The organism is Streptomyces sp. NPDC056883 (genome assembly GCF_042788835.1).
Lineage (GTDB): Bacteria > Actinomycetota > Actinomycetes > Streptomycetales > Streptomycetaceae > Streptomyces > Streptomyces stoeckheimensis.
The window spans coordinates 169,328-226,998 of sequence record NZ_JBHUBS010000009.1 but is presented as its reverse complement, the minus strand read 5'-3'; the positions used below and the strand labels follow the sequence as shown (position 1 = coordinate 226,998).

Here is a 57,671-nt window from a genome sequence, read left to right as displayed (position 1 = left end):
GTGGCCGGCCGCGGAATGGTCCGTACGGGCGCAGCTCGAGTACCTTCAAGATCACGGACTGATTCCCGGGGGCCCCGAATGACGCTCATCCTGATCCTCTCGCTGATCATCACCGCGGGCTGGATCGTTTCGACGGTGACGCTGCGGATCCGGGAGGTGGAACGCAAGACGGACCGGCTGGAGCGACGCCTCGGTCTGCTCCTGGACCACTTCGGCATCGTGGAGCCGGAGCCGGACGGGATGGACGGCGTACGGGCCCTGGCCGCGGAGGGCCGCACGGTGGCGGCGATCAAGGCCTACCGCGAGGCCACCGGAGCCGGCCTGGTGGAGGCCAAGCGGGCGGTCGAAGCCCTCTAGGCGGCGGCTTCGGGGCGGGCCGTCTTCGTGCCGTGCCGGGCCGCGTACTCGTCCGCGAGCCACGGCCCGAGGTCCTCGACGTAGGCGCGCAGCACGGCCGGGTCGGAGACCGGGTCCAGCGCGGCGGCGGCCGCGGCGCGCATCTGGTCGGCGCGCTCGGGGTAGTACTGCGCGAACACCTCCGCCGACTCGGTGAGGTCGCTGGTCCAGCCGCCCCACCGCGGCATGACGAGGGTGAACCCGGTCCGCACGAGGTGCCGGGAGACGCCCCGGCACAGCTTGCGGTACTCCTCCGGGGTGGCCGCCTCCCGGATCCGCTCGCGCACCCGGGGCAGCAGCTCGGCGAGGTCGCCGTTGGTCTCGCGGGCGAGCAGGCCGTCCGGCCGGTAGCGGGGCAGGTGCTCGGCCAGGTCCGCACCGAGCAGCGGGGTACACAGGCAGGCGAGGAACCAGCCCAGGTCGTATCGTTCCTGCTCGCTCAGCAGCCGGTCCTTGCCGTACAGCAGGATCCCGACCCCGTCGATCTCCGCGAACTCCTCGTCGAGGCCGTGCGCCAGCGCCTCGGTGGTGTCGCGGTCCTCCTCGCCGGGTGCGTGGTGCAGGGCGATGAGCAGGTCGAGGTCGGACCGCCCGGGCCGGGCGGTGCCGCGCGGCACGGACCCGTACAGGTAGGCGCTGTGCAGCCGCCGCCCGTAGGCCTCCGCGATCCGCTCCCGCGCGGCGGCGACGAGCCCCCGGAACTCGGCCTGCACATGCCCGAGCGAGCCTTCGCGCTCGAAGTACCCGTACGCGTCGAGGCCTCTGTGCTCCATGGGTCTACTGTGCCTCCTCGGTGGCCGAAATCAGCCCCGCCGGCGTTTGAGGCGCGGGCGCGCGGGGGCAGAGCCCCCGGAACGGCGCCGCAGGAACGCGAAAAGGGGCCCCGCCCATCCGGGCAGGACCCCTCAACCAGCTGAGACCGGCGTCAGCGCGAGCGCTTCGCGAGCCGCTCCACGTCCAGGAGGATCACCGCACGCGCCTCCAGGCGGAGCCATCCGCGTCCCGCGAAGTCGGCCAGCGCCTTGTTCACGGTCTCGCGCGACGCGCCGACGAGCTGGGCCAGCTCTTCCTGCGTGAGGTCGTGCACGACGTGGATGCCTTCCTCCGACTGCACGCCGAAGCGGCGCGACAGGTCGAGGAGCGCACGGGCCACGCGGCCCGGAACGTCGGAGAAGACCAGGTCGGACATCTGGTCGTTGGTCTTGCGCAGGCGCCGCGCGACGGCGCGCAGCAGCGCGGTCGCCACCTCGGGCCGGGCGTTCAGCCAGGGCTGGAGGTCTCCGTGACCCAGACCCAGCAGCTTGACCTCGGTCAGCGCGGTGGCGGTGGCGGTGCGCGGGCCCGGGTCGAACAGCGACAGCTCGCCGATCAGCTCTCCGGGGCCGAGGACGGCCAGCATGTTCTCGCGGCCGTCGGGGGAGGTGCGGTGCAGCTTCACCTTGCCCTCGGTGACGACGTAAAGCCGGTCACCGGGGTCGCCCTCGTGGAACAGGGCGTCACCACGTGCGAGGGTCACCTCGCCCATGGAGGCGCGGAGCTCCGCGGCCTGCTCGTCATCGAGCGCCGCGAAGAGCGGGGCACGCCGCAGTACGTCGTCCACGAGTCTCTCTCCTATGTCGACCAGCCGGGGGATCGCTCCCCCATTTTGCCGGACGGCTCAAACAGTGCGATCAATCACGTTCATCACAAGGATGCCGGACGTACGGGTGTGCTGTGCGGCGAGAGGCCGATCGGGGTGGTGTTACCTGAGGTCCGGGGGCGTCGCCGCCGCCGTGTCCCGGACCGGCCGGGTGTCCAACAGGCCGGTGAGAGCACAGGCCAAGGGGTCCGGGGGAGTGACGACCACAGTAAATTCAGCCGTGGGCGAACATGCCCCGGTGGGAGCCCTCCCGGAGCAGTCACCCCCGTTTCCGGGCAAAACTTGGGCCAAGAAACCCCGTCCGGGCGGAGGTCACGTCCGGCCACGGGCGGAGGGCTGTGCGGCGTAGCCTTCGGGGATGGCAGAGAGCAAGGTCAAGAAGGCCGGGGCGAAGCCGGAGAGCCATCTGGCGATGGTGCGGCGGGCGCGCAGGATCAACCGTGAGCTGGCGGAGGTCTACCCGTACGCGCACCCGGAGCTCGACTTCCGCAACCCCTTCGAGCTGCTGGTCGCCACCGTCCTGTCGGCGCAGACCACCGACCTGCGGGTGAACCAGACGACCCCGGCCCTCTTCGCCGCGTACCCGACCCCCGAGGACATGGCCGGAGCCGATCCGGAGGCGCTGGAGGAGATCATCCGGCCGACCGGGTTCTTCCGGGCCAAGGCCAAGTCCCTGCTCGGCCTCTCGCAGGCGCTGCGCGACAACTTCGGCGGCGAGGTGCCGGGCCGGATCGAGGACCTGGTGACGCTGCCCGGCGTCGGCCGCAAGACGGCCAACGTGGTCCTCGGCAATGCCTTCGGAGTCCCGGGGATCACCGTCGACACCCACTTCGGCCGGCTGGTGCGGCGCTGGAAGTGGACCGAGCAGGAGGATCCGGAGAAGGTCGAGGCGGAGATCTGCGCGATCTTCCCGAAGAGCGAGTGGACGATGCTCTCGCACCGCGTCGTCTTCCACGGCCGCCGGATCTGCCATTCCCGCAAGCCCGCCTGCGGGGCCTGCCCGATCGCACCGCTCTGCCCGGCCTACGGGGAGGGCGAGACCGACCCGGAGAAGGCGGCGAAGCTCCTGAAGTACGAGAAGGGCGGCCAGCCCGGCCAGCGCCTGAGCCCGCCCCCGGACTACCCGGGCCTCCCGGCGCCGGCCAGGCCCGCCAACGCGGACGCCTGAGCCAAATCCAGCCTCGCCGGCGTTTGAGGCGCGGGGGTTCGGGGGCGGAGCCCCCGCAACGGCGCCGCACCCGCAAGGAACGAATCGCTACCCGCACCACGTTTGCCGGAACGTGGGAAACGCAGAAGCACGGACAGGGGTGCCTATGACCGAGGCCACGCAGAACCGCCGGGCGGACGCCGCCGGGCCCGGCGCAGCCACCGCGCAGGAGGCCCCGTACGACACCCAGGGCGGCCGGCGCGGAAGCATCGACCTGCACACCCACGGCCTGCCCGACTGGCTGGACCCCGTCGTCGAGGCGGCCCGGACGGTCCGGCCCGCCCAGCTCAGCCGGTTCCTGCCGCCGGAGGACGGCCGCGGCCGCCAGTCGGCCGTACTGATCCTCTTCGGCGAGGGTCCCCGCGGCCCCGAGCTGCTGCTGATGGAGCGCGCCGGCACCCTGCGCTCGCATCCCGGCCAGCCCTCCTTCCCCGGCGGCGCCCTGGACCCCGAGGACGGCGACCCGCGCACCACCGGCCCGCTGCGCGCCGCGCTGCGCGAGGCCGAGGAGGAGACCGGCCTGGATCCGGCCGGGGTCCAGCTCTTCGGGGTGCTGCCGCCGCTCTACATCCCCGTCAGCAAGTTCGTCGTGACCCCGGTGCTCGGCTGGTGGCGCGCCCCCAGCCCGGTCGGCGTGGTCGATCCGGCCGAGACCGCCCGGGTCTTCACGGTGCCCGTGGCCGATCTCACGGACCCCGAGCACCGCGTCACCGTCGTCCACCCCAGCGGCTTCCATGGCCCGGCCTTCACCGTGGAATCGGCTCTGGTCTGGGGTTTCACCGCCGGAGTGATCGACCGGATCCTGCACTTCGCCGGCTGGGAGCGCCCCTGGGACCGGTCCCGGGAAGTCCCGCTCGACTGGCGCGCATGAGACGGTGGGCCCTGTGAACGTGCTGGACATCCTGTTGCTGCTCGCCGCCGTATGGTTCGCGATCGTCGGCTACCGCCAGGGGTTCGTCGTCGGCATCCTGTCGGTGATCGGCTTCCTCGGCGGTGGTCTCGTCGCGGTGTCCCTGCTGCCCCTGATCTGGGACCGGGTCACCGACAACGGCACCCAGGTGTCCACCACGGTCGTCGTCATCGCCGTGGTCGTCATCATCATCTGTGCCTCGATCGGCCAGGCGTTGACCACCCACCTGGGCAACAAGCTCCGGCGCTCCATCACATGGTCCCCGGCCCGCGCGCTCGACGCGACGGGCGGCGCCCTGGTGAACGTGGTGGCGATGCTGCTGGTGGCCTGGATGATCGGGTCCTTGCTCGCCGGTACGTCACTTCCCACGCTGGGCAAGGAAGTCCGCAACTCCAAGGTGCTCCTCGGCATCGACCGGGTGCTCCCGGCGCAGGCGGACACCTGGTTCTCGGACTTCAGCTCCACCTTGGCCCGCAACGGCTTCCCGCAGGTCTTCAGCCCGTTCTCCAACGAGCCGATCACCGAGGTCAAGCCGCCGGACCCGCTGCTCGCGAGCAGCCCCGTGGCCGAGTCCGCCAAGCAGTCCATCGTGAAGGTGGTCGGCACGGCGCCCTCGTGCAGCAAGGTGCTGGAGGGCACCGGCTTCGTCTTCGCGCCGGGCAAGGTGATGACCAACGCGCACGTCGTCGGCGGCGTCGGCGAACCGACCGTGCAGGTCGGCGGCGAGGGCAAGCTCTACGACGGCAAGGTCGTGCTCTACGACTGGGAGCGCGACATCGCCGTCCTGGACGTGCCCAAGCTGAAGGCGCCGGCACTGGAGTTCACCGACAAGGGCGCGGCGAGCGGCACCGACGCCATCGTCGCGGGCTTCCCGGAGAACGGCGCGTACGACGTCCGCGCGGCACGCGTCCGCGGCCGGATCAACGCCAAGGGCCCGGACATCTACCACCGCGGAACGGTGCGACGGGACGTCTACTCCCTCTACGCGACGGTCCGCCAGGGCAACTCCGGCGGCCCGCTGCTGACGCCCGAGGGCAAGGTGTACGGGGTCGTCTTCGCGAAGTCCCTCGACGACCCCAACACCGGTTACGCCCTGACCGTGGACGAGATCCGCGAGGACATCCGGAGCGGAGCAACGGCGGACCGGCGGGTCGGCAGCCAGGGCTGCGCCCTCTGAGCCCTACGGGAGCCCTGAGGGGCTCCCGCAGCGCTGCCGGGCCCCGTGGGGCCCATCGGCTTCCAGGGCCCTTGCGGGGCCCCTGCCTACGTACGCTGGTGCCTGAGCCGGGCGGAGACCCAGCGGGCCCGCCGGCGCAGGATGCGCGGAATCCCGAGTCGGGGGTCGTCGTGGCCTTCGCGGCCCTGCCCCCTGTGCGTGCCCGGCGTGACCGTCGAGCGGCGTTCGTGTGCGGTGTCACCGTAGTCGTGCGTCCAGCCCATACTCCGAGCTGTGCCCGGGGCCCAAGGTCGGTAATCGCGTTGAGGGCGGCCAATTGGCCTATGCGCCAGGCAATTGAATGCTTGTCATATAAACGGCTGTCGACTCAGCGGTCGGGCTCGGGATCCTGCAGCCAGTTGACCAGCTCGGTGGAGAACGCCGCCGGGTCCTCCTCGTGGGGGAAGTGCCCGAGTCCGTCGAAGAGCCGCCAGCGGTACGGGGCTTCGACGTACTGCCCGGACCCCGCAGCACTCCGCGTGCGCATCACCGGATCGAGCGAGCCGTGCAGGTGCAGCGTCGGCACCCGCACCGGCCGCTTCATGCGCCGGTTGAACTGCAGGCCGTCGGGGCGGGCCATGGACCGCATCATCCAGCGGTACGGCTCGACCGAGCAGTGCGCCGTGGAGGGGATGCACATCGCGCGCTGGTACACCGCGATGTCGTCCTCCTCGGGGAGCCGCGGGCCGGACCAGTCGCGGATCAGTTCGCCGACGAGCGCCCCGTCGTCGGCGACGAGCTGCCGCTCGGGCACGAACGGCCGCTGGAAGCCCCAGATGTGAGAGCTGGCGCGGGTCTGCCCGAAATCGGACAGCATCGCGGACCGCCAGCGGCGCGGATGCGGCATCGAGGACACCACCAGCCGGCGCACCAGCTTCGGCCGCATCACCGCCGCCGTCCAGGCGAGGTAACCGCCCAGGTCGTGCCCGACGAGGGCGGCGTCGGGCTCGCCGAGGGACCGTACGACCCCGGTGATGTCGAGCGCGAGGTTGGCCGGGTCGTAGCCCCGCGGGGTGCGGTCGCTGCCGCCCACCCCGCGCAGGTCCATCGCGACCGCCCGGTAGCCCGCGTCGGCCAGCGCGGTCATCTGGTGCCGCCACGTCCACCAGAACTGCGGGAAGCCGTGCAGGAGCAGCACCAGCGGTCCGTCGCCGAGCTCGGCGACGTGGAACCGCGCCCCATTGGCCGCCACGTCCCGGTGCGTCACTTCTCGCCCGCCGGGGATGTCGATCCGGACCGCCGTGGCGGCGGTGGGGGGCGTACCGGACGTGCCGGAATCCGACGAGGGGGAGGTCATGAGGACGAGCGTGCCACACCCACGGCGTTGTCACTGACCGACCGGGCGTGGGGCTTGACGGTGCCGACGAGGGCCGCCGTCTCCTTGACCGAGGCGATGGTCTTCACCGGCGGCTTGATCTTCTTGAACTTCGCCATGGCGATCAGCCCGATCACGGCCGCGAGCAGCCAGAACGCCACGCCGACGATCAGGAAGGACCAGGCCAGCCCGAGCCCGAGGTTGTGGATCCCGTACGCCGCCGCGAAGCTCAGCACCGGCAGCGAGAAGAGGAGGAGCACGCCCGCGACGATCGCGGCGCCGCTGCCGATGCCCGCGCGCTTGACGTCCTGCTTGATCTCCACCTTGGCGAGGGCGATCTCGTCGTGCACCAGGGCGGACATCTCGGCGGTGGCCGAGGCGACCAGCTGGCCGAGTGTGCGCTCGGCTCCTGGGGCCCCTTGGTCCACTGCGCTCATCGCTCTCTCCCTCTGTCGTCCGACTGCGACGGCTGTCCTGTCGTCAGGTCAGATCATGCCGGACGGCCGCCGTCGGCGCTGGACCCGCCCGCTGCTTCGGCCGCTGCGTCGGCTGCGCGTCCGGCTGCGAGTCCGGCCGCGGGTCCGGCCGCCGGTTCCCGCGCACCGGCCGCGACCTCTTCGGCCCTGCGCAGGTGCTCCGCCGCCTTGGCCTCGTAGATCTTCGCCATCCGCAGGTGGTAGTCCGGCTTGTCCTGCTCGTAGATGTCGGGGATGCCGTCGAGGTCCTCGTCGCGCTCCTCGTCCTCGATGAGCCTCTTGTACTTCCGGTTGCGCATCTTCAGCAGGACGCACGCGACGATCGCGGCGATGAGCGAGCCGATCAGGACGGAGGCCTTGATCTCGTCGGTGAGGACGGGGTCGTCGGTGAAGGCGAGCTCGCCGATCAGGAGCGAGACGGTGAAGCCGATTCCGGCGAGCGAGGCGACGGCGAACACGTCCGGCCAGGCGAGGTCGTCGTTGAGCTCCGCCTTGGTGAACCGGGCGGCGAGCCAGGTGCCGCCGAAGATGCCGAGCGTCTTGCCGACCACGAGGCCGAGCACCACGCCGAGGGGCTCCGGCCGGGTGAAGACCTGTCCGATGGACTCGTCGGAGAGGGAGACGCCGGCCGAGAACAGGGCGAAGAGCGGGACGGCCAGACCGGCCGAGACGGGCCGGACCATGTGCTCGATGTGCTCGCCGGGGGAGTGGTGCTCGCCCTCCTTGCGGTGGCAGCGCAGCATCAGGCCCATGGCGACACCGGCGATGGTGGCGTGGACCCCGCTGTTGTACATCAGGCCCCAGATGACCAGGGCGAGCGGGACGTAGACGTACCAGCCGCGCACGCCTCCGCGGAGCAGGAACCAGAAGAGGACCAGGCCCGCGACCGCTCCGCCGAGGGCCAGGAAGTTGATCTCGCTGGTGAAGAACACCGCGATGATCATGATGGCGAACAGGTCGTCGACGACGGCCAGGGTCAGCAGGAACGCGCGCAGGGCGGACGGCAGCGAGGTGCCGATGACGGCGAGGACGGCCAGGGCGAAGGCGATGTCGGTGGCGGTCGGGACCGCCCAGCCGTCCGTCGAACCGTTGCCGAGCACGTTGGTCAGTACGTAGACCAGCGCGGGCACGGCCATGCCGCAGAGCGCGGCGATCACCGGGAGCGCGGCCGCCTTCGCGTCGCGCAGGTCGCCCGCGACGAGCTCGCGCTTGAGCTCGATGCCCGCGACGAAGAAGAAGATGGCGAGCAGGCCGTCGGCCGCCCAGTGCTGGAGCGACAGGTCCAGGCCGAGGGAGGCGGGGCCGATGTGGAAGGAGCGGACGCTGTCGTAGCTCGCCGAGATGGCGGGCACGTTCGCCCAGATGAGGGCGGCGACCGCGGCCACGAGGAGCAGGACGCCGCCGACCGTCTCGGCGCGCAGGGCGTCGGCCACGAAGCGGCGCTCCGGCAGCGAGAGGCGGCCGAGGAGCTTGCGGCTCTGGTTGTCGGTGGGGCTGGGCGCGGCCACGGGGGGCACCTCCGGGGTGGGTTGGACGGCATGGCGAAGCATGTTGCCGACCAGACTTCCCGGCGCACCCTGTGGAGTAGTTCTTTAACCATCTAATACTTTACAGGGTGTACGCGTGGGTGTATCCGGTGATCGTCACTTTATGTGCGAAAAGGGCATCCGGCGCGGCGCGCCGAATGCCCCTTCCGTCGTGTCGTACGGGTACGACCGGGCCTGCCTCAGTCCTCGCTGCCGGCGGCCGGCAGCTTGCTCTGGATCAGGTCCATGACCGAGGAGTCCGCGAGCGTGGTGACGTCACCGACCGCACGGTTCTCGGCCACGTCGCGCAGCAGGCGGCGCATGATCTTGCCCGAGCGGGTCTTCGGCAGCTCCTGCACGGGCAGGATCCGCTTCGGCTTGGCGATCGGGCCGAGCGTGGCACCCACGTGGTTGCGCAGCTCGGCGACCAGCGTGTCCGTCTCGGAGGCGCTGCCGCGCAGGATCACGAAGGCCACGATGGCCTGGCCGGTGGTCTCGTCGTTCGCGCCGACGACCGCCGCCTCGGCGACCGAGGGGTGCGAGACGAGCGCCGACTCCACCTCGGTGGTCGAGATGTTGTGACCGGAGACCAGCATGACGTCGTCCACCCGGCCGAGCAGCCAGATGTCGCCGTCCTCGTCCTTCTTGGCGCCGTCGCCCGCGAAGTACTTGCCCTCGAAGCGCGACCAGTAGGTGTCGATGAACCGCTGGTCGTCGCCCCAGATGGTGCGCAGCATCGACGGCCACGGCTCGGTGAGGACCAGGTAGCCGCCTCCGCCGTTCGGGACCTCGTTCGCCTCGTCGTCCACGACGGTGGCGGCGATTCCGGGCAGCGCGCGCTGCGCCGAACCGGGCTTGGTCTCGGTGACTCCGGGCAGCGGGGAGATCATCATCGCGCCGGTCTCGGTCTGCCACCACGTGTCCACGATCGGGCAGCGGTCGCCGCCGATGTGCTTGCGGTACCAGATCCAGGCCTCGGGGTTGATCGGCTCGCCGACCGAGCCCAGGACGCGCAGGCTCGACAGGTCGAACTTCGCGGGGATGTCGTCGCCCCACTTCATGAACGTCCGGATCGCGGTCGGCGCGGTGTAGAGGATGGTGACGCCGTACTTCTGCACGACCTCCCAGAACCGGCCCTGGTGCGGGGTGTCCGGCGTGCCCTCGTACATCACCTGGGTGGCGCCGTTGGCGAGCGGCCCGTAGACGATGTAGGAGTGCCCGGTCACCCAGCCGATGTCGGCGGTGCACCAGTAGACGTCGCTCTCCGGCTTCAGGTCGAACACCGCGTGGTGGGTGTACGAGGCCTGCGTGAGGTAGCCGCCGGAGGTGTGCAGGATGCCCTTGGGCTTACCCGTGGTCCCCGAGGTGTAGAGGATGAAGAGCGGGTGCTCGGCGTCGAAGGCCTGCGGCGCGTGCTCGGCGCTCTGCCGCTCGACGATCTCGTGCCACCAGACGTCCCGGCCCTCGGTGAAGGCGGTGTCCTGGCCGGTGCGGCGCACCACGAGGACGTGCTCGACCTGCGGGCACTTGGCGACGGCCTCGTCGATGGCGGGCTTCAGGGCGGTGGGCTTGCCGCGGCGGTAGCCGCCGTCGGAGGTGATGACCAGCTTCGCGTCGGCGTCCTGGATGCGGGAGGCGACGGCGTCGGCGGAGAAGCCGCCGAAGACCACGGAGTGCGCGGCGCCGACGCGGGCGCACGCGAGCATCGCGACGACCGCCTCGGGGATCATCGGCAGGTAGACGGCGACCCGGTCGCCGGCCTGTACGCCCAGCTCGGTCAGGGCGTTCGCCGCCTTGGAGACCTCGTCCTTGAGCTCGGCGTAGGTGATCGAGCGGCTGTCGCCCGGCTCGCCCTCGAAGTGGATGGCGACGCGGTCGCCGTTGCCGGCCTCGACGTGGCGGTCCACGCAGTTGTACGCGACGTTCAGCTTGCCGTCCGCGAACCACTTCGCGAAGGGCGGGTTGCTCCAGTCGAGGGTCTCCGTCGGCTCGGTGTCCCAGCTCAGACGGCGCGCCTGCTCGGCCCAGAAGCCCAGCCGGTCCGCGTCGGCCTGTGCGTACGCAGCCTGAGTCACATTGGCGGCGGCGGCCAGATCGGCAGGCGGTGCGAACCGCCGCTCCTCCTTGAGCAGATTGGCCAGGCTTTCATTGCTCACGACGCATCTCCCTTTCCCAGGGTGTCCGTTGTGTCCCCGGTTGTGTCCCCGGGCATAGCTCATCAGTCAATGGCCCGGGTGACAAGAGGTTGCCGGGAATTGGTGTAGACCTATTACCCGGCCGGGCCCACGCACGAGTGGCCCCCTCCCGCTGCAGGGTGCGGGAAGGGGCCACTCAGTGGCACGGATAACGGAGGGTATCGGTTCAAAGCTCCCCGGGCCCGGGAGCGCGACCGCGCCGGCCGCCCGCCGGGCCCTGTGCGTTCAGCCGCGCACCGACCCCGCGCCGACGGTGTCGAAGACCCGGCAGTCGAAGAAGTCCTGCCCCTCCGACAGCAGGTACGCCTGTGCCTCGCCGACGTGGAAGTACATCCCGTGCAGCTCCAGCGTGCCCTCGGCGAGCCGCCGGGCCACCGATTCGTGGGCCTTCAGGTGCTCCAGCTGCTGCACCACATTGGTCAGGCACAGCTGCTCCACGGCGTCCGCCGGCAGCCTGCCGGAGATCCGGGCCCAGGCGTGATGGCGGCTGCCCATCCGCTCCAGGCTCGGCAGTCCGTGCCGCAGCCACCGCCGCAACGGGGTCATCGGCATCCCCGGGGCGGAGTTGAGCAGGGCCTGCATGGCCCCGCACCCCGAATGCCCGCACACCGTGATGCTGTCCACCTGGAGTACGTCCACGGCGTACTCGATGGCCGCCGCGACCGAATCGTCCGTGGACTCGGCCCCCGGGAGCGGGACGAGGTTGCCGACGTTGCGGACCGTGAACAGGTCTCCGGGGCCGCTCGCCGTGATCATGCTCGTCACCAGGCGGGAGTCCGCACAGGTGAGGAAGAGCTGCGAGGGCCGCTGCCCCTCCCGGGCCAGCCGGGCCAGCTCCTCGCGCACGTGCGGAGCCGTGTCCCGCTGGAAGGCGCTGATCCCGTTGGCCAGTTGGCCGGCGCCGCGCCCGCGGGACCCGGCCGGCGGGGTGGGGGCGGGGGCCGGGGTGGGGGCGGGAGGTGCGGCCGGGCTCTCGTCGTCCGCCGTCAGGTCCGTGAGGTCCGTCAGGCCCGTCGGGTCCGTACGGTCCACCGTGCCGCGGTGGTCGCAATGGTTCTGCCACGGCGTCCAGGGCCGGCAGCACTGGTGATCCCCGCGCTGCGTACCCCGCTGGGCACTCTCGGCCCGCTGGGCCTGCTCGGCTTCGGCGATCCTGGCTCCCGACCGGCCGGTGACCTCCAGCGAGCCGCCGTGGGCCAGGTGGGAGTCCTGCCAGTCCTGGAGGGTCTCGTAGGCGGCGTGGTCCATGAACGAGCCGTCCAGCTCGATGACGGCGTGCCCGTGGTGCGGGATCTGGCTCAGCACCCGGCTCAGCCGCGGCACCGCGAGGAAGGTCAACTGCCCGCGGGCCCACACCCGGTGGACCCCGCTGTCGAGCTGCTCGACGGTGATCCGGGTCCGGGCCAGGCGGTGCAGGGCGAGGGCGACGGCCATCGCGATGCCGACGGCGACGCCCTCGAGGACTCCGCCGAGCACCACGGCCACGATGGTCGTGGCGTAGACGAGGATCTCGCCGTGCCGGGTGACGGTGCGCAGGTGCGTGGCGCTCACCATCTGGATGCCCACCGCCATCACCAGCGCGGCGAGCGCGGCGAGCGGGATCAGGTCGAGGGCGGGGACGAGCAGCCCGGCGGCGAGCAGGATCCACAGCCCGTGCAGCATGACCGAACGGCGACTGACGGCACCGGCCTTGACGTTCGCCATGCTGCGGACGGCGCCGCCCGCGACGGGCAGTCCGCCCAGCGCCCCGGAGACGATGTTCGCGGCGCCCTGGCCGCGCAGTTCGCGGTTGAGGTCGGCCCGTGCGGGACGCCGCTGCGTGCCCCGCCGGGTGGCGATCAGCTTGTCGGTGGCCACCGCCGAGAGCAGGGATTCCACGCTGCCGACCAGGGTGATGGTCAGCACGGCGGCGATGATGCCGAGGACCGGCCCCTCGGGCAGTTCGGGCAGCGCGTGGCTGCGCCAGGACGGCAGGTCCACGCGCGGCAGGGTGAGCCCGGCGAGGGCGGCGCAGGCCGTGGCGACGGCGACGGCGGCCAGCGCGGCGGGCACCTTGCGCAGGTGCCGCCCGGTGCGCCCCGGCAGCCGCGGCCAGCAGAGCAGGACGGCCAGGGTGAGCACGCTGACGCCGAGCGCGGCCGGATGCAGATCGGCCAACTGGTCGGGAAGTCCGCGGACATTGGCCAGGGCGGAGCTCTGCGGGGTGCCGCCGAGCACGATGTGCAGCTGTGCCAGCGCGATCGTCACGCCGACACCGGCGAGCATCCCGTGGACGATCGCAGGGCTCACCATCAGCGCGGACCGGGCGGTCCGCAGCGCGGCCAGCCCGAGCTGGCACAGCCCGGCGAGCACCGTGATGGCACAGGTGGTGCGCCAGCCGTAGTGCTGGATCAACTCGGCGGTGACGACGGTGAGTCCGGTCGCGGGGCCGCTCACCTGGAGCGGTGTTCCGCCGAGCCGTGCGGCCACGATCCCGCCGGCCGCCGCGGCGACGAGCCCCGCCTGGAGCGGGGCGCCGGTGGCCAGGGCGATGCCGAGGGAGAGCGGCAGGGAGATCAGGAAGACGGCGACGGAGGCGGAGAGGTCGGCCTGGAGGCCGGCCGGGAGGCCTTTGGTGGGGGGAGGGGAAGTGGGGGAGGGCGTGGCGGTCATAGGTCCCGTCTCCTCGGGGGAGGGGTGAAGCGGCGGGATTCTCAACACTCGGTAAATGAACGGTAATGGAGAGTAAAGCTCTGTGGTGAGTAATGCGGGCAAACGGCCTAGGAATTAGCGCTCACGAGTGATTAAGCATTTAGTCCGGCTTGTCACACCTTCCTTAAAACGGACCGCATGGGACGTTGCGGCGCGGAAGTCCTGCGACGGAAGTGCGATGGAACTGCGACGGAAGGGGTGCGGCGGATGACTGCCACCACGAAGAGGCCCGCCACGAAGAAGGCCGCCAAGAAGAGGATCGCCGGCGGTCTCGTCGCCACGGCGCTGGTCCTGGGAGTGGCCGGGTGCAGCACCTCGGAGCCCGCCGGCCGTCCGGCCCCGGGAGGTCAGGCGGCCAAGAAGGGCGCGCCCGCGCCGGAAGGCCCGGCTCCGGGCAGCGTCAAGCGGCTCATCGGCGACGGCTCGACCTCGTTCACGGGTCTGCAGCCGAACGTACAGAAGGCGGAGAAGCTGAAGCCCGGCGAAAAGCCGCCGCAGTTCGTCGTCTATTCGTGGGACGGGGCGGGCGAAGACAGCCAGAAGCTCTTCTCGCATTTCCGTGAGGTGGGCAAGAAGTACAACGCCCGTATGACGTACTTCCTCAGCGGTGTGTACATGCTCCCGGAGGAGAAGCGTTCCCTCTACACCGCCCCCCAGCACTCCCCGGGCCGCTCCGACATCGGCTTCGGCGACCCCCAGGGCATCAAGGACACCGCTCTCCAGGTGCGCGAGGCCTGGCTGGAGGGCAACGAGATCGGCACCCACTTCAACGGCCACTTCTGCGGACCCGAGGGCGGCGTCGGGACCTGGTCCGTGGACGAGTGGAAGAGCGAGATCAACCAGGCGAAGTCGTTCGTCAAGAACTGGAAGACGAACTCGCCGGCCCTCAAGGGCATGGAGGCGCTCCCGTTCGACTACGACAAGGAGATGATCGGGGCCCGCACCCCCTGCCTCGAAGGCCAGAAGAACTTCATGCTGGCCGCGAAGGAGATGGGCGGCTTCCGCTACGACTCCAGCGGCATCAGCAAGCAGATCTGGCCGAAGAAGACGGACGGCCTCTGGGACATCCCGCTCCAGCTGGTCCCCATGCCCGGCCGCGCCTTCGAAACGCTCAGCATGGACTACAACTACCTGGTCAACCAGTCCGGTACGACCACGCAGGGCGACCCCTCGCAGCACGCGTACTGGGGTGAGCAGATGCGCGACGGCCTGGCCAAGGCCTTCGAGCGGACCTACCAGGGCAACCGTGCGCCGCTGATCATCGGCAACCACTTCGAGTCCTGGAACGGCGGCACCTACATGCGGGCCGTCGAGGACTCCATCAAGACCATGTGCACGCAGAAGGAGGTCCGCTGCGTGCCGTTCCGCGAGCTGGTGGACTGGCTGGACGCCCAGGACCCGAAGGCCCTGGAGTGGATGCGCACCCTCGACGTCGGCGAGGCACCGAAGGAGGGCTGGAACAAGTTCCTGACGGCGGGGCCGCCGGCCAAGCCGGCCGCCCCCGCCGGGGTCAAGCCGGCTGCGGAGCCGGCAGACGCGAGTCAGAACGAGGAGTGAGCAGTTCCCGTAGGACGAAACCGGGGTCGATCTGGTCCGCCAGGTCGATCCCGGTCTTCGCGTTGCCCCAGCTCTCCGCGTTGCGCAGGTGGAAGTGGACCATCTGCTCGGTGTACCGCTCCCAGTCGCGGTGCGCGTAGGAGTCGTCCGCCGCGTCCTGGAGTGCCTGCAGGGCCAGCCGGTTGGTGGCCTCCAGCAGCTCGAAGGCGGCCGGGCGGCCCTTCTCCATCGCCCGTACCCAGTCCGACTGCCCGACGGTGACCAGCAGGTCCTCGCCGGCCTCGTCCTGGAGGAACTCGATGTCCTCCGGGCCCTGCACCTTGTTGCCGACGACCTTGAGCGTGATCCCGAAGTCCCGCGCGTACTCCTTGTACTGGCGGTAGACGGAGATGCCCTTGCGGGTCGGTTCGGCGACCAGGAAGGTCACGTCGAAGCGGGTGAACATGCCGGAGGCGAAGGAGTCGGAACCGGCCGTCATGTCGACGACGACGTACTCGTCCGGGCCGTCGGCGAGGTGGTTCAGGCAGAGCTCGACCGCGCCGACCTTGGAGTGGTAGCAGGCCACGCCCAGATCGGACTCGGTGAACGGCCCCGTGGCCATCAGCCGTACGGGCTCGCCGTCGAGCGTCACCGTGCGCGCGCAGGCGTCGTAGACGGGGTTGTCCTCGTCGACGCGCAGCAGCCGGGAGCCGGTCCCGGGCGGAGTGGTCTTGATCATCGTGTCGGCGGAGGCGATGCGCGGGTTGGAGCCCCGCAGGTAGTCCTTGATGAGGGGCAGGTGCGCGCCCAGCGCGGGCAGCGAGGCCGCGTCGTCCTCGCTGAGCCCGAGCGCGGTGCCCAGGTGCTGGTTGATGTCGGCGTCCACCGCGACGACACGGGCTTCATTGGAGGCGAGGTGGCGGATGAAAAGGGAGGACAGCGTGGTCTTGCCGCTGCCGCCCTTCCCCACGAAAGCGATCTTCATGTTCACGAAGCGTAGTGGGTCGGTGGCTTTGTGTTGTATGCCTGAGTGAAGAAGACCACTCCAAGGAGGGGTCGGTGCTATGGGGGAGCAGTGCGTAGGCTCCTTACTTATGAGTAGCGCCTCTGCTTCCGCCGCCTCTTCGGCCGCCGCTTCCGCTTCCGCTCCTGCTTCCGCCGACCCGCTCGCCCCGCTGGGCGCTCTGCCGGGCGTCTCCGAGTCCGTGGAATCCGTACGCAAGGCGGTGGACCGGGTCTACGGCCACCGCGTCATGCGCCGCCGCGCCGTGGCGGTCGCCTCGGAGGCCGCGCTGCGCGGAGCGCGCGGGAGCGCGGCACTGTCGGGGGCCGACTGGGCGCTGGAGGAGGTCCGCCGCCGGAGCGACTTCGGCTCGGAGCCGGAGGCCCGCACGGTGGGCGCCGCCCTGCGCCTGACGGCCGAGGCGGGCCAGCTGCTGAGCATCTGGCGCCAGTCGCCGCTACGGGTCCTGGCGCGGCTCCACCTGGTGGCCTCGGGCTCCACGGCCGACGGCGACGTGGTCGGCCGGCCCCGCCTGGCCGGTGAGCCGGTGGACGAGCCGCTGATCGACCTGCCCCTGCCGGACGCGCAGGAGGTGGCGGGCCGGCTGGAGGGGCTCTCCGGCCTGATCATCGCGGGCGGCTCCGCTCCGGCGCTGATCACGGCGGCGGTGGTGCACGGCGAGCTGCTCGCGCTGCGTCCGTTCGGTTCGTACAACGGCCTGGTGGCGCGGACCGCGGAGCGGATCGTGCTGATCAACAGCGGCCTGGACCCGAAGGCGATCTGCCCGGCGGAGGTCGGGCACGCGGAGCAGGGCCGGGATGCCTACGTGGAGGCCTTCAAGGGCTACGTCTCCGGGACCGCGGAGGGGATGTCGGCCTGGATCGCGCACTGCGGCCGCGCGATCGAGCTCGGTGTCCGCGAGTCGACCGCGGTCTGCGAGGCGCTCCAGCGCGGCGCGGCCTGACGGGGGTCGGCAGGCCGGGCGGCGGGCGGCCGGCGCGGCCTGACGGGGTCCGGACATGGGTTGCGGCGACACCGTACTGCTCTGGTGTCGCCGCTGGCATTTACGCCCAGTTACCAAGCGTCCTCGATGATTGCCCATCAGGTCGGGAGCTTTGCCCGTCACCTGGTGCGGCTGGCCCGTAATCGACGGGTCGACGTCGCGTGGGTGCTCGGCGTTCATGCGGTGTTGCGATCTTGCTTCGGTCCGTGGGCCATACTGCGTTTTAAAGATGATCCTCTCGGATGTTCTTTGGTCTCGCGGGCCTTGACTCCTTTGTACTCCGCTTCGGGGTGGAGCGAAACCCCTGGCCGCATTTCTTTGCTTTCCGGTGCGAATCAGGGTGTATCGGACACCCGGTGTTCGTGCAGGTCAGCGGGATGCCGTGGCGGCCAGGGCGCGCCGCCGGCTCGCGTACCAGACCAGTCCGGCGGTGGCCGCGGCCGCGCCGACCGCGGCGGCTGCGACGAGCGCCGGCCGAGCGGGCATCGACAGTCCGGGCAGCCGCTGCTTCAGCCGTACCGGCCGGTTGAACACCAGCACCGGCCACTCGCGCGCCACCGCCTCCCGTCGAAGGGCCCGGTCGGGGTTGACCGCGTGCGGGTGCCCGACCGCCTCCAGCATCGGGATGTCGGTGGCCGAGTCGCTGTACGCGTAGCAGCGCGAGAGGTCGTACCCCTCGGACTCCGCGAGTTCGCGCACGGCCTCCGCCTTGGTCGGGCCGTAGGCGTAGTACTCGATCTCGCCGGTGAAGCAGCCGTCCTCGCCCACGACCATCCGGGTGGCGACGACCCGGTCGGCGCCCAGCATCTCGCCGATGGGCTCGACGACTTCGGCTCCGGAGGTGGACACGATCACCACGTCGCGGCCCGCGGTGTGGTGGGCCTCGATGAGGGAGGCGGCCTCGTCGTAGATCAGCGGGTCGATGAGGTCGTGCAGGGTCTCGGCGACGATCTCCCGGACCTGCTGCACGTTCCACCCCTTGCAGAGGGCGGACAGGTACTCGCGCATCCGCTCCATCTGATCGTGGTCGGCGCCGCCGGCCAGATAGATGAACTGCGTGTAGGCGGTGCGCAGCACGGCCCTTCGGTTGATCAGGCCGCCCTGGTAGAAGGACTTGCTGAACGTCAGAGTGCTCGACTTCGCAATGACCGTCTTGTCCAGGTCGAAGAAGGCTGCGGTGCGAGGCAAGGAGTGCGGCAAGGGCTGATTTTCCACGACCCGAGCATATGCGCCCACCATTCGGCGTAAAGTGCGGCGCGTGGGTTTGCCTGAGAAGCCTCTCGGGTACACCATGGAAGTCACGGATCGTTCGCGACCGTGCTAACCCGGTCTGGCTCCTCCCCCCCCGAGTCGGACCGTGGGGACGACCCCCGCTCTCCCCCCCGGCGGGGGTCGTCGCATGTCCGGACGCGGTTTGCGTCCCTGTCTTCGACCCCAAGTGATCACTCCTCGGGCTTCCTCGTCTTCGAGGGGCCTGCGCGGCGAAGGCCCTCACCCCCTCGAACTCGTCACTGTGCGTAGTCGTTCCGGCGCGCTCCGGAACTCACCTGTTGGGGTGAGCGAGTTATTCACAATGAGGCGACCGTCCACGGTTTTAGAGCAAGATCCACTTCTTTTTCCCGATCCCGTCACGGTGATTCCGGCCGCGAAGTCCGCGGCGCTGGATTTGCTGTGAGAAGGAGGCGGAGATCGTGGCTGGATCGAAGTCGTGTGAACTCCGGGATCTCGCGATGGCGGGCGGGGACGGGCCGAATCCCGGGGCCGGAGGGCCTGTGGCCGCCGGCGGACGGCCGCTGATCATCACCGAGGACCCCCTGCTGCTCGACGACCTGCTGCGGCTGTGCGCCGCCGCGGGAGCCGAGCCGCATGTGCACCACGCGGTGCCCGAGCAAAGCGGAGCCGGTGGTGACGAGAGGGGCGCCGGGAGCGGCGGGGGCGGCGGGGGCGCCGCCGGGGGCCTCGGGGTCGCGGGGGTCGGCTGGGAATCCGCACCGCTCGTCCTGGTCGGCGACGACGCCGCGCGGCGGGTTCGCGGCGCACCCCGGCGGGACGGGGTCTTCCTCGTCGGCCGGGATCTGGACGACCCCCACGTATGGCAGCGGGCCCTGGAGATCGGCGCCGAGGAGGTGCTGACCCTCCCCGACGCCGAAAGCCGGCTCGTCGACCGGATCGCCGATGTCGTGGAGGGAGCCGGACGGCCCGCCCTCACGGTCGGGGTGATCGGGGGCAGCGGCGGAGCCGGAGCCTCCACCCTCGCCTGCGCGCTGGCCCTGCGAGCCGCCCGGGCCGGGGAGCGGACCATCCTCATCGACGGCGACCCCCTCGGCGGCGGCATGGACGTCCTCCTCGGAGGCGAAGCCGCCGAAGGACTGCGATGGCCCGACTTCGCCGCCTCGCGCGGCCGCGTCGGCGCCGGAGCCCTGGCGGAATCCCTGCCCGAACTGCACGCCCTGCGGGTGCTCAGCTGGGACCGCGGGGACCGGGTGGTGGTGCCGCCCGCCGCGATGCGCTCGGTGGTGGCCGCCGCGCGGCGCCGGGGCGGGGTCGTCGTGGTCGACCTGCCGCGCCGGGTCGACGAAGCCGTCGCCGAGGTGCTCGCGCAGCTGGACCTGGTGCTCATGGTGGTGCGGGGCGAGCTGCGGGCGGTGGCCGCGGCCGGCCGGGTGGCCGCGGGAGTCCGGATGGTGGCCCGGGACGTCCGCGTGGTCGTACGGGGCCCCGCGCCCGGCGGACTCGACGCGGAAGCCGTCGCCGGACTCCTGGGGGTGCCCCTGGCCGGCGAAGTACCGGTCGAGGTGGGACTCCCGGGCCGAGTGGCCGAGGGTGAGCCCCCGGGATCGCACGGGCGGGGCGCCCTCGCCCGCTTCTGCGACGGCTTCTGGCAGCGCGCCCTCGGCTCCGCCCAGGGGGTGGCGGTATGAGCGCCGTACTCCTCGACGCGGTGCGCCAGCGGCTCGCCGAGAGCGGGGCGGAGCCCACCCCGGCGCGGGTGGCCGCGGCCCTGCGGGCCCAGGGCCGGCTGCTGGGCGACGCGGAGGTGCTCGGCGTCGCCGCCGAGCTGAGGTCCGAACTGGTCGGCGCGGGCCCGCTGGAGGCACTGCTCGCCGACCCCGAGGTCACCGACGTCCTGGTGGCGGCCCCCGACCGGGTGTGGGTGGACCGCGGCGGCGGGCTGGAACTGACCGGGGTGACCTTCACCGACGCGGCCGCCGTGCGCAGGCTCGCCCAGCGGCTCGCCGCCGTCGCCGGGCGCCGCCTCGACGACGCCCGCCCTTGGGTGGACGCCCGGATGCCCGACGGCACCCGCTTGCACGCCGTACTGCCCCCGGTGGCCGTCGGATCGGCGTGCCTGTCCCTGCGGGTGGTGCGGCCGCGCGCCTTCACACTGGAGGAGCTGGTCGCGGCGGGGACGCTGCCGCCCGGCGGGCAACGGCTGATGCGGGACATGGTGCGGGCCCGGCTGTCCTTCCTGGTCTCGGGAGGGACGGGCACCGGCAAGACCACGCTGCTCAGCGCCCTGCTCGGGCTCGTCGGCCCCGGGGAGCGGATCGTGCTCGCCGAGGACTCGGCCGAGCTGCGGCCCGACCATCCGCACGTGGTGCGGCTGGAGACCCGGCCGGCCAATCAGGAGGGCGCAGGCCACGTCACCCTCGCCGACCTGGTCCGCCAGGCGCTGCGGATGCGGCCGGACCGGCTCGTCGTCGGCGAAGTCCGGGGCGCCGAGGTCGCCGACCTGCTGGCCGCCCTCAACACGGGTCACGAAGGCGGCTGCGGCACCGTCCACGCGAATGCCGCCGCCCATGTGCCGGCCCGGCTGGAGGCCCTCGGAACGGCCGCCGGGCTGGACCGGGCCGCCCTGCACAGCCAGTTGGCGGCAGCCCTGACCCTGGTGGTCCATCTCGTACGGGACCGGGCCGGCCGGCGCCGGGTCGCCGAGGTGCACGTCCTGGAGCGGGACCCCGCCGGGCTCGTGGTCACCGTGCCGGCGCTGCGCTGGGGCGCCCGCGGGTTCGTACGGGACCGGGGCTGGGAGCGGCTGCGCCCGCTGCTCGCAGGTGCCCGGTGAGCGCCGGGGCGGTGGCACCGCTGCCGGTGGTCGCCGGAGTGCTGTGCGCGGGAGCGGCAGCCTGGGCGCTGGCCGGGGCCGACGGGGTGTCCCGGCGGGCCAGGGCGGTGCTGGCCGGGCCGGGGCGGCCGGCAGCGGCGGGGCCGGCGCCGTGGGAGCGGCTGGCGGCCGGAGTCCGGGTCCGGGCCGCGCGGAGCCGGGAGTGGACCTGCCTGGGGGCCGGGCTGGTGCTCGCGCTGCTGGGCGGGTCGGTGCTCCCGCTGCTCGCGGGGGCGGCGGCGGTACCGCTGGTGCGCCGGTGGCTGCGGGCCGGGCAGCGGGCGCGGGCCAGGACGGCGCGGGCCGCCGAAGTGGTGGCCCTGTGCGGCGCGGTGGTGGGCGAACTGCGCGCCGGTGCGCAGCCGGGCCGGGCACTGACCGAGGCGATGCGCCGCACGGTGTCGGGCCCCGGCGGGCCGGGAGCCGCGGAGACCGGGGTCCTGGCGGCCGCGGCCTTCGGCGGGGACGTGGCCGCAGCCCTGCGGCAGGCGGCACGGGAGCCCGGCGCGGAGGGGCTGGCGGCGATGGCGGCCTGCTGGCGGGTATCGGTGGACGGCGGAGCCGGGCTGGCCGCCGGACTGGACCGGCTGGAAGGGGCCCTGCGGGCCGAGCGGGACCGGGAGGAATCACTGCGCGCCCAGCTCACGGGAGCGAGATCGACGACGGCGGTCCTGGCCCTGCTCCCGGTGGTCGGCCTGCTGATCGGTACCGCGCTGGGCGCCGATCCGCTGCGCGTGCTCCTGCACACGCCGGTGGGATGGGGCTGCCTGCTGGCGGGCGCGGTGCTGGAGGCGCTGGGGCTGCTCTGGTGCCGGCGGATCGTACGGGTGGGGGAGCGGTGATGGACGGCTCCGCCATCCACAGGCTGGGGACGGCCCTGGGCCTCGCGGCGGCGGCGCTGTGCGCGGCGTCGCTGGTGGCGGCGCGGATCAGGGCGCGGGCGGCCAGGCGCCGGCTCACCCGCCTGCTCGCGGTGGAGACGGCGCGCAGGCGACCGCTGCCCGGGCCCCGGCTGCGGGCGGCGCTGACGGCCTGGGCCGGGCCGGCCGGAGCGCTGGCGGTGGCCTGGGTGCTGATCGGCGGGCTCACGGGCGCGGCGGCCGGCTTTGCGGCGGGCTTCGCGGTCCGCAGGTGGCTCGCGCGGCGACGGCCGGCCGCAGGGGTGGACCTCGGGGAGGCCGAGCGCCAGCTCCCCTTCGCCGCCGACCTGTTGGCCGCCTGTCTGGCAGCCGGAGCCGGGCCGGTGGACGCCGCCGAGGCGGTGGGGGAGTCGCTGGGCGGCCCGGTGGGCGAACGGCTGGCGATGGCCGGGGCGGAGCTGCGGCTCGGCGGCGAACCGGGCGCCGCGTGGGGGAGGTTGGCGGAGATACCGGGAGCCCGCGCCCTGGCCGAATGCCTGGAGCGCTCCGCGCGGACGGGGGCGCCCGCCGCGGAACCGGTCTCCCGGCTCGCCTCGACGCTCCGGGCGGACCGCGCGCGCCGGGCGGGGGCCCGGGCGCAGCGGGCGGCGGTCCTGGTCACCGCACCGGTGGGCCTGTGCTTCCTCCCCGCCTTCCTCGCGCTGGGAGTGGCACCGGTGGTGATCGGAATGGCCTCCGGTCTCCTCTCCGGCAGCTGAGGGCCGCCGGGGGCATCTGAAGATCCGTCTGAATGGCCGCCCGAATGGGCCGCCCGAATGAGCCACCTGAAATGACCATCCGACATCCGAGATCTGAGAACACGTCAAAAAGCTGAATCAACGGGAGGTTGTCATGTCGATCATCTGGATTCGAGTGCGGGCGGCAATGGCGGGACTGGTGGGACACGCGCGACTGAAGGGCCGTGGAGGCGACGCGGGGATGACCACGTCCGAATACGCCATGGGCACGATCGCGGCGTGTGCGTTCGCGGCCGTTCTGTACAAGGTGGTGACGAGTGAACTGGTTTCGACGGCACTTCAGTCGACCATCGGGAAGGCACTCGATGCGCCGTTCTGACAGCGGATTCGTGACGGCGGAGGCGGCCCTGGTGATTCCGGCGCTGGTGCTGTTCACGGGGCTGCTGGTGTGGGCGCTGATGGCGGCCGCCGCGCAGATCCGGTGTGTGGACGCCGCTCGGGCCGGTGCCCGGGCGGCGGCCCGGTCGGAGCCGGCGGGCGCGGTGGTGGCGGCGGCCGAGGCGGCGGCCCCGCCCGGGGCGCGGGTGGAGCTTTCGCGGACGGGCGACCTGTGGCGGGTCCGCGTCTCGGCGCCGGCCCCGGGCCCGGCCGCGCTGCCGGTCCGCCTCACCGCCCTGGCCGCCGCCCTGGCCGAGGACACCGTCGGGCCGCCGCCGTGAGCCGCCGCGGGGGCCGCCCGGGGGAGCGCCGCCGCCTGCGGCCCCGGGACCGGGACCGGGGGTCGGCCACGGTGTGGGGGGTCGTGCTCGTGACCGTGCTGATGGCGGTGTTCGGCGGGGTGCTCCTGCTCGGGCAGGCGGTGGTCTCCCGGCACCGTGCCGCGGCCGCCGCCGACCTGGCCGCCCTCGCCGCGGCCGCGAGCTGGGCCCACGGCCCGGAGGCCGCCTGCGCCACGGCGGTACGGGTGGCCGTGGCGCAGGGCGTGCAGGTCACCGGGTGCGTGGTGACGGGCGAGGTCGCGGAGGTCACCGCCCGCACCCCGACGGGCCTCTTCCGACCGGAGCTGCGCTCCCGCGCGGGCCCACCGCTGCCCGGGGAGCCCCGATGAGGGGTCCTCCCCGGGGTCGAGGGCTCGCCCTGCGGCCCAGCGTCCGGGAGGGGCCGAAGGCTCGCGCTATTCCGGGCGGGGCTGAGGGGTCCCGTCCCCGTCTGGGAGGGGCTGAAGGTGCCCGCGCCGGGGTGGGTGGGGCTGAGGGTGCCCGCGCCACCTGGGAGGGGGCTGAGGGCGGCCTGGAGGCTCGTCTGGGAGGGGTTGGGGGTGCGGGAGTGGTTCTGGGGCGGCTGTCCCGGTTTGGGTGGCGTCAGGGGCGATATTCAGCCAATCGGCGGTGAGCCCGTGAAGCCGCGGTTGCCCCCGTCGGCCCCGTCGGCCCCGTCCCCGGGGTTCGGAGGGCTCAGAGGGTTGCCGGTGGGGCGGGGGGTGGGGATTCCGAGAGGAGGTGGGTGAGGAGGCGGACGGCGCCGCGCTTGTGCAGGGGGTCGTTGCCGTTGCCGCACTTGGGGGACTGGATGCAGGAAGGGCAGCCGGCCTCGCACTCGCAGGCGGCGATCGCGTCACGGGTCGCCGTCAGCCAGGCGCGGGCCGTGTGGAAGGCGCGCTCGGCGAAGCCTGCTCCGCCCGGGTGGCCGTCGTAGACGAAGACGGTCGGGAGGAGGGTGTCGGGATGCAGCGGGATGGAGACCCCGCCGATGTCCCAGCGGTCGCAGGTGGCGAAGAGCGGGAGCAGGCCGATGGAGGCGTGCTCGGCGGCGTGCAGGGCGCCGCCGAGGATCTCCGGGTTGATCCGGGCCTCGTCGAGCTGGTCCTCGGTGACCGTCCACCACACGGCCCGGGTGCGCAGGGTGCGGGGCGGCAGGTCCAGTTTGGCTTCGCCGAGCACCTCGCCGGTGATCAGTTTGCGGCGCAGGTAGGAGACCACCTGGTTGGTGACCTCCACCGAGCCGAAGCAGAGCCGGGCCCGGCCCCAGGGGATCTCCGTCTCGGTCTCCAGGATCGAGATGGCGGTGGTGTCGCGGGCGGTCGTGGAGAACGGCGGGTTCGACTCCTCGACCAGCGCGACCGAGTCCTCCAGGTCCAGGTGCTTCACCAGGTACGTGCGGCCCTGGTGGAGGTGGACCGCCCCGTCGTGGACGGCGGTGTGGGAGGCCTCCTCGTCGACCGTGCCCAGCAGGCGGCCCGTGGCGGCCTCGACGATCTGGACCGGGCGTCCGCCGCCGCCCCGGATGTCGGTGAGGTCCGAGGCCCGTTCCCGGCGGGTCCAGTGCCAGGCCGTGGCCCGGCGGCGCAGCAGTTTCGCCGCTTCGAGCTGGGGGAGGAGGTCGCGCGCCGCCGGGCCGAAGAGGTCGAGGTCGGGCTCCGTGAGGGGCAGCTCGGCCGCGGCCGCGCACAGGTGCGGGGCCAGGACGTACGGGTTGTCGGGGTCCAGGACCGTGGCCTCCACGGGCTGCCGGAACAGGGCTTCGGGGTGGTGGACCAGGTAGGTGTCCAGCGGGTCGTCGCGGGCGACCAGGACGGCCAGCGCGCCCTGGCCCGAGCGTCCGGCCCGGCCGGCCTGCTGCCACAGGGAGGCGCGGGTGCCCGGGTAGCCGGTGATCAGGACGGCGTCCAGGCCGGCGACGTCCACGCCCAGCTCCAGGGCGGTCGTCGCGGCCAGGCCGAGCAGGTCGCCGGAGTGCAGGGCCCGCTCCAGGGCGCGGCGCTCCTCGGGCAGGTAGCCGCCGCGGTAGGCCGCGACCCGCCGGGGCAGGGAGCGGTCCACGGCGGCGAGCTTCTCCTGGGCGATCACCGCGATCAGCTCGGCGCCGCGCCGGGAGCGGACGAAGGCGACCGTGCGGACGCCCTGGACGACCAGGTCGGTGAGCAGATCGGCGGTCTCGGCGGTGGCCGTGCGGCGTACGGGGGCGCCCCGCTCGCCCTTGAGCTCGGTCAGGGGCGGCTCCCACAGGGCGAAGACGACCTCGCCGCGCGGGGAGGCGTCGTCGGACACCTCCACCACCGGCAGGCCCGTCAGCCGGGACGCGGCGGTCGCCGGGTCGCTCGCGGTGGCGGAGGCCAGCAGGAACACGGGATCGGCGCCGTAGCGGGCACACAGCCGGCGCAGCCGCCGCAGGACCTGGGCCACGTGGGAGCCGAAGACGCCCCGGTAGGTGTGGCACTCGTCGATGACCACGTAGCGCAGGGCCCGCAGGAAGGAGGACCAGCGCGGGTGGGCCGGGAGGATCCCGCGGTGCAGCATGTCGGGGTTGGTGAGGACGAGGTTCGCGTACTGGCGCACCCACTCGCGTTCCTCGAACGGGGTGTCTCCGTCGTAGACGGCGGGCCGGACGGCGTTTCCGAGCGGGCCGGCCAGTTCCCGTACGGCGCGGCGCTGGTCGGCGGCCAGGGCCTTGGTCGGGGCCAGGTACAGGGCGGTCGCGCCCCGGCCGTTGGGCGCCTCGGCCCCGTCGGCGAGGGCGGAGAGCACGGGCGCGAGGTAGGCCAGGGACTTGCCCGAGGCGGTGCCCGTGGCGACGACCACGGACTCCCCGTCGAGGGCGTGCTCGGCGGCCGCGGCCTGGTGTTCCCACGGATGGTCGATCCCGGCGGCCTGAATTGCGGCTACGACATCAGTTCGGATGCGATCGGGCCAGACCGCATGACGACCCTCCCGAGGGGGCAAGTGCTCCGTATGGGTGATGCGCGCAGTGCGGGAAGGCCCCCGTGACAGCCGGTCCAGAACCGTGCCGGGGGTGGGTCTGACGTCCTCGGGTGCCGTGGGCGGACCGGGACGGTGAGTGTTGGCCATTGGAACCGAGTGTGTCACCGGCGTGCGGGACAATGGTCGGAAGGCGTCGTGCGCGCCTGCCGGTAAGTGATTGAATGCCATCGCGGCAGCCAATCCCTCTCCTACCTCCGGGTTGGGGAGGCCCCTGGGGGGCGCCGCTCGATAGCAAGGTGCTGGAGGATCCGTGGACCTGTCCCTGTCGACTCGCACTGTCGGCGACCGTACGGTCGTGGAGGTCGGTGGCGAGATTGATGTGTATACCGCGCCCAAGCTGCGCGAGCAGTTGGTCGAGTTGGTGAACGACGGCAGCTACCACTTGGTTGTCGACATGGAGCGAGTGGACTTCCTCGACTCCACCGGACTTGGTGTGCTCGTGGGAGGCCTCAAGCGCGTCCGCGCGCACGAGGGCTCGCTGCGTCTGGTGTGCAACCAGGAGCGCATCCTGAAGATCTTCCGAATCACCGGCCTGACCAAGGTGTTTCCGATCCACAACTCGGTGGAAGACGCCGTCAACGCCACCGACTGACGGCGCTCGGCGGCGAAACGGCCGATGATGGAGCGGGGGGTACCGGGCCACAAGCGGTCCGGGCCCCTGTAAGGCACGCCCGTAGTCCGAGGGGGACGCGCATGGCCACCGTTGAACTGCGCTTCAGCGCCCAGCCCGAACACGTCCGGACGGCCCGCCTGGTCGCGGCCGCCGTGGCGCGGCGGGCCGGTGTGGAGGAAGCCGTCCTCGACGAGGTCCGCCTCGCCGTGGGCGAGGCCTGTTCGCGTGCCGTCGGACTGCATCGCACCAACGGGCTGACCGCGCCCGTCCGGGTGGTGCTGACCGAAGAGGAGAAGGTGTTCTCCATCGAGGTCAGCGACGAAGTGCCCGGACCGGCCGGCGGCACGGCTGCCGCCGTGCCCGGGATAGACGCCGTCCTGGACCCCGACACCGAGGGCGAGGACGAGATGGGCCTTGCCGTGATCAGCGGCCTGGTCGACGACGTCGAGGTCATCAGCGGGGAAACCGGCGGGACCATCCGGATGAGCTGGCCCGTGTCGGGGGCCTCCGAACTGCCGTAGCCGGCGGTTGCCCCGCCCGCTCCGGGTCGGCGGGCTCCGGCTCGACCGCCGCCGGTCACGGGGCGCTGACCGACCGCTACGTACCCGCCGGGTGGCCCTGTGCCGACCGGGGGGTTTTCGTGCTGCCCCGGCCCTCGTGGCCCCGGTGGGGTCTCCTTGGGTCGGCGGGTTCTCCTGGGGCCGCCGGGTTCTCGTGGGGCTACGGCGGGTTCTCGTGGGGCACGGCGGGTTCTCGTCCCGCCCCGTGGGTTTGGTGCTTTCCCGTCTGTTTCGTGTCCCGGTCGGGCTCTGCGGCGGGCGGTTCTCGGCGTCCGGTCGTCTGGCGACGGGGGACCGGGCGGGTGCCGGCAAGGCGTCGGAGGCGCCTTGGTGTGGGCACCGATGATGTTCCCCCGCGCGTGCCGACGTATCTTCTGATCTTATTCAAGGCCCTGCCGAGCAGGGCCTTTTGTGTGCCTCTAGATCAATTCCGTGATCGTTCTCCGGCGGATTTCCGGATCGGTGATCAAGCGTCAACGCTTTTGCCCCATTACCACTTTCGAGGGTAATGGAGTGACCAGATCTATTGGTGAGGAGCAAGTGCGGGCCAATTCCGCTTCCTGCGTACTGTTTTGATCTGGTCCCGCTCCCTACAATCCGTCCACATCTTGAGCTCATCACGTCAAGGAGGACGAATGACGGGGCTCTTCACCCCTATCGCGCCGGGTCGCACCACAGACCTGGCATCCGCAGTACTCACGGATGACAATCGGCTCATCGTGATCGTCATTGCGGCCGTGGCCATCGCCGCGCTCGTCGTCGCGCAGATCCTGGTCCGCCAGGTCCTCGCCGCCGACGAGGGAACCGACTCCATGAAGGAGATCGCCGCCGCCGTCCAGGAAGGCGCCAACGCCTACCTCGGCCGGCAGCTCCGCACGCTCGGCATCTTCGCCGTCGTCGTGTTCTTCCTGCTGTTCCTGCTCCCCGCCGACGACTGGACGCAGCGCGCGGGACGTTCCGCCTTCTTCCTCGTCGGCGCCATCTTCTCGGCCGCCACCGGCTACATCGGCATGCGCCTCGCGGTCCGTGCCAACGTCCGCGTCGCCGCCGCCGCGCGCGAGGCCACCCCCAGAGAGGGCGAGCCCGCCAAGGACCTGACCGAGGTCTCCCACAAGGCCATGCGGATCGCGTTCCGCACCGGCGGCGTGGTGGGCATGTTCACCGTCGGCCTCGGCCTGCTCGGCGCGTCCTGCGTCGTGCTCGTCTACGCCGCCGATGCGCCCAAGGTCCTGGAGGGCTTCGGCCTCGGCGCCGCGCTCATCGCGATGTTCATGCGTGTCGGAGGCGGCATCTTCACCAAGGCCGCCGACGTCGGCGCCGACCTGGTCGGCAAGGTCGAGCAGGGCATTCCGGAGGACGACCCGCGCAATGCCGCGACCATCGCCGACAACGTGGGCGACAACGTCGGAGACTGCGCGGGAATGGCCGCCGACCTCTTCGAGTCGTACGCCGTCACCCTCGTGGCGGCCCTCATCCTCGGCAAGGCCGCCTTCGGCGACCTGGGCCTGGCCTTCCCGCTGATCGTCCCCGCCATCGGGGTCGTCACCGCGATGATCGGCATCTTCGCGGTCTCCCCGCGCCGTACCGACCGCAGCGGAATGACCGCCATCAACCGCGGCTTCTTCATCTCCGCCGCCATCTCGCTGGTCCTCGTCGGGATCGCCGTCTACGCGTACCTGCCGGGCACCTACAAGGAGCTCGTCGGTGTCGACGACGCCGCGATCTCCGGGCACTCCGGCGACCCGCGGATCCTGGCGCTGGTCGCCGTCGCCATCGGCATCGTGCTCGCCGCCCTGATCCAGCAGCTCACGGGCTACTTCACGGAGACCAACCGCCGTCCCGTCCGGGACATCGGCAAGTCCTCCCTGACGGGCGCCGCCACGGTCGTGCTCGCCGGCATCTCGGTCGGCCTGGAGTCCGCCGTCTACACGGCGCTGCTCATCGGCCTCGGCGTGTACGGGGCGTTCCTGCTCGGCGGCACCTCGATCATGCTGGCGCTCTTCGCCGTGGCGCTGGCCGGCACCGGCCTGCTCACCACCGTCGGCGTCATCGTCGCCATGGACACCTTCGGCCCGGTCTCCGACAACGCCCAGGGCATCGCGGAGATGTCCGGGGACGTCGAGGGCGCCGGCGCGCAGGTGCTGACCGACCTGGACGCGGTGGGCAACACCACCAAGGCCATCACCAAGGGCATCGCCATCGCCACCGCCGTGCTCGCCGCGGCCGCGCTCTTCGGCTCGTACAACGACGCCATCGCGGGCGCGGTGAAGGAAGTCGGCGTCAAGACGGCCGGGGAGATGAACCTCAGCCTGGACATCGCCCAGCCCAACAACCTGGTCGGGCTGATCCTGGGCGCGGCCGTCGTGTTCCTGTTCTCGGGCCTCGCCATCAACGCGGTGTCCCGTTCGGCCGGCGCGGTGGTCTACGAGGTGCGCCGCCAGTTCCGGGAGCACCCCGGGATCATGGACTACACCGAGAAGCCCGAGTACGGGCGCGTCGTGGACATCTGCACCAAGGACGCGCTGCGCGAACTCGCCACGCCGGGGCTGCTCGCCGTCCTCACCCCGATCGCCGTCGGGTTCACGCTCGGCGTCGGAGCCCTCGGTTCCTTCCTCGCCGGCGCGATCGGCACCGGCACCCTGATGGCGGTCTTCCTCGCCAACTCCGGTGGCGCGTGGGACAACGCGAAGAAGCTCGTCGAGGACGGGCACCACGGAGGCAAGGGCAGTGCGGCCCACGAGGCGGTCGTCATCGGCGACACCGTCGGCGACCCGTTCAAGGACACCGCCGGTCCCGCCATCAACCCGCTGCTCAAGGTCATGAACCTGGTGGCGCTGCTGATCGCCCCCGCGATCGTGCAGTTCAGCTACGGCGCGGACGCCAGCCCGACCGTACGGGCGATCGTCGCGATCCTCGCGATCGGCGTCATCGTCGGCGCCGTGTACGTCTCCAAGCGCCGCGGCATCTCCGTGGGCGACGACGGGGCGGGCGAGGGCGCGACCGCGGAACGGGTGGGCCAGCAGGGCGACCCGGCGGCGGCGGTCTCCTCCTGAGACGGCTCTCGCGGGGCTGACGACGGCTCTTGAGGGCCTGACCCGGCCCGACTCGACCGTACGCCCGAACGGCGGACGGGGGGCGCGGACTGACGCGCCGTCCGTCCGCCTTTGCGTTTCCCGGATGGTGGGCGTGTATCTTCCGGGCCGAGAGCCTTCGAAGGGACCAATCCGGTGAACAAGAAGCTTGCGGCCGCGGTATCGGGCGCTGCGGTGCTGATGCTCGTCCTGTCCGGCTGCGGCGGGGACGACGGCGACAAGAAGACCGACGCCTGGGCCAAGAAGGTCTGCGACAGCTGGCAGCCCGAGCTCGAGAAGATCGAGAAGGCGAACGCCGACATCAAGCGGGTGGCGACCGAGAGCAGTAAGCCAGAAGAGGTCCAGGCGACCGACTCGGCGGCCTTCGGGACCATGTCCGAGTCGTACAAGGCGATGGGTACGGCCCTCACGGGCGCGGGAGTTCCGCCCGTCAAGGACGGCGAGAAGACCCAGGCCGCCGCGGTCATGGGCTTCGAGTCGACGTCTGCGGGCTACACCGCCCTGAAGACGAAGATGGACGCCCTCGACGCCAAGGACCAGGGCAAGTTCGCCGAGGGCCTCAAGGAGGTGGCGGGCGGTCTGGAGGAAGCGACCAAGGGCGGCAAGGAAGCCCTCGACCAGCTCAAGGCGGGCGGGCTGGACAAGGCGATGAACAGCCAGAAGGGCTGCCAGGTGACGACTCCGTCGCCGGCGAAGTCCTAGAAGTTCTAGAGGTTCCAGAAGTTCTTGAACCTCTAGAAGTTCCAGCGCGGGCCGCCGCCTTGCCGGCGGCGCCGCGACCACCGGGGCGGCCGGGATCCTTCGGGACCCGGCCGCCCCGGCGCATGTCCGGGGACGGCCCGGGCCGTACGGAGCTGCGCCCGGTCGGGGCCCGTTCCGGGGTGCGGCCCCCGGGCGGGAGCTCCCGAAGGCGACGGGTGCCCGCGCCGCAGGCCGTGTGGCGCGGGCAATGGCGGCGGCAGCGGCCACAATGGGCGGGTGAGTACCACCAGCCTTCCTCCCGGTCTGCCCGCCCGCCTCCCCTCGTCGGCCCGCGCGGCCGAGCTCCGCGCCGCGTTGCTCGCCGCGGGCTTCACCGCCGACGGCCTGCTCGACCTGCTCGGTGCCCCGGCGTACGCCGCGCTGGCCCGCAGCGAGACGGTCCCCGCCCTGCGCGCCGTGCGGAGCCGCGGCGACGGGCCGCTCGCGAGCCTGACCCGGCTGTTCCTGCTGCGGCAGCCGGTGCCGTACGTGCATGCCGCGACGGCCCTGCCCGTCGACGCGGCGCTGGCCGACGGCTGGCTGCGGCGCGAGGGCGACGAGGTGCACGCCACCGTGGACGTGCGCCCGTACGGCGGTCCGGACGGCGAGGACTGGTTCATCGTCTCCGACCTCGGCTGCGCCGTCGGCGGGGCCGGCGGGATCGGCAGCCGCGAGGAGGGTGTGGTGCTCGGTGTCGGCGGCGCCTCCACGACCCTGGCCGGGATCACCATCCGCATCCCGGTCGGCTCGGCGCTCGACGTCGGCACCGGATCCGGGATCCAGGCGCTGCACGCCGCCCAGCACGCGACCCGGGTCACGGCGACCGATGTCAACCCGCGGGCCCTGGAATTCACCCGGTTGACGCTGGCGCTGTCGGGGGCCCCCGAGGCGGAGCTGCTCACCGGGTCGCTGTTCGAGCCGGTCGGCGCGGCCACGTACGACCTGATCGTGTCGAATCCGCCCTTCGTGATCTCGCCCGGAGCCCGGCTGACGTACCGGGACGGCGGGATGGGCGGCGACGACCTGTGCCGGACCCTGGTCCAGGAGGCCGGAGCCCGGCTCAACCCGGGCGGATTCGCGCAGTTCCTGGGCAACTGGCAGCACGTGGACGGCGAGGACTGGCACGACCGGGTACGGGCCTGGGTGCCGCGCGGCTGCGACGCCTGGATCGTGCAGCGCGACGTGCAGGACGTGACGCAGTACGCGGAGCTGTGGCTGCGCGACGCGGGCGATCACCGCACCGACCCCGCCGAGTACGAACAGCGGTACGAGGACTGGCTGGACGAGTTCGAAGCGCGCAAGACCAAGGCGGTCGGCTTCGGCTGGATCACGCTGCGGCGCAGCGACGCGGCCGAGCCGTCGATCGTGGTCGAGGAGTGGCCGCACTCGGTGGAACAGCCGCTCGGGGAAGCCGTCCTGGCGCACTTCGCGCGCCAGGACTACCTGCGCGACCACGATGACGCGGCCCTGCTCGCGGGCTACTTCCGGCTGACCGAGGAGGTCGTGCAGGAGCAGGTCGGCGCGCCCGGCGCGGAGGATCCGGAACACGTCGTGCTCCGGCAGAACCGGGGCATGCGGCGCGCCACCAAGGTCGACACGGTCGGGGCCGGCTTCGCCGGGGTGTGTGACGGATCACTGAGCGCGGGGCGGATTCTGGACGCCATCGCCCAGCTGGTGGAAGAGGACCCGGTGGTCCTGCGGGACCGGACGCCCGAGGCGATCCGGATGCTGGTGGAGCAGGGGTTCCTGGAGCCGCTGACCGCGGCGGAAGCGGAAGCGGGGGCGCGGGCCGCCGAGTAGTCGGGAAGCAGGGAAGCCGGGAAGCCGCGCAGTCGGAGCCGGGATGTAACCCCGGGTTCGTCTGCTGTCTCCCCCCGGCTGAAATCCTCCCGTCAGCGGGATCCGGGGGGATCCCGAGAGCGGCCCGGGGGATGAGGTGAACGGCATGGAGCACGGTCCGGCGATCTTCGCGGCGGCCGTGTTCCTGCTGTTCGGGGCCGCTCTGCTGGCTTGGACGGGGGCGCGCGCCCCACGCGGCGCGCCGGTGGCCGAGGGCGTGCGCCCCGTCGTGGCCGTACCACTGGCCCTGCTCGCCGGCGGGGCCTCGCTCGCCCTCGGGGTCTGGTGCCTCGGACGGCTGTGAGGCCGGCCGCGAGGCCGGGGGCTCCATGAGGCGAAGCTCACGGGACCGGGGGCTCCGCGGCAGTCGGGCCCCTGACGGTCGGGGTGGTGTCGCCCCTGGTGGTGGCGGGTGCTTCGGTCCGGCGGGGGCGGGGCTCGGGAGTCGCGGCCGCGGAATCGGCCGGATGTCGCTCACGTCCGGCGGCGCGCCGGGTTTCCTCCGCTCGTCCGGAATGTGCGCAGGACCGTAAAGCGCGACGTGAAGCGGGGTCCCGGGGCGGGGCCAGACGGCCCTTCGGCCACTCTGCCCGGTGAGTGCGGAGGGCCCGGCGCGGCATCCGGGCGGCAGAAATGGCACTTGTCGGGTTACCGTTCGAGTGGCCGTTGCGGGCTTCTGCCGTTTGACACGGGGGCGGGTTGTACCGTCACACTCCGCAGCGTCGCCGTACTGCGACCGAGTGCCGACCGGAGAGAAGAGCCAAGTTGTCCCCGACTAGCGAGACCGCAAAGGGCGGCCGCCGACTCGTCATCGTCGAGTCCCCTGCCAAGGCGAAGACGATCAAGGGCTATCTCGGCCCGGGATACGTCGTCGAGGCGAGCGTCGGGCACATCCGCGACCTCCCGAGTGGCGCGGCCGAGGTTCCCGACAAGTACACCGGTGAGGTCCGCCGTCTCGGTGTGGACGTCGAGCACGACTTCGCGCCGATCTACGTCGTCAACGCCGATAAGAAGGCCCAGGTCAGGAAGCTCAAGGAGCTGCTGGCCGAGTCCGACGAACTCTTCCTCGCCACCGATGAGGACCGCGAGGGCGAAGCCATCGCGTGGCACCTGCAGGAAGTCCTCAAGCCCAAGGTCCCCGTCCACCGGATGGTCTTCCACGAGATCACCAAGGACGCGATCCGCGACGCCGTCGCCAACCCGCGCGAGCTCAACCAGCGCATGGTCGACGCCCAGGAGACCCGCCGCATCCTCGACCGCCTCTACGGCTACGAGGTCTCGCCGGTCCTGTGGAAGAAGGTCATGCCGAAGCTGTCGGCGGGCCGCGTCCAGTCGGTGGCCACCCGCATGGTGGTCGAGAAGGAGCGCGAGCGCATCGCCTTCCGCTCGGCCGAGTACTGGGACCTGACCGGCACCTTCGCCACCGGCCGCGCCGGTGACGCCTCCGACCCCTCCACGCTGGTCGCCCGCCTGAACACGGTGGACGGCAAGCGCGTCGCGCAGGGCCGCGACTTCGGTTCGACCGGGCAGCTCAAGAGCGAGGTGCTGCACCTCGACGAGACGAACGCGCGGGCGCTGGCCGCCGCGCTGGCGGAGACCTCGTTCGCCGTCCGGTCCGTCGAGTCCAAGCCGTACCGCCGCTCCCCGTACGCCCCGTTCCGTACGACGACGCTCCAGCAGGAGGCCTCGCGCAAGCTCGGCTTCGGTGCGAAGGCGACGATGCAGGTGGCGCAGAAGCTGTACGAGAACGGCTTCATCACCTATATGCGTACCGACTCCACGACGCTCTCCGACACCGCGGTGTCGGCGGCGCGTGCGCAGGTCACGCAGCTCTACGGGGCCGAGTACCTGCCGGAGAAGCCGCGCACCTACGCGGGCAAGGTCAAGAACGCGCAGGAGGCGCACGAGGCGATCCGTCCTTCGGGTGATCGTTTCCGCACTCCGGCCGAGACCGGTCTGACCGGCGACCAGTTCCGGCTGTACGAGCTCATCTGGAAGCGCACCGTCGCCTCCCAGATGAAGGACGCGGTCGGCAACTCGGTGACCGTGAAGATCGGCGGACGGTCGGCGGACGGCCGTGACGCCGAGTTCAGCGCGTCCGGCAAGACGATCACCTTCCACGGCTTCATGAAGGCCTACGTCGAGGGCGCGGACGACCCGAACGCCGAGCTCGACGACCGTGAGAAGCGCCTCCCGCAGGTCGCCGAGGGCGACGCGCTGTCGGCCGAGGAGATCACGGTCGACGGCCACGCGACCAAGCCGCCGGCCCGCTACACCGAGGCCTCGCTGGTCAAGGAGCTGGAAGAGCGGGAGATCGGCCGCCCGTCGACGTACGCGTCGATCATCGGCACGATCCTGGACCGCGGGTACGTCTTCAAGAAGGGCACGGCGCTCGTGCCGTCCTTCCTGTCGTTCGCCGTGGTCAACCTGCTGGAGACGCACTTCGGGCGGCTCGTCGACTACGACTTCACCGCCAAGATGGAGGACGACCTCGACCGCATCGCGCGGGGCGAGGCCCAGTCCGTGCCGTGGCTCAAGCGCTTCTACTTCGGCGCGGAGGACGCGACCGAGGTCGTGCCGGCCGACGGTGACGCGCTCGGCGGTCTGAAGGAGCTGGTGACCGACCTGGGCGCGATCGACGCCCGGGAGATCTCCTCCTTCCCCGTCGGCGAGAACATCGTGCTGCGCGTGGGCCGCTACGGGCCGTACGTGGAGCGCGGCGAGAAGGACGCCGAGGGCCACCAGCGGGCCGACGTCCCGGAGGAGCTGGCCCCCGACGAGCTGACGGTCGAGTACGCGGAGGAGCTCTTCGCGAAGCCGAGCGGCGAGTTCGCGCTCGGCAAGGACCCGATCAGCGGGAACGAGATCGTCGCGAAGGACGGCCGCTACGGGCCGTACGTGACGGAGATCCTGCCCGAGGGCACGCCGAAGACGGGCAAGAACGCGGTCAAGCCGCGGACGGCCTCGCTGTTCCAGTCGATGAGCCTGGACACGGTCACCCTCGAGGACGCCCTGCGTCTGATGTCCCTTCCCCGGGTCGTCGGCGTGGACGCGGAGGGCGCGGAGATCACCGCGCAGAACGGCCGCTACGGCCCGTACCTGAAGAAGGGCACGGACTCGCGGTCGCTGGAGACCGAGGACCAGCTGTTCGCCATCACCCTGGAGCAGGCGCTCGCGATCTACGCGCAGCCGAAGCAGCGGGGGCGCGCGGCCGCGAAGCCGCCGCTGAAGGAGCTGGGGACCGACCCGGTCAGCGAGAAGCCGGTGGTCGTCAAGGACGGCCGGTTCGGCCCGTACGTGACGGACGGCGAGACGAACGCGACGCTGCGGCGGGACGACGACGTCGAGACGATCACGCCGGAGCGGGGCTACGAGCTGCTCGCTGAGAAGCGCGCCAAGGGCCCGGTGAAGAAGACGGCCAAGAAGGCTCCCGCGAAGAAGGCCCCGGCGAAGAAGGCGACGGCGACGAAGACCGCTGCCGCCAAGAAGACGACGACGGCCAAGAAGGCGACGGCCAAGAAGACTGTCGCCAAGAAGACGACCGCCAAGAAGACGGCGGCGGCCGCTCCGGCGGACGAGTAGTCACCGGCAGGGCCCGTGCACTTGTGCACGGGCCCTGCTTGTTTCAGCCGTCCGGCGTTTGAGGACCGGGGTCTGGGGCGGAGCCCCGCGCGGTGGGTCGGGGGTCACACCGGACCTTGTCCACAGGCCTCCGCACCCGCCCAGCACAGCGGATAGGCTGGGCGGATGACGCGAGCCGAGCAGCCAACGGTCGTGACCGCCACCGCCGACACCGCCCCCACCTACGACGAAGCCCTCGCCGCGGACTCCCGCGAGCGCGCGGTGCGCGCTCTGCTGCGCACCCCCGGGCTGCGCCGTCTGTGGAGCGCGCAGTTGGTGAGCGGCATCGGCGATGCCCTCGCCCTGCTGGTCCTGGTGCTGCTGGTCTTCCAGGCGGCCGTGGACCAGGAGCCCTTCGGCGGTGGTTACACCGGCTGGGCCCTCGCCGTGGCCGCCGTCTTCGGCGTCCGCGTGGTGTCCACCGTCCTCTTCGGCGCGGTCCTCCTCGGGCCCCTGGCCAAGCTCACCGCCCCCGGCGGCACGCTGGACCGCCGCTGGACGATGATCGGCGCCGACGGGCTCCGGCTCGGCCTCTTCGTCGTCGCCCCGCTGTGGCTCGACTGGATCGGCCCGCACGCGCTGACCGCCCTGCTCGCCACCGTCTTCGTCTCCGGCGCCGCCGAGCGGATGTGGGGGCTGGCCAAGGACAGCGCCGCGCCCGGCCTGCTGCCGACGCCGCCGCCGGAAGGGGCGACCGTACGGCCGCTGCCCGACCACCTCGACGCACTGCGCCGGCTGAACCTGCGCACCGCCTTCGCCGCCCTGCCGATCGCCGCGGCCGCACTGCTCGCCTCGACGCTGATCGGCAAGGCCCTCGGCCTCGGCATCGGCTGGTTCGCCGAGAACCAGGCCGCCCTCGGCTCGTACGTGGCCTCCGGTCTCTTCGCGGCCTCCGTATCGCTGCTGCTCCCGCTGGTGCTGCCCGGAACGAAGACCCCGCGTCCGCGCTCCCCGCTGGAGGGCCTGCGCGCCCCCAAGGCGGGGGACCGGCCGGAGAAGGGGCGGACCGGGGCCATCCCGCTGTTCGTCCTCGTCTGCGCCGCCGTCGCCGGAGCCATCGCCTCCGCCGCCGCCGTGGCCGTCCTGCACGCCACCGACCTGGGGGGCGGAGCGGCCGCGTTCTCGCTGTTCGTACTGGCCCTGCTGGGCGGTACCGCCCTCGGCATCCGCGCCACCCAGGCCGGCAAGGTGCTTCCCTCCCTGTCCCGGCGCCGCCTGCTGGCGCTGGCCGTCGGGGTGGCCGGGCTGGCGCTGCTGCTGACCGGGCTGGTTCCGGACACCTCGACGGTGGTGTTCCTCTCGCTGCTCGCCGGCACCGCCGCGGGCGTCGCCGCGAACACCGGGCACACGCTGCTCGACCAGGAGACCGAGGAGTTCCGCCGGGCCCGGGTCACCGAGCACCTGCAGGCCGTCGTCCGGGTCGCCGTGGCCGTCGGAGCCGTCGCCGCCCCGCTGCTGGCCGCCCTGATCGGACCGCACCGGCTGGCCGCCGGCGAGGTCGTCTTCGCCCACGGCGGCGCGGCCTTCACGCTGATGCTGGCCGGCGCCCTGCTGCTGCCGGTCGCCGTCATCGTCCTGGCCAAGGCCGACGACCGCAGCGGCGTACCGCTGCGCCGCGACCTGCGCGAGGCGCTGCGCGGCGGGGAGCCGGTCCAGGCCGCGTCCGACGCCGGGTTCTTCATCGCCCTGGAGGGCGGCGACGGCGCCGGCAAGTCCACCCAGGTGCAGGCCATGGCCGACTGGATACGGGCGAAGGGCCACGAGGTCGTCGTCACGCGCGAGCCCGGGGCCACCCCGGTCGGCAAGCGGCTGCGTTCGATCCTGCTCGACGTGTCCTCCGCCGGCCTGTCGAACCGCGCCGAGGCCCTGCTGTACGCGGCCGACCGTGCCGAGCACGTGGACACCGTCGTCCGGCCCGCCCTGGAGCGCGGCGCGGTGGTCATCACCGACCGCTACGTCGACTCCTCGGTGGCCTACCAGGGCGCCGGCCGGGACCTGTCCCCGACCGAGATCGCCCGTATCTCGCGCTGGGCCACCGACGGACTGGTACCGAATCTGACCGTGCTGCTCGACGTGTCGCCGGAGACGGCCCGGGAGCGGTTCACGGAGGCGCCGGATCGGCTGGAGTCGGAGCCGGCGGAGTTCCACCAGCGGGTGCGGGCCGGATTCCTGACCCTGGCCGCGGCCGACCCCGGTCGCTACCTGGTGGTCGACGCGGGCCAGGACCCGGAGTCGGTCAGCACCGTCGTGCGCCACCGCCTGGACCGGATGCTCCCGCTGTCGGAGGCAGAGGTGGCCGCGCAGGCGGAGGCCCGCCGGCTCGCCATCGAGGAGGCCAAGCGCAAGGCCGAGGAAGAGGCCGCGCGCAAGGCGGAGGAAGCCCGGCTGCTGGCCGAAGAGGAGGCCCGCAAGGCCCGCGAGGCCGAGGAGGCCCGGATCGCGGCCGAGGCCGAGGCCGCCCGCGAGGCGGAGGAAGCCCGGCTGCGCGCCGAGGAGGAGGCCCGACAGCGGGCCGAGGCCGAGCGGCTGCGGCTGGAGGCCGAGGAGAAGGCCCGCGCGGTGGAGCAGGAGAGGCTGCGCAAGCAGGCGGAGGAGGAGGCCCGGCTGCACGCCGAGGCCGAAGAGCGCCGGCTGGAGAAGCAGCGGCGGGCCGAGGAGGCCCTGCTGAAGGCCGAGGAGGCGCGGCGGCTGGCCGAGGCCTCGGCGGCGGAGGCGGCGGCGAAGTCCGCTGCCGCCGCGGCTGCGGCCGCCTCGGTGGCGGCTGCTTCGGCGTCCGTGGCGGCGGCTGCGCCCGCTGCCCCGACGGCTCCCGCGGCGGCCCCTGCTGCCGCTCCTGCCGCTGCGCCCGTCGCCGGGGAGGCTGCTCCCAAGGCCGACCTGCGCAAGGAACCGCACCACGACGAGGCCGTCACGATCGAGACTCCGGTCGTCAAGCGGGTCGTGCAGCCGGACGACGTCACCCAGACGGTCCCGGTGCCGAAGGCCGATCCTGCGGCGGGTCCGGCGGACGAGACGGCCGTGCTGCCGCCCGTCCGCGCGACGGGTCCGGCGGACGAGACGGCGGTCCTGCCGCCCGTACGCCCCACGGGCACGGGCACGGGCGAGGCGGCGCCGACGCGGCCGGCCGCGCCCAGGGCCTCGTACTCCGCGTCGCGGCCCACGGCCCAGCGCCCCGAGGAGAACCCGGCCGACCGGGTCCCGCCGGGCATCTTCCGCGACTCGGGCAACGACGCGACCCGTGAACTGCCGCTGGTCACCGACGCCACCCAGGACGGCCGGCCGCGCAGGCCCCGCTCGGACTGGGCGGAGGAGACTCCGCTGGACGATCTGCCGACGCTGGCGGACGAGCTGCTGGGACGGCGCCGGGACGACGAGGACGACCAGGGCCGGGGGCCGCGCCGCCGCTGACCGCGGCGGTGACGGGTACGGCGGGTGCTGACGGCCGTGGCCGTCGTGGGGACCGGCTGACCGGGATTGTCAGTGGGAGCCGCCACACTGGGTGAGCAGACGGCACGGACGGTACGCGAGGGAAAGGCGGTGGGCGGGATGCCCGTATGGGACGACCTGGTGGGACAGGAGCGGATCCAGACCCAGCTGGCCGCCGCCGCGGTCGACGCCGACGCCCTGGTCACCGCCATCGAGTCGGGGAACCCGCCGCCGCCCGGCTCCAAGATGACGCACGCCTGGCTGTTCACCGGTCCGCCCGGCTCGGGGCGGGCCACCGCCGCCCGCGCCTTCGCGGCCGCGCTCCAGTGCACCAGCCCGGACCGCGCCCTCGGCGGCGAGCCGGGCTGCGGGTTCTGCGACGGCTGCCACACCACCGTGATCGGTACGCACGCGGACGTGGAGATCGTCCGCACCGATCAGCTGTCCATCGGCGTGAAGGACACCCGGTCGCTGGTGCGCCGGGCGCAGCTGTCCCCGGCCGTCGGACGGTGGCAGGTCATCGTCCTGGAGGACGCCGACCGGCTGACGGAAGGCGCCGGAAACGTGCTGCTCAAGGGCGTGGAGGAGCCCGCTCCGCGAACCGTGTGGCTGCTGTGCGCCCCCTCGCTGGAGGACGTGCTGCCCACCATCCGCTCCCGCTGCCGGCACCTGTCGCTGCGCACCCCGTCGGTGTCCGCCGTCGCCGAGGTGCTCGTGCGGCGCGACGGCATCGAACCGGCCGTCGCGCAGGCCGCCGCCCGCGCGACCCAGGGGCACATCGACCGGGCCCGGCGGCTCGCCACCGACGAGGCGGCCCGCTCGCGGCGCGCCACCGTCCTGCGGATGCCGCTGCGCGTGGCCGACGTCGGCGACTGCCTGAAGGCGGCGCAGGAGCTGGTGGACGCCGCCGCGGAGGACGCCAAGCAGGTCGCGGAAGAGGTCGACACCAAGGAGACCGAGGAGCTGCGCGCCGCGCTCGGCGCCGGAGCGGGTACGGGCGGACGGATGCCGCGCGGTACGGCGGGCGTGATGAAGGAGCTGGAGGACCGGCAGAAGCGCCGGCGCACGCGTACGCAGCGCGACAGCCTCGACCTGGCCCTGACCGACCTCACCGGCTTCTACCGGGACGTACTGGCCCTCCAGCTCGGCTCCGCGCTGGCCATCGCGAACGAGGAGATACGGCAGGACCTGGACCGGATCGCCCGGGAGTCGGGCCCGGAGCGCACCCTGCGGAGGATCGAGGCGATCATCGCCTGCCGGCAGGCGCTGGACCGCAACGTCGCCCCGCTGCTCGCCGTCGAGGCGATGACGATGTCGCTGCGCGCGGGCTGACACGCGCTTGCGCTGCGCCTCCGGTTGACGGCCTCACCCGTTCGAGGGGTCCGCGGGGCGGGCCGGAGACGCCCCCGGTCCGTGCGGGGCGGCGCCCCGTGCCCGGGCGGCCGCCCGCCGCCCGGCGCGTGCACGACCGCCCCGGGCATGCCCGCAGGCCGTAGGCTCCGGGAATGGACACCAGTCGCCTGCTGCGCACCACCGGGACCGTGATCGCCGCTGCGGGGCTACTGCTCTCCGGGTGCACCTCGGGCGGTTCGGGAACACCCCGTGCCGCCGCGTCGTCCGGCGGGGCCTCCGAGGCGCCGTCGGCCGAGCCGACCGCCGTCCCGGCCGCGCTGCGCCCGTACTACGACCAGAAGCTGACCTGGCGCGAGTGCGGTGTGCCCGGCTTCGAGTGCACCACCATGAAGGTTCCGCTGGACTACGAGAACCCCGGAGCCGGGGACATCGACATCGCGGTGTCCCGCCGCAAGGCCACGGACCCCGCCAAGCGGCTCGGCTCGCTCGTGGTGAACCCGGGCGGCCCGGGCGGATCCGGCATCGGCTACCTCCAGGCGTACGCGGGCATCGGCTACCCGGCCCCGGTGCGTGCCGCGTACGACATGGTCTCCTTCGACCCGCGCGGAGTGGACCGCAGCAGCCCCGTGGAATGCCTGAACGGCCCGGCCATGGACAAGTACACCCAGGTGGACCAGACGCCGGACACGCCGGCGGAGCAGGCCCTGCTGGTGGCCGCCTTCAAGGAGTTCGCGGCCGCCTGCCAGACGCACTCGCAGCGGGTCCTGCCGCACGTCTCCACGGTCGACGCCGCCCGCGACATGGACGTCCTGCGCGCGGCGCTGGGCGACGAGAAGCTGAACTACGTCGGAGCCTCGTACGGCACCTTCCTCGGGGCGACGTACGCCGACCTCTTCCCGGGCCGGACCGGACGGCTGGTGCTGGACGGGGCGATGGACCCCTCCCGGCCCGCGGTCGATCTGAACCGGGACCAGACGGAGGGCTTCGAAACCGCCTTCCGGGCCTTCGCGGCGGACTGCGCGAAGCAGACCGACTGCCCGCTCGGCAAGGGCACCCCGGAGCAGATCGCGGAACGCCTGAAGGAGTTCTTCCGCAAGGTCGACGCCCAGCCGGTCCCCACGACCGACCGGTCGCGCACCGCGCTCGGCGAGTCGCTGGCGACGACCGGGGTGATCGCCGCCCTGTACGACGAGAACGCCTGGCCGCAGCTGCGAGAGGCGCTCACGGCCGCCATCGACGGAGACGACGGCAACGGGCTGCTGGCGCTCGCCGACAGCTACTACGAGCGCGAGCAGGACGGCAAGTACGCCAACCTCATGTCGGCGAACGCCGCCGTCAACTGCCTCGACCAGCCCCCGGCCTTCGCCGGGCCCGAGGCGGTCGAGAAGGCGCTGCCCTCCTTCGAGAAGGCCTCTCCGGTCTTCGGCGCGGGCCTGGCCTGGGCCTCGCTGAACTGCGGGTACTGGCCGACGAAGGCCACCGGCACGGCCCAGGCGCTGCACGCGAAGGGCGCCCCGCCGATCGTGGTGGTCGGCACCACCCGCGACCCGGCGACCCCGTACAAGTGGGCGAAGGCCCTGGCGGGCCAGCTCGACTCGGGCGTCCTGCTGACCTACGACGGCGACGGCCACACCGCGTACGGCCGGGGCAGCGACTGCATCGACTCGGCGATCAACCGCTACCTCCTGGAAGGCACCGCTCCGCAGGACGGGAAGAAGTGCTGACCCCCGCCGTCGGCGGCGCCGACGGCACCGCCGAGGGACCCTGTTCGAGGCACCCCGTTTAACCCTGTAGACTTGGCGCCGCTGCTGATGAGAGCCTCCCACCAGGGAAATTCTTGTCTTCCCAGCGGTGCCGCCTTAGCTCAGCTGGCCAGAGCAACGCACTCGTAATGCGTAGGTCTCGGGTTCGAATCCCGAAGGCGGCTCTGTAGAACCCCCAGGACTCACTCGCCGTGACCTGGGGGTTTTGCTTTTTACCGAATCTTGCGCCGCCGCCGTGTGCGGGCGGCCCGGGTGCTCTCGGTCTCAGTTCTGGTCTCAGACAGCGGATCGGGGCCAGGCATGAACGCCTCGCCCATGCGGCGCATGGCCTCCCGGGAGAGCTCGGAGCGGCCCTTCACGTACCGCCTCGTCTGGCTGATCTGGGTGTGGCGGAGGATCTCCATGATGGTGGGCATGTCGATGCCCAGCTCGTTGAGGATCGTCCCGGCCGTGTGACGGCTCCCGTCGTGCTGGCGGCGGTCGCTGATCCCCGCCTCCTCCAGCAGCTCCTTGAACTCCTCCCAGTCGGCCCGGGGATCGAGCGGCCGGCCGTCGGCACGGGTGAACACGGCGCCGCACTCCTCCCACAGTTCCCCGGCGGCCTGCCGCTGCTCGTCCTGCTTCGCCCGGTGCTCCAGGAGGTAGGGCAGGAAGGGCGGCGGGATCGGCACGGGCTGCTGGCTCTTCTTCGTCTTCGGTCGGGTGAACGCCAGCCCGCCGCCCTTCCGCTCGGGGCAGGTGCCGGCGTGCCGGCGGCAGGTCTTCGCGCACGGCTGGGGGCAGCCCCGCTTGTAGCCCTTGTGGGTCGAGCACTCGGTGGTGCAGGGCTCGAACCGATGCAGCCGGGCGCCGCAGGCGTGCGCGTTCTTGCAGCCGTGCCTCCAGGTGAGGCGCTGGAGCTGCCAGGCGGGGTGGAACAGCCCCTGGTCCAGGTCGACGTGATGCCAGCGCAGGCCCAGGGCTTCGCCCTGCCGGAAGTCCATGCCGACGCCGATGGCCCAACGCATGAACGAGGGGCGCTTCGCGGCTGCCGCGAGGAAGGCCTTGGACTCGTCCCGCGAGAACGGGTTCGCCTCGGTCTCGTCGACCGACGGCGGGTCAACGAGCGTGGCGACGTTCTCGTTGGCCCGTCGCACCCTGGAATGGATCAAGGGCCATAGCGGCTGGAAGTGGCCCGGCGGCAAGGACAGGTTGCAGCGGACGCAGGACGAACGCTGGGCTTGGATCCGTCTCGCGGTCGAGGACCAGACGCGGGGTCTACCTGCGGCACGACGTCCGGAACAGCCGCCAGAGCCTTACGCGCATGAGGTACGAGCTGTACGACCTTCTCGGCGGCGTCACGTGCCAGGTCGTCGAGGACCGACTGTTGGATGTCCCGCGTGATCCGCGTGATCCGCGTGATCCGCGTGTCCGAATGGCCGAGGGTCTCCGAGACGACCTTGATGTCGACGCCCGCCGCGAGCATCAGCGTCGCAGCGACGTGCCGGAGGTCATGAAGGCGGATCGGTGGCAGGCCGGCCGCCTCCACGAGGCGCCTCCTGGGTGAAGATACGACCGGTGTTCTGCCAGCCTTCACCCCGTGCCTCGCGCTCGGTCTGCTGGAGAGCCTTGTGCGTGAGGATGCCCTCGTTGGTCTCGCCGTCCAGGGCGATCAGCCGGAGGCCGCTGTCGGTCTTGGGCGCACCCTCGTGGACCTCCCAGCCGTCTTGGACGAGCTGCGTGGCGATGGCTAGCGAGCAGTGCTGCGCGGAGTGGTCCTCCCAGCGGACACCGCGCGCTTCTCCTCGCCGAGTACCTCGAAACGCAATGAGTCGCCAGAGCAAGTACAGCCGGTCGCCCGCGACGAAGTCGAGGAAGACGACGGTCTGCTCCGGGGTCCAGACCATGACTGGCGACGGCCGCTTGCCGGTCTCCTGCCAACGAGCGATGCGCTCCTCGGTCCGGACAAGGGCCTTCGGCTTGGTATCGGGCAGCAGCTCGACGTGAGCGGCCGGGTTGAAGGCGCGCATGACCTGCTGAGCGATGGCGACGTTGAGCGCGGCCCGGAGCGTGTTGCGGATGTGGGGCTGAGTGTTCAGCCCGGTGACTGACGGAACGGCGGCATCGCGTCGAGCTGTGCGCGGAACCATTTCCGGCGTGGACGACCAGGTCCATTTCGGCCGGCACGCCGTGGGTCTGGTGCTTGCCCTGATGTCGGTTTTCCTCGGCCTGCCCCTTGTCCGGAGCCGATATGATGATCTTATGGGGATGTTCAGACGGCCCGGCGCAGGCCAACTCTTCGCGGTCAGCGACCTGCATGCCTCCGTGCAGAACAACCGTCCGCTCCTCGACCGCCTTCGGCCGGAGACACCGGACGATTGGCTCATCGTCGCCGGCGATGTGGCCGAGCAGACTGCCGAGATCGGCCGGACGCTGGAGCAGCTGGCCGACCGCTTCGCCCGTGTCATCTGGGTGCCGGGCAACCACGAGTTGTGGACTCATCCCGGCGATTCGGTCCAACTGCGCGGCGTCGCCCGCTACGAGCGGCTCGTGGACATGTGCCGCGACCTCGGAGTTACCACGCCGGAGGATCCGTATCCCCTGTGGACCGGTGAGGGCACTCCGCTGCGCATCGCCCCGCTCTTCCTCCTCTACGACTATTCCTTCCTCCCGGAAGGGGCGACCGATCCGGTGCGCGCCCGCCAGGCAGCGATCGAGACCGGCGTCTACTTCAACGACGAGCACCTCCTGCACTCCGATCCGTATCCCAGTCGCGAAGCCTGGTGCGAGGCCCGCGTCACCGCGACCGAGCAACGGCTGGCCGAGGCCGACGACCCCGACGTCCCGCTGGTCCTCGTCAACCACTACCCCCTCGTGCAGGAACCGACCAGGGTGCTGCGCCTCCCGCACCTCTCCTTGTGGTGCGGCACGACGCGGACCGCCGACTGGCACCGTCGTTTCCATGTCGCCCACGTCGTCTACGGACATCTGCACATCCCGCGCATCACGCATCACGACGGCGTCCCCCACCACGAGGTCTCCCTCGGCTACCCACGCGAGTGGCAACGCCACGGCCACCCGTACGGCCTGCTGCGCCGGATCTCACCGCTCCGCAGCCCGAGCCCGCAGCCCACGGTGGAGGGGGAGCCCGGTGATCGATGAGCTACTGCCCCCCGAGGTGCACTGCGACGTCGCCTTCGGAGACCCACCGGACGCCGTGTTGCTCACCGAGGAGGAGTCCTTGGTCGAGCAGGCGGTGCCCAATCGGCGTCTGGAAGTCACGACCGTCCGGCACCTGGCGCGCTCCGCGTTGGCACGCCTCGGGTACGGGCCGGTGCCGCTGCTGCGCGGTGAGCACGGTGCTCCGCTGTGGCCCGAGGGCGTCGTCGGCAGCATGACGCACTGCGACGGCTACCGGGCGGCCGCTGTCGCCGACGCACGCGTCATAGGCTCCCTCGGCATCGACGCCGAGCCTCATGCCCCGCTCCCGGACGGTGTGTTGGACGCCGTCTCCCTCCCGGTAGAGCGCACGCACCTGGCCCGGCTGCTCGACTCTCATCCCGATGTGTGCTGGGACAGGCTGCTGTTCTCCGCCAAGGAGTCGGTCTACAAGGCCTGGTTCCCCCTGACCCGGTCCCGGCTCGCCTTCGAGGACGCAGAGCTCACCTTCCACCCGCGGGAACGGACCTTCTCCGCCCTCATCCTCCCCTCCGGCCACGCCTCTGCCCGCACGACCGGAGCCACGGCGAAGAAGCCGCCCGAGGGCTTCGTCGGACGCTGGACGGTGAGAGAAGGGCTGGTCGTGACGGCTGTCGCGCAAAACCCCACCTGAGCCCTGAATCACGCGGCCGGCACACTCGACGGCGGCCGCACCTCAATTCAACTCGTATGGCTGGCGTCAGTGACAAGGTCGGCTTTGAGACGAAGGTGGCCATGGCCAAGTGATGGTCGGCCGAGCGATCGCCGACCAGATCCCGTTCCGGTGGGTGACCGCGGATGCCGCCTACGGCTTCAGCAAGGGCCGGCGCTTCGAGCTGGAGCAGGGCGATGTCTTCCACATCATGGCCGCCACTCGGCACGACACGGCCGTCACCCGCTGGGCGATCGACCACCCCGTCCGCGACCTGCTCACCGGCCTCCCTCGCCAGAAAGGGAAGCGCCGCGGCAAAGGCGCACACGGCCGGCGAATCTACGACTGGGCACGGGTTGAGGTGCGGCCCTGGCACCGGCCAGACCGCCGCCACTGGGTCCTCGCCCGTCGCAGCGTGAGCCGGCCGGAGGAGATCTCCTACTCCATCGCCTACTGTCCGGCAGACACCACACTCAATGCGATGAGCACGCCGACTCTGGTCGTCGTGAGTGGTGGTCCCGGTACGGGTCATGTCCCATCCCGGCTACCAGAGCGGCGGCGACAGTTCGGACGGATACCAGCCGGGCCTCCAGGCCATCGCGGGCGTCCCTACACAATGGGTCAGCCCTGAGCCGGAGTTGGGGGCTGTCCCGGATGAACGATCACGGATGGCGGTCAAGGACGAGCGGCTTGGACTCGCTCGCCGCGAAGTGGTGCCGGAGAAGGGCCGTGATCTCGTTCGCCCGGGTGGTGACGAAGAAGTGCCCGCCGGAGTAGGTGCGCACTTCACACGCACCGCTGGTGTGGCGTTCCCAGGCCCGGGCCTCCGACGACGTCGTATGGGGGTCGGCGTCGCCGGTCAGGACGGTGACCGGGCAGCTGATGGTCACCTCGGGAGGGCATCGGTAGGTTTCCGCCGCCGTGTAGTCCGCACGCAAGGCCGGCAGGGCGGCCCGCATGAGCTCCTGGTCGTCGAGGATGCTCGAAGCAGTGCCGCCGAGACCGCGCACCTCGGCGACGATGCCATCGTCGTCCCGCAGGTGCACGGCCTCGTCACGGTGGGCCGACGGCGCGCGGCGGCCGGAGGCGAACAGATGCGTGACCGGGTGGCCGGCAGCCTCGAGCCGGCGGATGGTCTCGAAGCCGACCGTGGCGCCCAGACTGTGGCCGAAGAACGTGACCGGGAGCGGCGGCTGCCGCAGGAGCAGGTCACTGATCCGCTCGGCCAGTGCCGCCACGTCCGTGAGGGCCCGTTCGGCCCGGCGGTCTTGCCGGCCGGGGTACTGGACGGCGACGACGTCGACACCGGGACCGAGTGCGGAGGCGACGGGGAGGAAGAACGGTGCCGAGCCGCCCGCGTGGGGCAGGCACACCAAGCGGGCCGAGGCCGTGGGGGAAGGGCGGTAACGCCGGAACCACAGCTTTTCGTCGACAAGTAGATCGGACATACCACTCCCGGTCGGGTTCCGGCTGAATGCCCAGGCTACATATTCTCCCGCCGTTCCTCCAACCAGGGGAATCGTTCAACTGAACACCCTGGGCCCGGTGTTCGTGTCAGCTGCCACGGGCATCGGGAGATCCTCGGCCTGCAGGTCGGCTCCGCCGAGGACGGCGCGGGCTGGCTGGGTTTCTTCCGTGACCCGACCGCTCGCAGCCTGTTCTGGGTCGAGCGGGTCACCTCCAACGCCCACGCCGGGCTGGTCGCCGCGATCGGCGCGACCCTGCCTGGGGCAGCCTGGTAGCGTTCCGCACCCACTACGCGGCCAACCTGATGGCCGCGATCTCGAAAGCGTCCTGGCCGTGGGTACGGACGCTGCTGCACTCGGTCTCACCGCCGGCGTTCACGCCCAGTTCGACCCCCTCCGAGCGACTCGACAGAGAGATCCGCCGCCGCACCGACGTCGTCGGGATCTTCCCCGAGCGCGACTCACTGATCCGCCTCGTCGGCGCCGTGCTCGCCGAACAACACGACGAATGGGCCGAAGGACGCCGCTACTTCGGCCTCGACGTCCTCGGCCGGGCCCGCATCACCGCCGTCCCCGACAGCACCACCAACACCGAGGAGGGCACCCCCACCACGCGATCCCGACGCTCAGCGCCTGAACCGCCAGAAGATCACCTGTCAAACCGTCACACACTACGCCAGCAATCTTAACCATCGAGACGATCTTGACCGCCGAGATCCGGCCGTGGCTATTTTCTTCCGGACAAGAGGGGGATGTTGTGAGGTTGTACGAGCGGGACCAATCGTTGTCCGACCTGAGGGTGCTCTTCGCGGAGTGCCGGCTCGGCCAACAACGGACAGTGGTGCTGACCGGCGCGGTGGGGACCGGCCGGACCGAGGTGGTCCGGGCCTTCACTCAGGAGGCGGTGGTCGCAGGTGCGCTCCACTGCGCGGCCGCGATCTCCAGCGTGGACCACGCGCTCCCCTTCGGCACCATCTGGCAGCTCTTCATGAACCCGGGACTGCCGGCGAGGACGCGCAAGCAGGCGGCTCAGCTCCTGGACTCAGAGGTCATCCACACCCGACTCGGCGCCGACGGTTCCGCGGACGGGAGTCTCCACCAGAAGCTCGCCTATGTCTCCCACGTCCTGAGCGGTCTCCTGCTGGACGTGATCGAGGAGACCGGCCGTCCGCTCCTGCTGACCGTCGACGACGCTCACCATGCCGACCCGGCGTCCCTGCAATGTCTGCTGTCGATCACCGGACGGCTGCGGCACTCCCCGCTCATGGCCGTCGTCAGTGCGGCCGACGGGCCCCAGTCGTTCAGCCCGGCGTTCCTGGGCGGGCTGCCGGCGGAGCCGATTTGCCGTCATCTCCGGCTCGACCTGCTGACCGAGCGCGGTGTGGAAAGCATGCTGGCCGAGCACCTCCCCGGCGCCGTGGCCAGGCGGGTAGCCGCGGAGTGCCACGCCCTGACCGGTGGCAATCCGGTCATGGTGCGCGGTTTCGCCGACGACCACCGCCGATCCGACGAGGACGCCGGCCCGCTCGGACCGGAGACCGTGCACGCCTGGACGCGCATCCTCCACCGGTGCGATCCCGGCATGCTCCGGCTGGCCCGCTGGACGGCGATCCTCGGGGAGTCGGGGACTCCGTCGGTGGGGGGCCGCCTCGCCGGCCTCGACGACGAGGCGACGTCACGGACCCTGAGGGCGCTCGACCGGACCGGCTGCTTCGCCGGCGGCCGGTTCCGGCATCCCTCGCTCCGTCAAGCCGTCCTGGACGGCCTGGCTCCCGCCGAACAGGCGGCCATGCATGCCGGGGCGGCGGCCCGCTTCCGGATCGAGGGTGCCTCCGTCCTCGTCGTCGCCGATCATCTCGTCGCGGCCGGGGAACCCCAGGATCCCTGGATGGTCCCGACCCTCAACGAAGCAGCCGAACAAGCCCTGTCCCAGGGACGGGTGAACCAGGCGCTCACCTACCTCCGGCTCGCCTGCCGGATCCCGGCCCCGGGCCCCCACCACGAGGTCTCGCGGGCGCTCCTGGCGCGAGCGGAATGGCGGACCGACCCCGCCCTGACGATGCGGCACGGAGCGGAGGTGATCGCGGCCCTGCGGTCCGGCGACGATCCCGGCGCGCCGGAGCTGCTGGCCTGGGCGGGCCGCCTGATCTGGTTCGGCCGAGTGAACGACGCACGGACGGCACTCGAGCGGCTCGGCGACCGGCAGCAGGCCCTCGACGAGTCCCAGGCCAATCTTCTGGAAGCCTTGCGGCTGGGGCTCTCCTGCCTGTTCCCCGCGGGCGACGGGCCGGGGCCGACCGTCGGGGCACCCGCTGGGAGCCGGGTGGGAGCGGCGACGGCCGACCCCCTGGGGCAGGCCCTCGGCCTGCTGGTCAGGAGCCTGACGGACGGTCCCGGTGAGTCGACGGTCGCCGCCGAGCACCTCATCGAGCAGAGCCCGCTCGGCGAGCGCACCTTCGGGGCGCTCGCCTGCGCCCTCGGCGCCCTGGTCTACGGCGGGCAGCTAGGCACCGCCGACCGGTGGTGTGCGTCCCTGGAGGGGGATGCCGCCGCGGCGGAGGCGCCGACCTGGCTGGCGGTGCTGGCCGCGCTCCGGTCGACGATCGCCCTGCGGCAGGGCGATCCGGTCTCGGCGGGGACGCACGCCAGCCGGTCCCTGAAGCTGGTCGCGGCCGAGGGCTGGGGGGTAGGGGTCCTGCTCCCGCTCGGCGTGCTCATCGAGGCCACGACGATGACGGGTCGGTACCAGGAGGCGCTCACCCATCTGCGCACCCCCGTGCCCGACGTCCTGCTCAAGACGCCCCTGGCCATCCCGTACCTGCGGGCCTGCGCCCGCTTCCACGCCGCGACGGGAAGTCTCGACCGCGCGCTGAGAGAGATCGGGATCGTCTCCGAGCTGGTGACCCGATGGAACCTCGACCAGCCCGCGCTGGTGCCCTGGCGAACCGACGCCGCGCTCGTCCACCTGGAGCTCGGGCGCCGGGAGGAGGCCCGTCGCCGGGCGGCTGAGCAGTGGGAGATGCTCGGGCCGGCGCAGGCCCGGGAACGGGGGATCACCCTGCGCGTGCTGGCCGCGGCCGGTGAGCCGGCCGACAGGCTCACACGCCTCGAGCAGTCGGAGGGGGAACTCCGGCGGGCCGGAGACCACTTCGAGCTCTCGCTCACCCTGACCGACCTGGACCGGGCCCGGCAGGGAGGGATCGGCCCCCGGGTACGGCAGATCGGCTACTCCGCCGCTGACCGGGACGGGGACGAGCTGGCCGATGCCGGCACGGGGGAGTGCTATCAGGTCCTGAGCAAGGCAGAACTGCGAGTGGCGGCGCTGGCCGCAGACGGTCACAGCAACCGGGAGATCGCCGGCAAGCTCTTCGTCACAGTCAGCACGGTCGAGCAGCATCTCACCAAGGTGTACAGCAAGCTCAACGTCCGCTGCCGGAGTGAGCTGCCGATCCGGCCTCACGGTTTGACCGCAGCCAACGAGCTTTGCGCGTAAGACGCTCAAAAAGCCAACCCCTAGAGCGCCGAAGCAGACCCCTATTTCAGGCCGCCCCATCCTTTACGGACGAGCCCGATGGGAATTCCGGCGGATAAGACAGGGGTTCCCGAACTAGCCGAGCCGGGCCAGGATGAAGGCCCTTCCATGCCTCGCGAGCGACTCTCGGTGCTCGGGCGTGACGATGCGAAGAAGCACCAGTACCGGGAAACCAACGAGAATGACGGGGAAGAATATGGCGGACGAGTCCCTGCCACTTGCCGATCTCACTATCATCGATCTCTCCACTGTTCTGGCCGGCCCTTTCGCCGCGCAGGTGCTCGCCGACTTCGGCGCGAGAGTGATTAAGGTCGAACACCCGGCGGGCGACCCGATGCGGAGTTTCGGTCCGTCGGTGGACGGGGCACCGCTCTGGTGGAAGGTCTTGAACCGGAACAAGCAGGGGATCGTCATCAACCTGAGCACCCCCGATGGTGCGGCCCAGTTCCTTCGGATCGCGGCGACGGCCGACGCCGTGATCGAGAACTTCCGTCCCGGGACGCTGGAGCGATGGGGGATCGGGCCGGAGAAGCTGAAGGAGGTCAATCCCGACCTCGTCCTGACCCGGATCACCGGCTTTGGCCAGGACGGCCCGTATTCCCCACGCCCTGGGTTCGGCACGCTGGCCGAGGCCATGGGCGGCATCGCCTCCATCTCAGGCGGGCCCGACGGTCCGCCGGTGCTCCCCGGGTACCAACTCGGCGACGCGCTGGCCGGCCTCTACGCTGCCTGCGCGACCCTCATCGCGTTGCACGCCCGCGGCCGTATCGGGCACGGGCAGATCGCGGACGTCGCCATCACGGAGGGTGTGGTCAGCCTCCTGGGAGGGCACTTCGCCGTCCACGAGAAGCTGGGCGTCAAGCCGGGCCATGCCGCGCCCACTGCGCCGCGGAATGTCTACCGCTGCCGGGACGGTCGTTGGGTCGCCCTCTCAGCCCCGGTCACCTCCGTCGCCGAGCGCCTCCTGCGGCTCGTCGGACGGGGAGACCTCGCCGACCAGCCCTGGTTCCAGGAGGGCAGCGGAAGAGGGGCCCACAGGGCCGAGATCGATGAAGCGGTGGGCAAGTGGATCGCCGAGCGCGACCGGGACGAGGTGATCGCGGCCATCGAGCGCGCCGAGGCAGCCGTCGCGCCGGTCTACGACATCGAGGACATCCTGGAGGACCCGCACTTCCGTGCCCGCGAGACGGTGGTGAACGTCCCCGACGCCGAACTCGGCTCGATCACCATGCCCAACGTCGCGTTCCGGCTCTCGGCCACCCCCGGACGCATCCGGCACGCCGGCCCGCGGCTGGGCGCGGACACCGAGGAGATCCTACGGGCCGTCGCGGAGCACGAGGGACAGCGCGGCGAGGAGCAGAAAGCGTGAATCCCAACCAGACGGAACATCTGGTCTTCAGGAGCTGTCTTTACGTACCGGCCCATCAGACGCGTCTCGTCGAGCGTGCCTACGAATCCCAGGCGGACGCCGTCATCCTCGACCTTGAGGACGCGGTACCGCCATCCGAGAAGCTGCGGGCCCGCGAGAACGCCGCGCGCATCACCGCTTCGACGCCCCCCAAGCCGACCTTCGTACGGGTGAACTCCGTGGCGTCGGGACGTGCTGAGGACGACGTGCGGGCGGTGGCCGGTCCTGGGCTGAGCGGGGTCCGCATGGCGAAGGTGGCCCGCCCGGAGGACGTGCGGCAGATCGCGATGCTGCTGGCCCAAGCCGAATGCCCGGCCGCCATCCACCTGCTCATCGAGACCGCGCACGCCCTGGAGATCGCCTTCGACCTGGCCACATCCTCCCCCGCGGTATCCATGATGAGCCTCGGGGAGTCCGATCTGTGTACCGATCTCCGGATCAAGCCCGAGGCCCCGACCATGGACGCCTGCCGCAGCCGCGTGGTGATCGTGTCCCGGGCGGCCGGCCTGCCGAGCCCTTGCCAGAGCGTGTTCACCGACGTCCACGACATCGACGGCCTGCTACGCACCAGTCGGAGCGCCAAGGCGCAGGGCTTCATGGGTCGGATGGCCGTGCACCCCATGCAGATCCCCGCCATCCACGAGGTGTACACACCGACGGCACAGGACATCGCCGACGCCCAGGCGATCTCCCGCACTGCGGAAATCGCGCGGGAAGCCAACCGGTCGATCGTCCTGAACGAACGCGGAACCGTCATCGGCCCGCCCATCCTGGCGAACGCGAGGAACGTCCTGCAGCTCGCCGAAGCTCTCAACCTTCTCGAGGCCCCCGTATGAGCACACCAGTCGTAACCCCGCGGGACCCCCTGCTCGGGGCGGTACTGGCCGGTGTCGAGGTCTTCGACCTGGCCCAGCCACTGGTCGACGGAATGCCCTGCTCGCCCAACCATCCCGGCTTCAAGATGTCCCTGACCAGGCGCCATGGTGACATGGTTCGCGCGGACGGCGGCTCGGCCGCCAGCGAGATCATCGTCACCGGTGGACATGTGGGGACGCACATCGACGCCCTCGCGCACGTGTCCCACGAAGGCAAGCTGTTCGGGGACGTCGACTGCGCCGAGGCACAGACAGGAGGCAGGTTCAGGTCCCACGGTGTGGAGACGATCTCGCCGATGGTCTGCCGGGGGGTGCTGCTCGACATCGCCGCCCAGCATGGTGTCCCGGCCCTGCCCGCGGGCTACGGGATCACCGCGCAGGACCTCGAAGACGCCGCCGACCGGGCCGGTGTGCGGCCCACCCCAGGAAGCGTTTGCCTGATCCACACCGGCTGGAGCCGGTGGTGGGACGACCCCGCCGCGTACCTCGGCGTGCAGACCGGGGTGCCGGGGCTCACCCCGGACGCGGCCAGGTGGCTGGCCCAGCACCGGGTCATCGCGGCCGGTGCCGACACGACCGCTTTCGAGCAGATCCACCCGGGGCAGGGGCACGCAACCCTGCCGGTCCACCGCATCCTTCTTGTCGAGCACGGCATCCACATCATCGAGCACATGCGGCTCACAGAGTTGGCGGAACGGGGCGTGGCCGAGTTCACCTTCGTCCTGTCCCCGCTCAAGATCGTTGGGGGCACGGGGTCTCCCGTGCGTCCGCTCGCGATCGTGAGCCGTTGCCATGACTAGCGCACAGGGCAGGGGCGGGCTGCTCGACGAGGTCGCCGACTTCGCCGCTCACGTGGCCGGCGCGGGGTTGCCGGCGGCCCGTCTCCGGCACTCCATGCGAGCGGTCTTCGACACGGTCGGCAACATGGTCCTGGGCTCTGCCCAGCCCCTGTCGCTGAACGTCGCACAGGCCACCCGGCATTGGGGCTCGGACGAGTCCGCCACGGTGATCGGCGCCGGACGGCGCGCTCCGGTGGGCACCGCGGCGTTCGTGAACGGGACGTTCGCGCACTGCATGGACTTCGACGACACCCACCTGCCATCGGTCCTGCACCCGAGCGCGTCGATCGTTCCCGCCGCCCTCGCCGTCGGCGAGGCGGTCGGGGCCACCGGTCCGCAGACTCTCGCCGCGATCGCGGTGGGGAACGAGTTCTGCATCCGGCTGGGCATGGCCGGGTACGACATGGAGAACGCCAACTCGATCTTCTTCGACAGGGGGCAGCACGCCACGTCGATATGCGGCACCCTGGGTGCCGCCGTCGCGGCGGCGATGCTGCTGTCCGGCGACTCGTCCTCGATCGCCGCCGCTGCGTCGATCGCTGCGAGCATGGGATCCGGGATCATCGAGTGCAACCGGACCGGCGGCACGGTGAAGCAGATCCACACGGGGTGGGCGGCCCATTCCGGGATCGCGGCCGCACAACTCGCCGCGTCCGGCATCACCGGGCCGCCGACGGCTCTCGAGGGCCGGTTCGGCTTCTTCGAGGCGTTCTGCGGCGCCCGGGCGCATCCGAAAACCGTCACCGCGGACCTCGGCCATCACTGGCATTCCGACGCACTGCGCATCAAGCCGTACCCGTGCAACCTCTTCACGCATGCCGGGATCGACGCGGCTGTCGAGCTCCGGGAGCGCGGGGTGCGGCCGGAGGAGATCACTGAGCTCAGGCTCGGCGTTCCGGGGCCGGTGCTGAGGACGATCGCGGAGCCTGCCTCGGTGAAGGCCGCACCGGCCAGCGGATACGCGGGCGCGTTCTCCGGTCCGTACACGGTCGCTGCGGCCATGCACGGAGGAGGCGGACTCGCGCTGTACGTCGACGACTTCACCGACCAGGCGGTCCGTCGTCCGGAGGTCCTGGCGCTGGCCGCGAAGGTCACGTGCTACGCCGATCCGGAGTGCACGTCGCTCTTCCCGATGCAGATCCCGGCCAGGCTCACCGCCCACCTTGCCGACGGCCGTGTCGAGGAGGCGTACTGCCCCGACAGCCGGGGCGGCCAGCGGCTGCCGCTGAGCGATGAGGACCTCGCCCTCAAGGTCGGCCTGAACCTCTCCCCCGTCCTGGACGAGGTGTCAGCCCGGGAACTGCACGAGGAGATCTTCCAGCTCACCGACCGGTCGTCACCGCGGTCGATCATGCGCCTGCTGTCACGACCCGGAACCGCCGACCCCAGGAAACCCGGAGGAAACCCATGACGGAAACCGCCACCGACCCGCGGTGGGACGTCCTCGATCCGGCCGTCCGTCCGAAGGATCCGACCCAGTACCTCCGTGCCGCCGTGCAGTGGCACTTCGGGGAGGAAACCGGGTCGAAGTTCTGGTTGGACCGGGCCAAGGAACTGGACTTCGACCCGCTGACCAGCATCCACTGTTACGACGACCTGCGGCGGTTCCCGAACATCGTCGACGACCTGCGGGACGTTCCGGTCGAGGACCTCATTCCGCGCGGCTACGGTCCCAACCCGCCGGCCCCGCGGGTCTTCGAGAGCGGCGGCACCACCGGGGCGCCCAAGCGCATCATCCTGATGCCGGACTGGCTGGAAAGCGCGCTGGACCGGATGGAGCAGGGCCCGCAGTTCTCCGGACGGCCACCGTCGAACATCCTGGTCGCCATGCCGACCGGCCCCCACAAGGCCGGGAGCCTCTACGACTACATCGCCGAGCGGCAGAACTTCACCAAGTTCAGCATCGACATCGACCCGCGCTGGGTGAAGAAACTGATCAGCCGGGGCGAGACCGAGCAGGTCAGGGCATACGTCGAGCACGTCCTGGACCAGATCGAGCATGTGCTGATCAGCCAGAACGTGGGGATGCTGGTCACTACGCCGCCGCTCCTGCTCGCCTGCGCGCGGCGCCCGTCGCTAGTCGAGCTGATCAACGCCAAGATCGACCTCATCACCTGGGGTGGCGCTCACATGACCCTCGA

General features: G+C 71.7%; 43 protein-coding genes, 1 tRNA gene and 4 pseudogenes (2 of these 48 running past the window's edge). 35 read left to right on the top strand and 13 right to left on the bottom strand.

Annotated elements, in window-relative coordinates; genetic code table 11:
- A protein-coding gene (locus ACFRU2_RS23140) for an MBL fold metallo-hydrolase (protein ID WP_382975030.1) crosses the window boundary here: on the top strand, positions 1-82 show its 3' portion. Its footprint begins 764 nt before the window's first position; 82 of the gene's 846 nt are visible here — the last part of the coding sequence; its start codon lies off the left edge, out of view; its stop codon occupies positions 80-82.
- Positions 79-357 (top strand): hypothetical protein, encoded by a 279-nt coding sequence (locus ACFRU2_RS23135; protein ID WP_382975027.1) that lies wholly within the window; start codon positions 79-81, stop codon positions 355-357. The genes ACFRU2_RS23140 and ACFRU2_RS23135 overlap by 4 nt, the downstream gene beginning before the upstream one ends.
- Here the strand turns inward: ACFRU2_RS23135 and ACFRU2_RS23130 are convergent.
- A complete protein-coding gene (locus ACFRU2_RS23130; RefSeq protein WP_382975024.1) occupies positions 354-1,169 on the bottom strand; it encodes a nucleotidyltransferase domain-containing protein in 816 nt (271 codons plus the stop codon). The genes ACFRU2_RS23135 and ACFRU2_RS23130 overlap by 4 nt on opposite strands.
- Before the next feature lie 152 nt (positions 1,170-1,321).
- Positions 1,322-1,996, bottom strand: coding sequence for a Crp/Fnr family transcriptional regulator (locus ACFRU2_RS23125; RefSeq protein WP_003981529.1), 675 nt, complete (start codon positions 1,994-1,996; stop codon positions 1,322-1,324).
- 397 nt (positions 1,997-2,393) lie between these two features.
- On the opposite strand from ACFRU2_RS23125, the gene nth reads away from it, so the two are divergent.
- The 3 genes from nth to ACFRU2_RS23110 all read left to right on the top strand — a co-directional run bounded on the left by nth (position 2,394) and on the right by ACFRU2_RS23110 (position 5,329).
- A complete protein-coding gene (gene nth / locus ACFRU2_RS23120) occupies positions 2,394-3,203 on the top strand; it encodes an endonuclease III (protein WP_382975021.1) in 810 nt (269 codons plus the stop codon).
- 145 nt (positions 3,204-3,348) lie between these two features.
- Entirely contained in the window at positions 3,349-4,113 is a 765-nt protein-coding gene (locus tag ACFRU2_RS23115; protein ID WP_382975018.1) for an NUDIX hydrolase, read from the top strand.
- Between the two features lie 13 nt (positions 4,114-4,126).
- Positions 4,127-5,329 carry a MarP family serine protease gene (locus ACFRU2_RS23110; protein WP_382975016.1) on the top strand — a complete coding sequence of 401 codons (1,203 nt, stop codon included), beginning with the start codon at positions 4,127-4,129 and terminating at the stop codon, positions 5,327-5,329.
- 367 nt (positions 5,330-5,696) lie between these two features.
- On the opposite strand, the gene ACFRU2_RS23105 is transcribed toward ACFRU2_RS23110, so the two are convergent.
- The 5 genes from ACFRU2_RS23105 to ACFRU2_RS23085 form a co-directional block, all read right to left on the bottom strand.
- Positions 5,697-6,665: an alpha/beta fold hydrolase gene (locus tag ACFRU2_RS23105; protein ID WP_382975013.1), complete on the bottom strand. Its 969-nt coding sequence runs from the start codon at positions 6,663-6,665 to the stop codon at positions 5,697-5,699.
- On the bottom strand, positions 6,662-7,120 hold the full coding sequence (locus ACFRU2_RS23100; protein ID WP_250745370.1) for a phage holin family protein: 459 nt from the start codon (positions 7,118-7,120) through the stop codon (positions 6,662-6,664). Before ACFRU2_RS23100 ends, ACFRU2_RS23105 begins: the two co-directional genes overlap by 4 nt.
- Before the next feature lie 53 nt (positions 7,121-7,173).
- A complete protein-coding gene (gene nhaA, locus ACFRU2_RS23095) occupies positions 7,174-8,709 on the bottom strand; it encodes a Na+/H+ antiporter NhaA (protein WP_382975010.1) in 1,536 nt (511 codons plus the stop codon).
- A 176-nt stretch (positions 8,710-8,885) separates the two neighbouring features.
- On the bottom strand, positions 8,886-10,841 hold the full coding sequence (acs, locus tag ACFRU2_RS23090) for an acetate--CoA ligase (RefSeq protein WP_382975008.1): 1,956 nt from the start codon (positions 10,839-10,841) through the stop codon (positions 8,886-8,888).
- Between the two features lie 264 nt (positions 10,842-11,105).
- Positions 11,106-13,532: a SulP family inorganic anion transporter gene (locus tag ACFRU2_RS23085; RefSeq protein ID WP_382975006.1), complete on the bottom strand. Its 2,427-nt coding sequence runs from the start codon at positions 13,530-13,532 to the stop codon at positions 11,106-11,108.
- A 246-nt stretch (positions 13,533-13,778) separates the two neighbouring features.
- On the opposite strand from ACFRU2_RS23085, the gene ACFRU2_RS23080 reads away from it, so the two are divergent.
- Positions 13,779-15,128 (top strand): hypothetical protein, encoded by a 1,350-nt coding sequence (locus ACFRU2_RS23080; RefSeq protein ID WP_382975003.1) that lies wholly within the window; start codon positions 13,779-13,781, stop codon positions 15,126-15,128.
- Here the strand turns inward: ACFRU2_RS23080 and ACFRU2_RS23075 are convergent.
- Positions 15,082-16,092 carry an ATP-binding protein gene (locus ACFRU2_RS23075; protein ID WP_382975001.1) on the bottom strand — a complete coding sequence of 337 codons (1,011 nt, stop codon included), beginning with the start codon at positions 16,090-16,092 and terminating at the stop codon, positions 15,082-15,084. The genes ACFRU2_RS23080 and ACFRU2_RS23075 overlap by 47 nt on opposite strands.
- Before the next feature lie 109 nt (positions 16,093-16,201).
- Here ACFRU2_RS23075 and ACFRU2_RS23070 point away from each other — a divergent pair, with 109 nt between their 5' ends.
- Positions 16,202-17,074: an oxidoreductase gene (locus tag ACFRU2_RS23070; RefSeq protein ID WP_382974998.1), complete on the top strand. Its 873-nt coding sequence runs from the start codon at positions 16,202-16,204 to the stop codon at positions 17,072-17,074.
- 408 nt (positions 17,075-17,482) lie between these two features.
- On the opposite strand, the gene ACFRU2_RS23065 is transcribed toward ACFRU2_RS23070, so the two are convergent.
- Positions 17,483-18,352, bottom strand: coding sequence for an HAD family hydrolase (locus ACFRU2_RS23065; RefSeq protein ID WP_382974996.1), 870 nt, complete (start codon positions 18,350-18,352; stop codon positions 17,483-17,485).
- A gap of 491 nt (positions 18,353-18,843) precedes the next feature.
- On the opposite strand from ACFRU2_RS23065, the gene ssd reads away from it, so the two are divergent.
- From ssd to ACFRU2_RS23030, 7 genes are all read left to right on the top strand, one after another.
- Positions 18,844-20,034 (top strand): septum site-determining protein Ssd, encoded by a 1,191-nt coding sequence (ssd, locus tag ACFRU2_RS23060; RefSeq protein ID WP_382975199.1) that lies wholly within the window; start codon positions 18,844-18,846, stop codon positions 20,032-20,034.
- Positions 20,031-21,179 (top strand): TadA family conjugal transfer-associated ATPase, encoded by a 1,149-nt coding sequence (locus ACFRU2_RS23055; protein WP_382974993.1) that lies wholly within the window; start codon positions 20,031-20,033, stop codon positions 21,177-21,179. Before ssd ends, ACFRU2_RS23055 begins: the two co-directional genes overlap by 4 nt.
- Entirely contained in the window at positions 21,176-22,060 is an 885-nt protein-coding gene (locus ACFRU2_RS23050) for a type II secretion system F family protein (RefSeq protein ID WP_382974990.1), read from the top strand. The genes ACFRU2_RS23055 and ACFRU2_RS23050 overlap by 4 nt, the downstream gene beginning before the upstream one ends.
- Complete coding sequence (locus ACFRU2_RS23045; RefSeq protein ID WP_382974987.1) at positions 22,060-22,836, top strand: type II secretion system F family protein; 777 nt, start codon at positions 22,060-22,062, stop codon at positions 22,834-22,836. The genes ACFRU2_RS23050 and ACFRU2_RS23045 overlap by 1 nt, the downstream gene beginning before the upstream one ends.
- Positions 22,837-23,002: 166 nt before the next feature.
- Positions 23,003-23,194 carry a DUF4244 domain-containing protein gene (locus ACFRU2_RS23040; RefSeq protein ID WP_382975197.1) on the top strand — a complete coding sequence of 64 codons (192 nt, stop codon included), beginning with the start codon at positions 23,003-23,005 and terminating at the stop codon, positions 23,192-23,194.
- The gene (locus ACFRU2_RS23035; protein ID WP_382974985.1) at positions 23,181-23,534 is read left to right on the top strand and encodes a TadE family type IV pilus minor pilin; all 354 of its coding nucleotides are present in this window, start codon (positions 23,181-23,183) and stop codon (positions 23,532-23,534) included. Before ACFRU2_RS23040 ends, ACFRU2_RS23035 begins: the two co-directional genes overlap by 14 nt.
- An 83-nt stretch (positions 23,535-23,617) precedes the next feature.
- Positions 23,618-23,923, top strand: a complete 306-nt coding sequence (locus ACFRU2_RS23030) for an Rv3654c family TadE-like protein (protein WP_382974982.1) — start codon at positions 23,618-23,620, stop codon at positions 23,921-23,923.
- Between the two features lie 346 nt (positions 23,924-24,269).
- Here ACFRU2_RS23030 and ACFRU2_RS23025 read toward each other — a convergent pair whose 3' ends face one another.
- Positions 24,270-26,741, bottom strand: a complete 2,472-nt coding sequence (locus ACFRU2_RS23025; protein ID WP_382974980.1) for a DEAD/DEAH box helicase — start codon at positions 26,739-26,741, stop codon at positions 24,270-24,272.
- A gap of 82 nt (positions 26,742-26,823) precedes the next feature.
- On the opposite strand from ACFRU2_RS23025, the gene bldG reads away from it, so the two are divergent.
- The 11 genes from bldG to ACFRU2_RS22970 all read left to right on the top strand — a co-directional run bounded on the left by bldG (position 26,824) and on the right by ACFRU2_RS22970 (position 43,745).
- Entirely contained in the window at positions 26,824-27,165 is a 342-nt protein-coding gene (bldG, locus tag ACFRU2_RS23020; RefSeq protein WP_243339893.1) for an anti-sigma factor antagonist BldG, read from the top strand.
- A 101-nt stretch (positions 27,166-27,266) separates the two neighbouring features.
- Complete coding sequence (locus ACFRU2_RS23015; RefSeq protein ID WP_382974977.1) at positions 27,267-27,707, top strand: ATP-binding protein; 441 nt, start codon at positions 27,267-27,269, stop codon at positions 27,705-27,707.
- A 674-nt stretch (positions 27,708-28,381) separates the two neighbouring features.
- Entirely contained in the window at positions 28,382-30,799 is a 2,418-nt protein-coding gene (locus ACFRU2_RS23010; protein ID WP_382974974.1) for a sodium-translocating pyrophosphatase, read from the top strand.
- A 174-nt stretch (positions 30,800-30,973) separates the two neighbouring features.
- Positions 30,974-31,540, top strand: coding sequence for a small secreted protein (locus ACFRU2_RS23005; protein WP_274548842.1), 567 nt, complete (start codon positions 30,974-30,976; stop codon positions 31,538-31,540).
- Positions 31,541-31,816: 276 nt separating this feature from the next.
- Positions 31,817-33,379 carry a methyltransferase gene (locus ACFRU2_RS23000; RefSeq protein ID WP_382974971.1) on the top strand — a complete coding sequence of 521 codons (1,563 nt, stop codon included), beginning with the start codon at positions 31,817-31,819 and terminating at the stop codon, positions 33,377-33,379.
- A 145-nt stretch (positions 33,380-33,524) separates the two neighbouring features.
- The gene (locus ACFRU2_RS22995) at positions 33,525-33,722 is read left to right on the top strand and encodes a hypothetical protein (RefSeq protein WP_382974968.1); all 198 of its coding nucleotides are present in this window, start codon (positions 33,525-33,527) and stop codon (positions 33,720-33,722) included.
- A 461-nt stretch (positions 33,723-34,183) separates the two neighbouring features.
- The gene (gene topA, locus ACFRU2_RS22990) at positions 34,184-37,000 is read left to right on the top strand and encodes a type I DNA topoisomerase (protein ID WP_382974965.1); all 2,817 of its coding nucleotides are present in this window, start codon (positions 34,184-34,186) and stop codon (positions 36,998-37,000) included.
- Positions 37,001-37,165: 165 nt separating this feature from the next.
- Complete coding sequence (tmk, locus tag ACFRU2_RS22985; RefSeq protein WP_382974962.1) at positions 37,166-40,447, top strand: dTMP kinase; 3,282 nt, start codon at positions 37,166-37,168, stop codon at positions 40,445-40,447.
- Between the two features lie 138 nt (positions 40,448-40,585).
- The gene (locus ACFRU2_RS22980) at positions 40,586-41,797 is read left to right on the top strand and encodes a DNA polymerase III subunit delta' (RefSeq protein WP_382974959.1); all 1,212 of its coding nucleotides are present in this window, start codon (positions 40,586-40,588) and stop codon (positions 41,795-41,797) included.
- 173 nt (positions 41,798-41,970) lie between these two features.
- A complete protein-coding gene (locus ACFRU2_RS22975; protein ID WP_382974956.1) occupies positions 41,971-43,542 on the top strand; it encodes an alpha/beta fold hydrolase in 1,572 nt (523 codons plus the stop codon).
- 129 nt (positions 43,543-43,671) lie between these two features.
- Positions 43,672-43,745: transfer RNA gene (locus ACFRU2_RS22970), tRNA-Thr, on the top strand.
- A gap of 48 nt (positions 43,746-43,793) precedes the next feature.
- Here ACFRU2_RS22970 and ACFRU2_RS22965 read toward each other — a convergent pair.
- Positions 43,794-44,729: pseudogene (locus tag ACFRU2_RS22965) on the bottom strand (tyrosine-type recombinase/integrase); the annotation flags it as partial.
- Positions 44,729-45,724, bottom strand: a pseudogene (locus ACFRU2_RS22960) (site-specific integrase); the annotation flags it as partial. The pseudogenes ACFRU2_RS22960 and ACFRU2_RS22965, both read right to left, overlap by 1 nt.
- 104 nt (positions 45,725-45,828) lie before the next feature.
- Here ACFRU2_RS22960 and ACFRU2_RS22955 point away from each other — a divergent pair.
- From ACFRU2_RS22955 to ACFRU2_RS22945, 3 genes and pseudogenes are all read left to right on the top strand, one after another.
- Complete coding sequence (locus ACFRU2_RS22955) at positions 45,829-46,722, top strand: metallophosphoesterase family protein (RefSeq protein WP_382975195.1); 894 nt, start codon at positions 45,829-45,831, stop codon at positions 46,720-46,722.
- Positions 46,712-47,392 carry a 4'-phosphopantetheinyl transferase gene (locus tag ACFRU2_RS22950; RefSeq protein WP_382974953.1) on the top strand — a complete coding sequence of 227 codons (681 nt, stop codon included), beginning with the start codon at positions 46,712-46,714 and terminating at the stop codon, positions 47,390-47,392. The genes ACFRU2_RS22955 and ACFRU2_RS22950 overlap by 11 nt, the downstream gene beginning before the upstream one ends.
- Positions 47,393-47,445: 53 nt before the next feature.
- Positions 47,446-47,894, top strand: a pseudogene (locus tag ACFRU2_RS22945) (transposase); the annotation flags it as partial.
- Positions 47,895-48,072: 178 nt separating this feature from the next.
- Here the strand turns inward: ACFRU2_RS22945 and ACFRU2_RS22940 are convergent.
- The gene (locus ACFRU2_RS22940; protein WP_382974950.1) at positions 48,073-48,858 is read right to left on the bottom strand and encodes a thioesterase II family protein; all 786 of its coding nucleotides are present in this window, start codon (positions 48,856-48,858) and stop codon (positions 48,073-48,075) included.
- A 105-nt stretch (positions 48,859-48,963) separates the two neighbouring features.
- Here ACFRU2_RS22940 and ACFRU2_RS22935 point away from each other — a divergent pair.
- The 7 genes and pseudogenes from ACFRU2_RS22935 to ACFRU2_RS22905 all read left to right on the top strand — a co-directional run.
- A pseudogene (locus ACFRU2_RS22935) lies at positions 48,964-49,565 on the top strand (transposase); the annotation flags it as partial.
- 68 nt (positions 49,566-49,633) lie between these two features.
- Entirely contained in the window at positions 49,634-52,369 is a 2,736-nt protein-coding gene (locus tag ACFRU2_RS22930) for an AAA family ATPase (RefSeq protein ID WP_382974948.1), read from the top strand.
- Positions 52,370-52,589: 220 nt separating this feature from the next.
- Complete coding sequence (locus ACFRU2_RS22925) at positions 52,590-53,777, top strand: CaiB/BaiF CoA transferase family protein (protein ID WP_382974945.1); 1,188 nt, start codon at positions 52,590-52,592, stop codon at positions 53,775-53,777.
- Entirely contained in the window at positions 53,774-54,652 is an 879-nt protein-coding gene (locus ACFRU2_RS22920; RefSeq protein ID WP_382974942.1) for an HpcH/HpaI aldolase/citrate lyase family protein, read from the top strand. The genes ACFRU2_RS22925 and ACFRU2_RS22920 overlap by 4 nt, the downstream gene beginning before the upstream one ends.
- The gene (locus ACFRU2_RS22915; RefSeq protein ID WP_382974939.1) at positions 54,649-55,491 is read left to right on the top strand and encodes a cyclase family protein; all 843 of its coding nucleotides are present in this window, start codon (positions 54,649-54,651) and stop codon (positions 55,489-55,491) included. The genes ACFRU2_RS22920 and ACFRU2_RS22915 overlap by 4 nt, the downstream gene beginning before the upstream one ends.
- A complete protein-coding gene (locus tag ACFRU2_RS22910; RefSeq protein ID WP_382974936.1) occupies positions 55,484-56,941 on the top strand; it encodes an MmgE/PrpD family protein in 1,458 nt (485 codons plus the stop codon). Before ACFRU2_RS22915 ends, ACFRU2_RS22910 begins: the two co-directional genes overlap by 8 nt.
- Positions 56,938-57,671, top strand: the 5' portion of a protein-coding gene (locus ACFRU2_RS22905) for a phenazine antibiotic biosynthesis protein (protein ID WP_382974933.1). 373 nt of this gene lie beyond the right edge of the window; only the first 734 of its 1,107 coding nucleotides appear in the window; it begins with the start codon at positions 56,938-56,940; its stop codon lies off the right edge, out of view. Before ACFRU2_RS22910 ends, ACFRU2_RS22905 begins: the two co-directional genes overlap by 4 nt.

Coding starts and splice junctions, on each gene's coding strand:
- ACFRU2_RS23105 (WP_382975013.1), bottom strand. CDS start 6,665: ATGACCTCCCCCTCGTCGGATTCCGGCACGTCCGGTACGCCCCCCACC.
- ACFRU2_RS23055 (WP_382974993.1), top strand. CDS start 20,031: ATGAGCGCCGTACTCCTCGACGCGGTGCGCCAGCGGCTCGCCGAGAGC.
- ACFRU2_RS23025 (WP_382974980.1), bottom strand. CDS start 26,741: ATGGCATTCAATCACTTACCGGCAGGCGCGCACGACGCCTTCCGACCA.
- ACFRU2_RS23065 (WP_382974996.1), bottom strand. CDS start 18,352: ATGGTGGGCGCATATGCTCGGGTCGTGGAAAATCAGCCCTTGCCGCAC.
- nth (WP_382975021.1), top strand. CDS start 2,394: ATGGCAGAGAGCAAGGTCAAGAAGGCCGGGGCGAAGCCGGAGAGCCAT.
- tmk (WP_382974962.1), top strand. CDS start 37,166: ATGACGCGAGCCGAGCAGCCAACGGTCGTGACCGCCACCGCCGACACC.
- ACFRU2_RS23100 (WP_250745370.1), bottom strand. CDS start 7,120: ATGAGCGCAGTGGACCAAGGGGCCCCAGGAGCCGAGCGCACACTCGGC.
- ACFRU2_RS23085 (WP_382975006.1), bottom strand. CDS start 13,532: ATGACCGCCACGCCCTCCCCCACTTCCCCTCCCCCCACCAAAGGCCTC.
- ACFRU2_RS23045 (WP_382974987.1), top strand. CDS start 22,060: ATGGACGGCTCCGCCATCCACAGGCTGGGGACGGCCCTGGGCCTCGCG.
- ACFRU2_RS23015 (WP_382974977.1), top strand. CDS start 27,267: ATGGCCACCGTTGAACTGCGCTTCAGCGCCCAGCCCGAACACGTCCGG.
- ACFRU2_RS22940 (WP_382974950.1), bottom strand. CDS start 48,858: ATGTCCGATCTACTTGTCGACGAAAAGCTGTGGTTCCGGCGTTACCGC.
- ACFRU2_RS23070 (WP_382974998.1), top strand. CDS start 16,202: ATGAGTAGCGCCTCTGCTTCCGCCGCCTCTTCGGCCGCCGCTTCCGCT.
- ACFRU2_RS22925 (WP_382974945.1), top strand. CDS start 52,590: ATGACGGGGAAGAATATGGCGGACGAGTCCCTGCCACTTGCCGATCTC.
- ACFRU2_RS23035 (WP_382974985.1), top strand. CDS start 23,181: ATGCGCCGTTCTGACAGCGGATTCGTGACGGCGGAGGCGGCCCTGGTG.
- ACFRU2_RS22910 (WP_382974936.1), top strand. CDS start 55,484: ATGACTAGCGCACAGGGCAGGGGCGGGCTGCTCGACGAGGTCGCCGAC.
- ACFRU2_RS23130 (WP_382975024.1), bottom strand. CDS start 1,169: ATGGAGCACAGAGGCCTCGACGCGTACGGGTACTTCGAGCGCGAAGGC.
- ACFRU2_RS22975 (WP_382974956.1), top strand. CDS start 41,971: ATGGACACCAGTCGCCTGCTGCGCACCACCGGGACCGTGATCGCCGCT.
- ssd (WP_382975199.1), top strand. CDS start 18,844: ATGGCGGGCGGGGACGGGCCGAATCCCGGGGCCGGAGGGCCTGTGGCC.
- ACFRU2_RS23075 (WP_382975001.1), bottom strand. CDS start 16,092: ATGAAGATCGCTTTCGTGGGGAAGGGCGGCAGCGGCAAGACCACGCTG.
- ACFRU2_RS22915 (WP_382974939.1), top strand. CDS start 54,649: ATGAGCACACCAGTCGTAACCCCGCGGGACCCCCTGCTCGGGGCGGTA.
- nhaA (WP_382975010.1), bottom strand. CDS start 8,709: ATGCTTCGCCATGCCGTCCAACCCACCCCGGAGGTGCCCCCCGTGGCC.
- ACFRU2_RS23040 (WP_382975197.1), top strand. CDS start 23,003: ATGGCGGGACTGGTGGGACACGCGCGACTGAAGGGCCGTGGAGGCGAC.
- ACFRU2_RS23135 (WP_382975027.1), top strand. CDS start 79: ATGACGCTCATCCTGATCCTCTCGCTGATCATCACCGCGGGCTGGATC.
- ACFRU2_RS22955 (WP_382975195.1), top strand. CDS start 45,829: ATGTTCAGACGGCCCGGCGCAGGCCAACTCTTCGCGGTCAGCGACCTG.
- ACFRU2_RS23010 (WP_382974974.1), top strand. CDS start 28,382: ATGACGGGGCTCTTCACCCCTATCGCGCCGGGTCGCACCACAGACCTG.
- ACFRU2_RS23080 (WP_382975003.1), top strand. CDS start 13,779: ATGACTGCCACCACGAAGAGGCCCGCCACGAAGAAGGCCGCCAAGAAG.
- ACFRU2_RS22980 (WP_382974959.1), top strand. CDS start 40,586: ATGCCCGTATGGGACGACCTGGTGGGACAGGAGCGGATCCAGACCCAG.
- ACFRU2_RS23115 (WP_382975018.1), top strand. CDS start 3,349: ATGACCGAGGCCACGCAGAACCGCCGGGCGGACGCCGCCGGGCCCGGC.
- ACFRU2_RS22995 (WP_382974968.1), top strand. CDS start 33,525: ATGGAGCACGGTCCGGCGATCTTCGCGGCGGCCGTGTTCCTGCTGTTC.